Raw genomic sequence first — 40,593 nt, 5'->3', positions numbered from 1 at the left:
CATGATGACAATGATTAGTCCTTATCGAGTGTTACAACGCAGATGTCAGAAATGAAATTGTAACGATATAAAGATTAAAGCAGCGGATGTTTGATCATTATCAACCATATTAACCATTACAGCATCCAACTGATTATGGCTAATATGACAGATATTAAATTGACTCTTACATAATACGACTAATGTTTATTGCTAGGTTACTGTCCTACAATAGATGATTTACTGTGCCACTATAAACTAGTTACAATTTAACTTTTTAGACGTTAGCTGTGTCCAAGCCCGCTCTTCACGAGTTAATTAAAAGTGAGTTACGGCTTAATCATTTCTTGATGCATTGCTTTGACTAATGCCACTAATGCTTCTTTTGATAACTTGTTAACCGATTCTACCGTGCTTGCTAATTTTTCTTTATCTTCAACAATTGGCGTGTAGTCGATAGTTGGCTTAAGAATGGTTTTAATTAATGCTTTAGCTGTTTCAGGATCGTTGTTTGCAATCGTCTCTAAGACTAATGCTTTCATGTCTGCATTTTTGTTTTGTAGCAATTTAGAGATATGCGTGAATCCTACTATTTCACATTGTACTAGTGTGCCAAATTCTGGCAGTTTAGACCAAGCAACTAATGCATTAGTAGTGACTTCTTCAATCTCGGTTGCAGAGCATTCTGAAATGATGTTTGTCCATAACCACTCATTAAACGCTTCATCGTCACTAATAATGTCTCTTGCTTCTTTACAAGCTTCTCCGATTTTATATTTTGCTTCACGCTTTTCTTGTGCTTCTGGCGCATTAGTATCGATGTAATGCGTGATATCTAAGTACTTTAGAATGGTTGATTCTTGCTCTGGTAATTCTATGCTCATTAAAACGCGCCTATTATGTTGCATCACATGATGGGATGACTTTTGCTTGTGCTGATAAAATGGGCGCAGTGTAACTTACAAAGACCATGTAGGCTATTAGCTTTGATCTTGTTTAACGTTTGCTTAATAATTGTTGATGACGATTGTGAATGGTGCTTTTAAACAATCGTGTTTGAGGTTCACCCTGCATCAGTATCTATTAGTTTTACTGTGTGCACTGGTTTTTAAACCCATTTAATACTTTTAAAGCAGTAGGCGGTGGAGTAGCCTGCATTTCTTGATAAGCCGCTTCCAGTCCCTGTAAAAATGCATCCGATGGTGGTCTTCCTGAAAAGTCATCGATACTGGCCGAAAACTTGATTTTCAGTATTTCACACATGACTTTTTCTAAGCCCTGAGGCCTTGCTTCCACCATTTCAAATTTATTCTGTTCTTCTTCACTTCTACCACATGGCGAATACCAGTAACCAAAGTCGTCTAACATTCTTCTTCGATCGCCTGCCAAACAATAATGAGATAATTCATGTAATAGGCTTCTCGGATAATTATCACGAAAATAAATGACTGCTTTGGCATTGTCTTTTGCTGCTTGATAAAAGGGTTCGTCTGCCCCGCCTTCTATACTCAAATCAGGAAAAACATTTGCCAATATGCCGATTAAATATTGGCAAAATTCATCATCGGTAAAACGGTCATTCATTTATCTATCATCCTAGTACGACTAAAATAAGGCCGAGAGTGTCATTTTATTGATTTAAGAAGCATTTATGTTAGATAAAAAACAATAAGTTCGACAAAAATAAGCGCAAATTATACACTTCACTCACTGTTCAATCTAACTAATAAAGATAAACCATGTCATTACTCAGTAAACTTCGTTGCGCATTCACCTTAGGACAAGGTGTCTTAATTGAAAATAAAGCACTCACGACCACTAATGACCCCATTCAGTTTTTTGATACTTGGTTAAAAGAGGCTGAAAGCACAGGTGTTGTATTACCTGAGTCGATGTCGGTTTCAACTTGTACGACTGAAGGGCGCCCTTCTTCACGTATGGTGTTATTAAAAGAAGTTGATCAAAATGGTTTTGTATTTTTTACTAATTACGGCAGCAGAAAAGCCGGTGAGTTAGAGCAAAATCCCTTTGCAGCTTTATTATTTCATTGGAATATTTTACAACGCCAAGTACGTATCGAAGGAAGAATTGAACGTGTTAGCCATGAAGAATCAGAAGCTTACTTTCATTCTCGTGGACGTGGTAGTCAGATTGGTGCATGGGCTTCAAAACAAAGCCAAACATTAGATGAACGCCAATCACTGGTAGATAGTGTCAAATTTTACGAAGAAAAGTTTGCAGGTAAAGCGATACCTTTACCTGATTTCTGGGGTGGTTACCGTGTCATTCCTGAAAAGATTGAGTTTTGGCAAGGTAAAGCAGATCGACTGCATGATCGTTTTGTTTATACGAAACAAGGTTCTAAGTGGACGATTACTCGCTTGAACCCTTAACGTTTATTGACCACGCGATTACATGCTCAATATAACTGGTGCCTTATTATTCGTTCCAATAAAGCACCAGTGTTGCACCACTGATTGAACTACCATAATTAATAGACACTCCAATACCGATATTATCTAACAATGGAATTTTATTATTGGTATCAATAACCCAACCAAAACTGGTTTCATAGTAATACCCATTATCAGCAATTGCTGTTAAATCGCCAATCAAATCGATTCGTTTAAAATCAATGGTTAAAAAATCTCCGACGCCCCATAGGTCAGGGACTTCAACAGTAAATTCAACACCATTAGTAATACGCCACCCTTCAGGGTTAATACTGTAAGGGTCATCAATAGAACCCGCTAAACCTTGCCCATAGATATAGTTATTATTATTATGTGCTCTCCATGAACCCCAGCTTTCTTCTCGTTCGTAACCAATGCCTACTTCAGGCTCTATAATCGCAGCAAAAGTACTAACGTTAAACTCATTATTAAACGTTCCTTTACTTTCTTCAGGAAAACCATCGCCATAATTATAATCATTTTTGTAATAGACGAGATGCAATCCCAACGCCGAGGTGACATACCAATTATCAGTAACATGATAAAATTGAGAATAGCTGCCATAAATACCAAAGGTATCTTGCTTTAACTCATCTTTTACGTCTGAAAAAATTTCGCTGCCACGCTCAGAATTAATATAAAAAGCACGCACTGTCAGTGCATGATCCCACGCTTCACTTTTAGGCTCTAAGTCCCATGTATAAGGAATAACAAATACATTTAAACTGTTTTTTAAATCAACAGTATCTTCATCGCCAAAACCAGGGTCATCCACTTCTAAATCAAAATTAGTGAAACCAAAGGTCAAAGCACTACTATCAGACATTAACGTTGCAATGGCAAAAGCTTCTTCAGTTGTATCTAGAGAGGGACTCTCAGCGGCTTGTGCATTACCAAAAAATGATCCTGTTGATAAGGCAATTAATGTCAGTTTGCTGTAATATTTAATAGTCATTGTTATAACCAACCATGCTCTTCGAACATGTCTGCTAATTTATCTAGTTCTTGGTCGATATGTGCTTTCCAGCTGATGCCATTTTGAGCTGCACCCAGTTGTTCCATAAACCAGTTATAAAAAACAGCATTATCAAATAAACCATGTAAATAAGAGGTATAGACGTTAGCTTGTTGCCATCCCATATTGTCATTAATAAAAGGTTTAACGGCTTCACTTAACACAATACTTTCTCCATGATGTATTTCATAAGCATCTATTTTTTCACCAACCCAATCGAAGCGTCTTTGAAGCGTTGCTTTGTCATGCGCTAAAGTTGTGCTCAAATCAATAATACCTAAGCCTTGTTTATTGCCATCTTCCAATTGTAGTGGATCATTAATATGGTTGCCAAGAATCTGTAATCCTCCACAAATACCCAGTATTAGTTTATTACTTTTGCTAAATTTTTGAATCTCTTTATCTAAGCCCGTTGTCTGTAAAAATGCTAAGCTTTTACCGCTATTTTTACTGCCAGGTAAAATAACTGCATCAAAAACAGATAGATCTTGGTTTTTCTGAACAGGTACTAAGTTAACATCGTTTTGATAAGTTAACGCATCGAATTCATCCATATTAGAGGCATAAGGATAATAGATTAGAGCCACATTGATAGCACCGTGTTGCCAAGTTGTACCTAATCGGAAGCTGTCTTCTTCTGGTAATTGATGACGATGGTAAGGTAAGTTAGCAACCGTAGGAATACCTGTTTTTTCTTCTAACCAATCCATTGCATTACCTAACAACTTAGGATCGCCGCGAAATTTGTTAAGGACAAACCCTTTAATGAGTTTCTGCTCTTCTTCTGCTAAACACGCCCAAGTACCTAATAAATGTGCAAAAGAACCGCCACGATCAATATCTGAGACTAAGTACACATCAGCCTGACAAGCTAAAGCTACGCTCATGTTGACGATATCTCCTTGGCGTAGATTGATTTCAGCAGGACTACCCGCCCCCTCAATCACTATTTGTTCATGTTCACTTTGTAAGGTGGTTAATGCTTCGACAACCTTTGGCCAGAGTAACTTTTTACGTGCCATCCAAGGCATATTTGAAATGTCAGTATCGACTTTTCCGTTAATAATAACTTGGCTAAAGGTCTCTGCACTGGGTTTAAGTAACACGGGATTCATTAATGCTGAGGGAGTGACTTTAGCGGCGATCGCTTGTAGATATTGCGCACGCCCTATTTCTAAACCATCCTCAGTAATGGCAGCATTATTACTCATATTTTGCGCTTTAAAAGGCGCAACATTAACACCTCTGTTAGCGAGTAGCCGACAAATGGCCGTGACGATCAGTGATTTACCTGCATCACTAGTACAACCTAGAATCATGATGGGTTTATTTTTTACGGACATGAGTCTCACTTGAGTTTATTTAATAACGTTTAGAAAGCGACTTGCTAAACCAAATTGCTCTATTTAATCAGAACAGTATTCATCTATTGAATTGGTAATAAACATCATTTTTTATATTGTTTATTGCCAATTCAATTTACATCGATAATTTAATGTGAAGCCTATAGGCCTTTCATTTTATAAAACATTTTACTTCTTATTTGAATTCAAGAAAGCAAAAAAAAGCACTGTATTCACAGTGCTTTACAATAAGCTAACCTATAGCTGATAACAAGTTATTAGCCACGACGAGCAATAACTGCAGCAGATAAGCTTGCTAATAATGTTTCAGTCGCATCCCAACCAATACATGCATCAGTAATACTTTGGCCATAAGTTGCAGCAACACCTTCACATAAGTCTTGGCGGCCTTCAACTAGGTGGCTCTCAACCATTACGCCTGAAATTGCTTTATCACCACCAGCAACTTGACTACAAACGTCATCACACACTTTCATTTGGTTTTCGAATTTCTTCTCTGAGTTTGCATGGCTAAAATCGATCATTAATGTTTCAGCTAGACCCGATTTTTTCAAATCAGTTTTGATCGCAGCAACATGCTCAGCGCTATAGTTAGGCGCTTTACCTCCACGTAAAATGATATGACAATCTGGGTTACCCGCTGTTTCTACGATAGCACTGTGACCGAATTTGTTAACCGATAAAAAATGATGTGAAGCATTAGCCGCCCCAATTGCATCAACAGCGACTTTAATTGTACCGTCGGTGCCATTTTTGAAACCCACTGGGCATGAAAGACCAGACGCTAATTCACGGTGAACTTGAGATTCTGTAGTACGTGCACCGATTGCGCCCCAAGACATTAAGTCAGCAACGTATTGTGGTGTGATCATATCTAAGAATTCAGTTGCAGCAGGTAATCCCATTGCATTGATATCTAATAATAATTTACGAGCAGTACGAAGACCTTTGTTGATATTAAACGTACCGTTTAATTCAGGATCGTTGATTAAACCTTTCCAACCTACTGTAGTACGTGGTTTTTCAAAATAAACACGCATAACAACTTCTAGTGAGTCTTTGTATTTTTCACGTAATGGCATTAATTTAGCAGCATAATCTAGCGCTGCTTCAGTATCATGAATTGAACAAGGACCGATGATCACTAACATACGGTCATCTTCGTCACTTAAAATTTTGCTGATAGCATTACGAGAACCAGAAACAGTACGGCTGATTTCAGATGTAGCTGGAAATTTCTCTAATAGAGCAATTGGGGGTAATAATTCTTTGATTGCAGTTATATTCACGTCATCTGTTTTAATCATAATTTGTCCTGAAGCACATCGTTGTGCTGGTAGTTAGTTTTTAATTTATCTTTTACTTCTGTTTACATTATAAAAAATACTGTTGTTCGAGCTATTTATCGTTTTATTGATTTTGTTGTCTTTCTTATTGGCACCGCTAGTAATCGTTTTATGCACTTTGTTATTAAACGTTTACGAAGTACTTTTATCGTCGTTTTCTATTTTCTTTACTTTTCTATCTTTCTTTACATGCTTTATTACTTTAAATATTAATCCATTAAAGGACTATACGGTTCTATCACTACCGTTTCACCTATCGCAACACTGCCTCGGTCTTGTTCAAGTATAATAAAGCAATTTGACTGACTCATCGAACTAAACACCCCAGAACCTTGATTTCCAGTCGTTGAGACGATTAGTTGACCTTGCTCATTAGTTGAGTAGGTACCACGTTGAAAATCAGTTCTTCCTGGTGCTTTAAATAATGCATCACTGCATATTGCATTCAGACGAAGAGCAGGCTTAATAAGCTCTCCACTCATCTTCGCCATTGCCGGCACAGCTAATTGATATAGAGTTACGATAGCGGAAACTGGATTTCCTGGCAACCCAAAAAAGACGCTGTTTTGTAACTTACCAAAAGCAAATGGTTTACCTGGTTTAATTGCCAATTTCCAAAACCCTATTTCACCGATTTCGTTTAACACTTCTTTAATGAAATCAGCCTCACCTACTGAGACACCACCGCTTGTTATTACAACATCAGCGAGTTGATCAGCTTTGATCATTGACTCTTTAATCAGTGCGTAATCGTCTTTAATAATGCCGAAATCAATCACTTCAACATTTAAACGAGACAAAAGTGCCATAATACTATATCGATTGCTATCGTATATTTCACCTTGCTGTAACGTTTCACCTAAGCTTTTTAACTCATCGCCAGACGATAAAACTGCCACTTTAAGTTTTCGATAAACATCAACATTGGCGATACCCAATGAAGCAAGCAAAGGGATATCACGCGGTGTTAATTTATGGCCTTTTTGTAACACTTGTTGTCCAATACTTAAATCTTCACCAGCAAAGCGAACATTATTATTGACTTCAGGAGCATGACTAAAAGTAATCAACGCACCTTCAGCTAAACATTGCTCTTGCATTACCACGCAATTTAACGAATCAGGTATTAATGCGCCTGTCATTATTCTGATGCAACAACCTGTTTCTACTTCTCCATTAAAAGGGACACCGGCGAAGGATTTACCGACTAATGTTAATTTAACTGGATTGTTAACTGAACAATTTTTCAAATCATCCGCGTGTAATGCATAACCATCCATTGCTGAATTGTTAAAAGGTGGAACGTTCTTTTGTGAAACAATATCTTCACAAAGTGTAAAGCCTAACGCATCCGATAATGGTAACGTGATTTTGTCACATACTATCGATAACGCTTCTTGCATTGCTTCCAACGCATCAGCTAACGGCATTAATCCTTTTGCATTACAACAGCTCATATGGGTTACTCTATTTTGATTAGTGAATTTTTAATAATAATTATTAGTTATTACTTATTAGTTTTTACTTATTGATTATCGATAATTGATTGGTATTTCATTATATACAATTTAATATTTCATTATGTATAGCTCTATAGGTCGGTGCAATATTAAAACTTCACTAAACAGCATTAAGATCAATAAATGTGCTTAAATGTATCTAAAGCTTTAATTTTCATCTCATATTTTTATATTTGCAGCTCAATCTTTCATTGCAACCTCATTACAACCTAAAGGCCTAACCTAATTTATTCAAACTCTTTAGTGCTAACATCCGCAGGTAAAGTCTCTGATACTTTAATCCCTTTTAAATTACTAAAACAGCTTTCAATAGCCGTTGTAATAAAATCTTCTATAAAAGCTAATGAATTTTGTTCTTCTCTGACTGCTGCATAAAGTGTTTTCCAAACGCCTTCTTTACCCAATCGTCTCGCGACAACATAGTCTTTCTGTAGATATTCAAACAATGCCCAATTGGGTAAACCTGCTACGCCTCGTCCGCTCGCAACCAATTGCAACATCATGAGTGTCATATCTGCTTGACGAATTTTTGCCGGGTTTACGCCTTCCGGTATTAAAAAAGCATTAAAAATGTCTAAACGCTCTTTTTCAACAGGATAAGTGATCAAGGTTTCTTCGCTTAGATCTTCTGCTTCAATATACGTTTTATTGGCTAAAGGGTGATGACGACTTAATGCCAGCATCGATTGATAGCTAAATAAGGGAATATAACTAATTCCTTCTATCGGTTGCGGATCTGAAGTAACCACTAAATCTAAATTCCCTCGTTTTAACGCGGGTAAAGGTAAGAAACTAAAACCACTTGAAAAGTCTAATTCAACTTCAGGCCAACTATCACGGAATTTATCAATAGCAGGCATTAACCATTGAAAGCAAGAATGGCATTCTATCGCCATGTGTAAACGTCCTGCATCGCCAGAAGCAAAGCGTGATATATCGCGTTCAGCCTGACGAATTTGCGGTAATACTTGATCAGCTAATTCTAAGATACGTAAACCAGAAATGGTAAAGCGGATTGGGCGTGATTTACGAATAAACAAAGAACAGTCTAAGCGTTGCTCTAACTCTTTTAACTGATGTGATAATGCTGATTGCGTTAAATGTAGTTGCTTTGCCGCTTCCACTAAACTGCCTGCTTTATTCAGTGTTGATAACGTCTTTAAGTGTTTTAGCTCAATCATAGTTCACCTTAATAAAGCATTAAATAGCATTAGTATTCCATAAAAGTTAATAATTTTCACATTATATAAGCAATCATTGAATATAATTAATCATTATCTAAATATACCTCACCATATTGTTGATTTCATCTTCACTAAATCAATTAGATAAGGTACTTTAAGAGACTGTTTAAAGCATTATGGAAATTAGGATTTAAGGGGTTTAAATGTATTCAATTGTTCGTTCAAACAAACTAGATAATGTCTGCTATGACATTCGTGGACCTGTATTAAAGCAAGCGATGAAATTAGAAGATGAAGGTCAGCGTATTCTTAAATTGAACATTGGTAATCCCGCCCAATTTGGTTTTGAAGCCCCAGAAGAAGTGTTGATGGATGTGATCAAAAACTTACCTAATAGCCAAGGCTATTGTGACAGCAAGGGGCTGTTTTCTGCGCGTAAAGCCGTAATGCAACATTACCAAGCTAAAGGTCTTTTATCGTTAGATACCGATGATATCTATATTGGTAATGGCGTCAGTGAATTGATCGTCATGGCGATGCAAAGTCTATTGAATAACGGTGATGAGATTTTAGTCCCGGCGCCTGATTATCCATTATGGACAGCCGCTGCTAACCTGTCTGGTGGTAAAGCGGTACATTATATTTGTGATGAAGAATCAAACTGGTTCCCTGATATCGACGATATCAAATCAAAAATCACTTCTCGCACTAAAGGGATTGTTTTAATTAACCCAAATAATCCAACTGGTGCAGTTTATAGTAAAGATTTACTAGAACAAATTGTAGAGTTAGCCCGTCAACATAACTTAATTGTTTTTTCTGATGAAATTTATTCAAAAATTGTTTATGACGATGCAGTCCATATCCCATTAGCCACCTTAGCCGATGATATTTTGATTGTAACCTTTGATGGTTTATCAAAAGCTTATCGAGTGTGTGGTTTCCGTGTTGGTTGGATGATGATCAGTGGTGCTAAAAAACAAGCACGTGATTACATATCAGGCATAGAAATTCTAGCGAGTATGCGTTTATGTGCCAATGTACCGATGCAACATGCGATTCAAACATCATTAGGCGGTTATCAAAGTATTAATGAACTGACTGTCCCTGGCGGCCGTTTATATGATCAAACGCAAACCGCGTGGAAATTATTAAATGACATTCCGGGTGTGAGTTGTACTAAACCAAATGGTGCTTTGTATCTTTTCCCTAAATTAGATCAAAAACGTTTTAATATTAAAGATGACCAACGTTTTGCGATGGATTTATTAGTTGAAGAAAAAATATTAATTGTGCAAGGTACTGGCTTTAATTGGCACAAACCAGATCACTTCCGTATTGTTTGTTTACCACGTGTCGATGAGATGGCAATAGCAATTAAGAAAATTGCTCACTTCCTAGATGGGTATAGTCAATAAGCTATATAAAATCAGGTAGCTATACTGAGAAGTTATATTAAAAAGTGTCGAACTTAATCATCATTAACGATGAGTTCGACATTTTCAATACTATTAAGCTCTTTTTTATTAACTTCCTTTCTATTAACCTCCTTTCTATTCAAGAAAGCGATTAACATAGTGACCTTAAACAACATAGCGATGAACGGATTTCAAGAGTCGTTAATATGTTGTCACTGCATTAAGACTCATCTCCATTAAGTAACCACTCAACCTCATTTAGCTTTTTAGCTTTTATTAATTTTGACGCTTATTTGTTTTGTAAGTCAATAAATAGTAATGATAAAATCAACTCCCCTTTCACTATTTTATTTATTTCACATGAGATAAAAATGTTTAAAAAAATAGCACTTTCTATCATTTCATTATGTTTTTTCTTACTCTTATTTATTGATATTCAAACTATTATTTCAGAACGATTAATCGATGCATTATGGCCTATTGGACATGTCACTGTATTTGCTTTTTGGGGATCGTTATTCCTGCTTTATCAACCGACGATAAAAGCGGCATCGCTCAAAAAACAATTTTTATTGATGACTGTTTTTTGTTTTATTTTTGGAATATCGATTGAATTAATCCAACCTTTCTTTGGACGCTCTAGAGAGCTAGCAGATGTTTTTTTAAATTATGTCGGCTTATTACTCAGCATCATTTTGTTCAGTCGTCACTTTATTCACTGGTGCTATAAGCTATTCTATTTTTGCTTACTCGGTTATCTACTTTCCCCTTCTGCACTATGTATTTATGATGAAATTAAAGCAAAGGTTGAATACCCTGTATTAGCCTCTTTTGAACACGACGTTGCGCTGACACGTTGGAAAGCAGATCAGCCTTTATCCTTAGCCATACCAGAGCAATTAGATAAGCAGCTAAATAGACAACTAAGTCAATCGTCGCCAAGCATTAATAAAATGATGAAAGTGACTTTTGTTCCTCGTGAATATAGTGGCGTCGCTTTACGTTATTTCGAAGGAGATTGGCAAGGTTACAAAACACTAGTAATACGCTTTTATAATCCTAATACCGCTACCACAGCAGAGATTAAGACAGACGAGAAGATAGAAAGAACGCAACTTGACACATTACCCGTGACTTTGTTGATTACAGATGAACATTACAATAAATCAAAACCAAACTATAAAGATCGCTACGAGAAAAAATTACATATTGAACCAGGCTTCAGTGAGATTAGCATTCCATTAAATACAATCAGAGATGGTGTTCAGTTAAGAGAGATGGATTTAAGTAAAATGGCAGGAGTTGATTTTTATATGTATGAATTAGATGGGCCAGTTAACCTTTATATCGATCAATTATATTTACAGTGATATCAATATCAATCACACTCTTAACTGATTGATTTTACCTGCTAAATAACCTATTTCTCGTTGTAAGTTTCGTAAAAGAAACAGCCTACTAAAAGAGTTAACTTATTTTAGTTAATCTTCGAAATACCTCAACTTAGGCTTTGAAATAAGTCATTTTTTCTGCACAAAATTTAGAGTAATTGGTTTAATGTAATTGGTTTAATGTAATTGGTTTAATGTAATTGGTTTAATGTAATTGTTCTAGCAACACAAATAAAAAGAGAGACTCATTAGTCTCTCTTTTTATTGATAACCGTTCATCATACATTATTAATCTATGTCTTGTATAATACTTTACAAAGGTCCGTACACCTTATCCGTTAAACGGACATGTACAGTGATTTCTTCACGGTCATGATATAGATGTTTTGCTTGTAGTTCGTAATTGAAACCAGCTTCTTCGATCATATCAGTTAATAACTTTATATCATCAGTTGCTTCTTGATAACGCTGTTTCATTGGCAATTTAAGATTAAAAATAGCTTCTTTACACCAACCATCAATTAACCACTGCGCCATTAATTTAGCGACTCGCTTAGGCTTTTCAATCATGTCACACACTAACCAATGAATATTTTTACGCTCAGGTTCAAACTTAAAGCCATCTTCCATAAAGTGAGTGACTTGCCCTGTTTCCATCAAACTATCGGCCATTGCACCATTATCAACACAACTTACAAACATACCTCGTCGTACTAACTGATAAGTCCAACCACCAGGACATGCGCCAAGATCAACGGCCCGTAAACCTGAATGTGCTCGCGCTTCTTGTTCTTCTTTGGTTAAGAACGTTTGGAAGGCTTCGTCTAACTTAAGTGTTGAACGGCTAGGTGCTTCATTAGGAAAACGTAAACGAGTGATACCCATGTGCAATTCGCTGCGATTTTTAGGTAAAGAGTACCCAACATAGGCGGTTTCATAATCCATGAAACAAACATGTGTACGTCGTTTTTTTAGGTTTTCCTTATTCGTTAAGTTATTGTGTTTTTTAAGCGCTTGTCTAAAAGGAACCGTGAATTTACGACAAAAAGTAAGTAAAGGTTTAGTTTCATCGCCTTCAGGACATTCAACATAGACATCACCTGCCATTGGTAAGTTACGTGTAATGTCTAAAATAGGGGTAATTCTGTCATCTGCAGGTAAGTCTTCAAGCAGTGCGACCGCAACAATCATTTGACGAGCAAAAATAAGTTGAGCAAAATTAATCTGCTCTGATAATGCCTCCACTTGGGTTGGATCATAACAATGGTATAAAACAAAACCACTATTTTTAAGGGTTTTAATATAACCAAAAACGTCTAACTCACTCGCTTTAGCTTGGATTTCATTTGCACAGTCATTTTCAAAACCAGGACGACAATATAACAGAATACCTAACATACAGACTTAAACCTTTATTTTCTTTGTGTAAATAGCATGGCAATAGCAACAAATAACCAAGCGAGTATGAGTAATAAACCACCTAATGGAGTCACTAATACTAATAATGTTGAGCCTAAAAATACTAAGTAATATAGGCTACCGCTAAAACATACAGTACCCAATGTGAAGCAATATAAGCTAATGGTCAGTAACCGACTTGTAAACATTGAACTTAATAGTGATATCACTATTAATGTGATGGCATGAAACAGCTGGTATTGTGCAGCAACTTGTACCTGAGAGACTTGCGCCGTACTTGCCCAAGTCGACAAACCGTGACTTGCATAAGCGCCAAACATAACCGCCGTTGCACCGAGTAAAGCAGCGATGGCGATAAAGCAACGTGATTGTTTAGTTATCAGCAATGTTAATAACCTTCTTTATTGCAGAACTTAGTAACCGCTTTTTAATAACAGTGACTTAGTCATTGCTATTAAGGAATTAATAGCAATTATGTAGAGCCGTCATTACCTAGTGACAATTGTTTGGCAACACTTATCACTAGTCTTTATTTAGTATCAACTATTCAGTGACAATAGGCTCTAAGCTTTTTGCTAAGTCATCCATTTGTTTCATTTGTGTTAAGAATGGTACTAACTTATCGAGTGGTAATGCACATGGTCCATCACATTTAGCATTAGTAGGATCCGGATGAGACTCCAAGAATAACCCTGCAATACCTTGCGACATACCCGCTAAACCTAGTTGTACTACTTGGCTACGACGACCATCAGCACTATCTAAACGCGCACCTGGTTTTTGAAGTGAATGTGTGACATCAAAAATAACTGGGTAACCAGTTTCTTTCATCGTACTGAAACCTAACATATCAACAACAAGGTTGTTGTAACCGAAACAGCTGCCTCGTTCACATAGGATAATTTTATCATTACCCGCTTCTTTAAACTTAGTGATGATATGTTGCATTTCATGTGGTGCTAAAAATTGTGCTTTCTTAACATTAATAACCGCGTTGGTTTCAGCCATTGCTTGTACTAAGTCAGTTTGGCGACTTAAAAAAGCAGGTAACTGGATAACATCAACGACTTCAGCAACTGGTTTTGCTTGGTACGGTTCATGTACATCGGTAATAATTGGTACATTAAAAGTAGATTTAATGTCTTCAAAAATACGTAAACCTTCTTCTAGACCAGGTCCACGATAACTATTAATTGAAGAGCGATTCGCTTTATCAAAAGAAGCTTTGAAAACATAAGGAATGTTCAGTTTAGACGTTGCTTCAACATACGTTTCAACCATCTTCATTGCTAGATCACGTGACTCTAAAACATTCATTCCACCAAATAAAACAAATGGACGATCATTTGCAACATCAATATTGCCTACTTTGATAATTTTCTGGCTCATATTTACTCTCTTATTTATTGACAACCTTAATGGTTAAACTTGGTTGCAAAAAAGTTATTTAGTTTATTTAATGAATCGTTTGAGCATTATGCTCATTATTCATTTGTTTAATTTGTCGCTTTAATAAATTAACGATTGGATCTTCAGGACATTGCTCAATGAAATAAGTAAAATCATTACAAGCAAGCTGAAAACAGTCTAATTGTTGAAACAAAAAACCACGGTCCCTGACTTCAAAAGCATCTTCAGGATCTAAACGTAACAAGATATCACTACACAATAAGGCTAATTCAATAGTTTCAGCTTGAATATAAGCTGCTTTTAATACACTGACATAACGTTTGATAATGGTTTCGTTACTATCTGCTTGTAACATTTCATTTGTTAAACGCGCATGATTACCTAACTGACCACGTACCTTTAATTCTAATTGTTGAGTATTAACGATATCACCATTAAAAGGGTCGATATAAATAACGTCGTTATCCATGTCGACTTTAACAATAAAGCCACTTGGGAAACAAATACCCGACGCAATAAAACCCGTCTCTTTTAGCATTTCAATTAATAGAATACCTAAACTAATGGGTACACCTTTTCGACGTGATAGTACTTTTGATACTAATGCATTTTTAACTTTGAAAAATGCTTTCCAATCACCTTTAAAGCCTTGTTCATGGTAAACACTGTTTAACAACGTTTGCAGTTTATCTAGGTTTTGTTCGGTTTTTTTCCCGACCTGAGACTTAACAATGATTAGCTGTAAACGCATTGAATCTTGAAATTTCACGATCGACTGCCCCGTGATTTCAGCTTCAGCCATACTGGCTAACTGTAAAAGGGAAAACGCACTATAGTCTATCCCTTCATGAATAATGCTTGTATTAACAACGGGTTGTTCAATGACACCCTGCTCGTCTAATTCCACTGTCTACCCCACTAATAAAATGGCTTGTTTAGTGAATGCTAATTTAGCAATGTACGCAAGCCAACCGAAGGCACCAATAAATGCTAACCATTGAATATGCGTTTTGGTCTTCGCATTAAGTGCGACTTGAACCATTGAGAAATAAGCAACAAAGGCAATCATTTTTTCTAGTAACCAATACCCACCCGCAGCAAACGGATTAAAATGAAATAATCCCATTAACGCTAAACCAAGAAAAATAATGGCAACATTGGTATGGATGTGTATTTTCTTAAATACCGCTTTTTGTGCGTTAGCATGGCCTGATTTAAGCCAGTAAAATCGAACGATAAACATGACAATGGCTAATAAAATGAAAGTCATGTGTGTATGTTTTAAAATTGAATACATAGTTGTCCTATTGGTAAGCTACTACACTTACTGTTGCTATATTACTGGCTCTATTAGACAGTAATATAAAGTTACTTGTTCGTTATGAATTACGCCAGATGACCTAAAGTAACTCGGTCATTTTTTGCATAATCTTGTTGTGTTTCGATCTTAATGAAACCATTTTCTTGTAAAATTGTTTGTACTGAAGCACCTTGTTCAAAGCCATGCTCAAACAATAAACAGCCATTTTCTTTTAAATAGCTTTTAGCCTGTTCGCATATATGGCGGATGTCCGACAAACCTTGTTCATTAGCCACGAGTGCAGATAAAGGTTCAAAACGCACATCACCTTGTTTGAGGTGCACATCATTAGCATCAATATAAGGGGGGTTGCTAACAATAATATCAAAATGACCTTGCACACTTTCAAACCAGTTACTTTGATGAATGCTGACATTATTAAACTGCAAGCTATCACGGTTTTCGATCGCTAACTGAACGGCCTGTTCACTAAATTCGACACCTGTGCATACGGCATTAGGTAATTCGCTTGCAAGTGCAAGAATAATTGCCCCAGTGCCCGTTCCAAGATCTAAAATATGCGCGTTAACAGCACTTTTAGCTAGCGCTATTTCAACTAACACTTCTGTATCGGGTCTTGGAATTAAGGTGCTATTATTTACTTTTAACGGTAAAGACCAAAATTCACGTAGTCCGGTTAAATGTGCGACAGGTTGTCCGTTGACACGTTTTTCAATTAAATCTTCGAACTGTAACTTTTGCTGTGCACTTAAATCGCGTTCAGGCCAAGTCATTAGATAAATCGTTTCTTTACCTAAAACAAAGGCCAATAACACCTGCGCATCCAATAAAGCAGAGTCGCTATTCACTAGCGTGTACTCTGCCCAGATTAACGCATCATCAATACGCAATTACAGGCCACCCTGTGCAAGTGCAGCTAATTTATCAGCTTGGTCTTCCTGTAGGATTGGATCAAGTAGAGATTCTAACTCGCCTTCTAATACTTCGTTTAGGCGGTAGATTGTTAAATTGATACGGTGATCACTTACACGGCCTTGCGGGTAGTTATAAGTTCTAATACGTTCGCTTCGGTCGCCACTTGCTACTAAGCTACGACGAATATCTTGCTCTTCAGCATTATTTTTTTCATCTTCCGCTTGTTGTAAACGAGCTTGTAGTACTGACATCGCTTGCGCACGGTTTTTATGCTGTGAACGTTGATCCTGACATTCAACCACGGTCCCAGTCGGTACGTGAGTAATACGAATAGCAGAGTCGGTTTTATTAACGTGCTGACCACCAGCACCAGAAGCACGAAAAGTATCTACTTTTAAATCAGCCGGGTTAATTTTAATTGCTTCAGATTCTGGAATTTCAGGCATTACTACTACAGTACAAGCTGAAGTATGGATACGACCTTGAGATTCTGTTTCAGGAACACGTTGAACACGATGACCACCTGATTCAAATTTCATTAAACCGTAAGCACCATCACCTTCAATTTGCATAATAACTTCTTTGTAACCGCCCTGCTCACTCGCATTGCTAGTCATAATACTCATACGCCATTTTTTACTATCACAAAACTTACTGTACATACGGAATAAGTTACCTGCAAAAATAGCCGCTTCATCACCACCCGCACCGGCACGAATTTCAACAAAACAGTTACGGTCATCATTAGGGTCTTTTGGCAGTAATAAAATTTGTAAGTCATCCGCTAGTTTTTCAACGGTACTTTTAGCTTCAACGACTTCATCTTGCGCCATTTCACGCATGTCTTCATCATCATCTTCAAGCATAAGCTCTGCAGCAGCTAAATCATCTTGTGCTGATTGGAATGCTTTAAACGACAATACAACTTCTTCAAGTTGAGAGTATTCTTTGGTTAATTCTCGGTATTTTTCTTGGTTGCTAATAGTGTCAGGATCACCTAATAACGCTTGAACCTCTTCATAGCGTTCAACTAATATCTCTAACTTTGCAACAATTGATGCTTTCATTTTTATCTCTTCTTATGAATAGGTAAATAGCCTAGCTATTCTTTTTGTTCTTATAATTCATCTGTTTGGCTTAAGCCTAATGTCAGTCTAAGTAGCGCTAAATCTTGTTCGTTACCTGATTTGCTAACGGTTGTTAACGCTTGGCTTGGATGATGTATAAGCTTATTGGTCAACTTAAATGCTAATTCTTTTAATACTTTTTCACTGTCGTTGCCATTCGCTAATGAAGCAATAGCACGTTGTAATAATTCATCTCTTAATTGCTCACTGTTTTGACGATACAATCTTATACTTTCAACTGCTTTTAATGATTCTTGCCAAGCAATAAAATCACGAACACCGACTTCAATGATTTTTTCAGCTTCTATTGCTGCTTCCACTCGGGCTTGTTTATTTTCTTCGATAATACCTTGTAGATCATCGACACTATAAAGATAGGCATCGTTTAATTCTGAAACTTGTGGTTCGATATCTCGTGGTACGGCGATATCGATAAATAGCATCGGCTGATGACGGCGATCTTTTAATGCACACTCAACCATCCCTTTACCAATAATAGGTAACTGGCTCGCCGTAGAGGAGATAATAATATCTGCTTTAGATAATTGATCTGGGATTTGCCCTAGAGTGATCGCTTTCGCATCAAACTTATCAACCAATTCAACAGCGCGCGCTAACGTTCTGTTGGCAATAGTAATATTAGGCACTTCATGTTCTAGTAGATATTTACCTACTAGCTCGATGGTTTCACCTGCACCAATCAATAATACACGGCTTTGTTTTAGGTCACTGAAAATTTGTCTGGCTAAACTCACCGCGGCAAAGGCAACAGAGATGGCATTAGCGCCTATTTGAGTATCAGTACGGACTTTTTTGGCCACTTTAAACGCATATTGAAACCATTTGTTTAAGCTTTTATTAACTGACTTAGCATGACTTGCAACGGCAAAAGCTTGCTTAATTTGCCCTAATATTTGCGGTTCACCTAATACCAGTGAATCTAATCCACAAGAAACACGAAATAAGTGAGAAACGGCTTCCTGATCTTGGTAACAATAGAAATTATCATCGAAGCTACCTGCTTCGATATTATGGAAGTCAGTCAACCAGCGTAAAATAGAACTGCTATCATCACCTTCGAAGTGACAATAAATCTCACATCGATTACAGGTGGAAATAATTACCGCTTCTTTCACAAAAGGTTGTGCTAATAAATCGCTATAAGCAGCATTCAAAGAGTCAGGTGCAAAAGCAACTTGTTCTCTCAGTTTTACTGGTGCAGTTTGATGGTTAATTCCTAACGCAAATAATGACATTTATATAATTCACTGAGACAAGAAAACGGACTAAAACAAAAGAGCTGAATTCTACGTAAATTTACGCTAAATTTAAAGCTAACTCTGTTTCTACGTTGCATTTAGTTTTATTTTTAACCAATTAAGCGATAACTTTGCCCAATAAAACAGAATAACAAGATTTCTTCGCGAATATTTTTACTTGTTAGGCTTGCTTGGGTATTATCAGACACAGAATTTTTATCACTTAATTATTGATGAGCCCATGACTATTAAAAAAATACTTGCCAGCCTTGTTGTTACCTTCTCTCTTTCTGGTTGCTCTTTTTTATACGATACGTTTGTATATCAAATTGATGTTGTACAAGGAAATTATATCGATGACGAAAAACTTGCTAAATTAGAAATTGGTATGACTCAACAACAGATCATTTATGTATTAGGATCTCCTATGCTAATTGACCAATTTGATTCATCAAAATGGTATTACATTCGTTATATCAAACCAGGTGGTGAAGACGTACAACAGTCGCAAATATTATTAACATTTGACGGTAATAAACTGATTGAGATAACCAGTGAAAATACCTCTGCCCCAAATCCTTTAGTAAAAAGTCCTAAAGTAAAAAAAGAACCTAATGAGGCAGCTCAAACAGGCGATACTAAAGTGCCAAAGACTTCAGAATAAATAAAAATTAACGCTATTACCTAAAGGAATGCCATTATCGCATTCCTTTTTTATTACCTTTTAAACAATTTAGTTCCTTCATCACTGTTATTTACTCGTCTATTTAGTGCGCCAAATCACCTTTAATAACAGAAGTTTACCGAGAATTGATCTAGCCCAAATTCCTATCCAGTATTTTTTGCTTTTTATAATGCAAAGTCTATGATGAAAATTCCTTAAAATAATAGAAGTGAATTAAAAGATGATTAAAAATTACTCTGATACTTTTTTAGAAGAAATGAAATTACTTGCTAAATTCCCTGAAACATCTCAATTAGAAGGATTAAAAATTCATAAGGAAGCAGCACATTCAGTCATTCAAGCTGCTCAATCTCTTTTTGATAAAGGACTTATCTCTCAACATGACGGAGGATATCTAACTGATAGTGGGTTAGAAACTGCCGAGCATTTACGCCATGTTATGACCACTTTAAATTAAATTCGACGTTTACTATTACTCGTGTTGTTAATAGCCATAAAATTGATAGTCATAGACTCAACACAAACAGAATAAATAAAAAGTGAGCTCCAATGCTTTAAAGGACTCACTATCCCAGCCTACTTACCTTTACTCCCTACACTATTATCCTCACATATTTATACGCATTGCTATTTCACATTATTGTTTAACATCGTTATGACGCATTACCATTTAACATCATTATGACCCATTACAGTTTAGTATCGTTATGACACAGCATCATTTTCCTTCGACGACTGTGTAAACAACAATACCCAGCAATCCATACAAACTAATTTACAACAAGGTATTTCAATTTCTACATCGAATTACCTCAATATTTCTATTACCCAGTTGAGTAAACAAGTGCAACAAGGTACATTCATCGTTTCGATTCTGTAAAGGCTATTTTCTATGAAAGTTATTTCATTCAACATTAACGGGCTTCGTGCACGTCTTCATCAATTACAAGCAATTATCGATAAGCACCAACCGGATGTGATCGGTCTGCAAGAAATTAAAGTTCATAATGATGCTTTCCCAATTGAAGCTGTAGAGGCAATGGGCTATCACGTTTATTATCACGGTCAAAAAGCACATTACGGTGTTGCTATGTTATGTAAACAGAAGCCAACAGATGTTCAATATGGCTTTCCTACTGATAACGAAGAACATCAGAAACGTATGATCATGGTCACTGTACCTGATGAAGATGGGCAACCAGTACGTATTTTAAATGGATACTTCCCTCAGGGAGAAAGCCAAACTCATGAAATAAAATACCCTTACAAACGTCAATTTTATAAAGATCTGAATACGTATCTTAACGAAAACCACACTGCTGAAGAACAAGTCATTGTGATGGGTGATATTAATATTTCTCCTCAGGATTTAGATATTGGCATTGGTGAAGTTAACGCGAAACGTTGGTTACAAACTAAAAAATGTAGTTTTTTACCAGAAGAGCGTGAATGGTTAGCAACGTTAATGAATTTCGGTTTCACCGATACATTCCGCTTATTACATCCAGAAGAAAATGAAAAATTCAGTTGGTTTGATTACCGTTCTCGCGGTTTTGATGATAATCGAGGATTACGTATTGATGTCGTCTTAGCAACAGCATCATTAGCAGAGAAAACAGTAGAAGCAGACATTGATTACGAATTAAGAGGCATTGAAAAACCTTCAGATCACGCGCCAATTTGGACTGAATTCGCTTAATCAACTTTTAAAGCTTACACAATAAACAATGACATTATTGTATTGTTATCACAAACTAAAACGCTTGTTTACAATGGTAAACAAGCCTTTTTTATATTCATATTTTCTTATCAATACACTTATACCCATTACATTAAATAAGAGTTCTCTATTTTACGCAGGAAAAATGACTTAGTTTAAGGCGTAAATTGAGGCATCTCGAAGGTTAACTTCGTTAATCGTCTATCGAAGAATTAACCAAAAGAGGTTAATTAGTGTGATTGATATTCTGTAAATTAAAGTTTTAGCAGCCAGTATAAGATAAATCAGACAGCCATTTTAAATACTGACGCTAACGCTCTATTTTAAATGTGAATATTTCGGTTTAAATTTTCGGCCAGCTCAATAAACTACAATCAGTTAATGTTAATAATTTAGCTTGGCAAGCTTCAGTTAAAAACTCAACACCGTTATCCGGTAATGCCATAAAATTAAAGGTTTGATCAGCATACGTAAATTGAATTTGATACGCATGTAAATAACCACGATCATAACGATAAGATTCTTCCGCAGCATAAATAGGGTCACCAATAATGGCACTTCCTACACTTTTAAGCGCAACACGAATTTGATGTGTTTTTCCTGTTTTAGGTTTAACAACAAACAGTCGTTTACCCTCACCTAATGAGTAGCTAAAAAATTGAGTAATGGCTAAATTATCTTGGCCACGCGTTAATTTCCACATAGAACGACGCGATTTTTCCATTCCACCTTTAATTAAGCCTTGGCTTTTTTTAGGTTTCTTATCTGCAATGGCTAAATAATATTTTTTAATTTGTTGGGTTTTAAATAATTCCGATAAACCACTTGCTACGTGTGATGACTTAGCCAGTAATAAAAGGCCTGATGTCATTTTATCTAAACGATGCACGCTGAATAATTTTTGTTTTAAAAACTTTTCAGCGGCAACAACAACACCAAACTCTCCATCTTCACTATGGAAGTTAATTCCAGCGTGTTTATTAATAACAACAAAGTCATCATTCTCTGCAACTAATGAAAAGTATGCGTTTTTTGCTTCAATTTTTTCAAGCATGGTTATTCCAATTATGGCGATAAAAGACTAATTCTAGCAATACTGAATTCAATAATGCGACAGTATTAAATAATGAGTGCTACAAATCAGCTGGCGCATTTTGCGCGGCACTATGGCCTGCATTATAAGCTAAATTACTTAGTAATTGCGGTAGTATTCTTAATATTTCAACTGGCTCAGGTAATTGAGCTAACAGTTCGATATGTTGTTGATCAATATTATCAGCAGGTGCTAATTTACTTAATAATAAAATAGTCGTCTGTAAGATGTTCTGAGTATTAAAATCTTGTTCAACCAATACCCATTGATCATTAAAAAGCTCAATGGCAACTAAAAAACCAGTGGCAAACTGAATCGCATGTTCGGTTACTGTTTCTTGTTCAGTTAACCATTGGCCACTATTTAAATTATCTAATGGAATAGCTTGTTGATACAGGTTTTGAATCTCAGAGACTAACGTTAACACTTTTTTAGCATATTCAGCAGCTTGCAGTTCGTTATCGAAGCTAATATCCACTCCGTCTAACCATAAATAAGACAACCACTGCTCAAGGTCAACTAATTCTGGTAGTGCTTGAACACTACAAATAAAACCAAGTTGATAATAAGGAGTGTGTAAATTAACTGATTGCTTATGATTTTCATTAAAAGTAATAAAATCCATAAAAACATTATTTAGATGATCGGGCATTGTAATCTCATTATTATCTATTGATAGGTGAACTTTGAATGCTATATGTTAATCGTAATGCGTTAGCTGTGATCAGTCATGGTTTTTAACGATCAAAAATCTGTAACTCAATACGATTTACATGACTGAAACTAGAACATCACATACAAAAAAGCCTACCCGAAGGTAGGCTAAATCTAACTATCTAGTCATGCTCTAGTATAAAACGTCAGATAAATTGTATAAATCTTGACGGAATGGACGCTTCATTTTTGTTAAGCATTCAACGATATCATGGTCGACCATTTCACCGCTTTTAATACCAACACAACGTGCACTTTTTCCTGCCATTAAAATATCAACAGCATAAGAACCCATACGGCTTGCTAAAATACGGTCAAATGCCATTGGTGAACCACCACGTTGGATATGCCCCAAGATAGTTGCACGTGTTTCACGTTTAGTTCTTTCTTGAATACGTTTAGCTAAAGCATTAACGTCAGTAATATGCTCTGTGATTGCAACAATCGCATGCTTTTTACCTTTCTCTTCACCTAATTGAATTTGTTTAATTAGCTTTTCTTCATCAAATTCTTTTTCAGGGACGATAACATATTCACTACCACCAGCAATCGCCGCCCATAGTGTTAAATCACCACAGTAACGTCCCATCATTTCAACAATTGAAATACGGTTATGTGAAGAAGATGTATCACGCAAACGGTCAACTGCATCTACGATTGTGTTTAAACAAGTCATAAAACCAATTGTAAAATCAGTGCCTGCAATATCGTTATCAATTGTGCCAGGAAGACCAATACATGGGTATCCCATTTCACTTAATTTCAAAGCACCCATATATGAACCATCACCACCGATAACGATTAATGCTTCAATACCGACTTTTTCTAATTGTTTAATGGCTTCTTTACGAACGCTTTCTTCTTTAAACTCAGGGAAACGAGCAGACCCTAGAAATGTACCGCCACGATTAATAACATCAGATACTGAGTGACGATCTAATTGTTCAATTTTACCTGCATGTAATCCTGCAAAACCATCGTAAATACCAAACACTTCGATATCGTGTGATAGACAAGTTCGAACTACTGCTCGTACTGCACAATTCATACCTGGCGCATCGCCACCACTTGTTAGAACACCAATTTTTTTAATCACAATTTACCTCAACCAATTACACTAATTGACAAATATTATAAAATTAAATTATGACAGTTTATGCATAATTTCAGATTACAATTATCGTCTATAAAATTAAAACTTTATTATTTTAACTCAAGTTAAATGCAGCTTTCTATAAGAAATATAGAAAGTAAATGACTAGACTGCATATCCACTTCATTAAAATAGCTATTATTTAATCACTGGTTTTTCATGTAAACAACCTATGACGCCTCGTTTAACAAGCATACAATAAGAGCCCGCTGTAGAATAACAATAATATTCATATTATGGTTAAAAAGCTATTTCTTTGCTGTTTTATTAATTTGGATCAGTTATCTTTTTTTATATTGTCACAAATTTGCAATAAATAAGCTTTAAGGTAACTGAAAATTAAAAAGGAGAATAAAATGAAAAGTAAAAAGAAAACATTAAGAAATAAGCATGTTTGGTTTTCAGTATGGAACCCAAAATCGAGCCAACTTAGTCCAAAATGTGACGCGGAATACCGCCCTATTCGCCAATCAACTCGTTAATAATCACCCTCTAACGGTTTATTAAAACCGTATTTTCATAGACTCTCATCAAATTCAAAAAATAAAAAAAGCAGGTAATTAACCTGCTTAAAATACTGTCAAAATCTATGGTTATACCAATCACACTAATTAACTTATCTTTTTGAGCAACAGTCACCCCCGACCAATAAGTTTAATAAATGACATTAACCTAATTTGTCTGACGCGACTGCATATGATGGGTCTTCAATCACATTCATTTCAACCAGTACACCAGCCTTGTGCAATAACTTACGGCAGTCTTTGCTTAAATGGCGAATATGTAATTTTTTACCTTCTTTTACATAACGTTCATTCAATACGCTAATTGCTTCAATGGCTGAATGATCAGCAACACGTGACTCAGCAAAATCAACAACAACATGTCGAGGATCATTCTGAACATCGAATAGCTCTAAAAAGTTACTTACTGAACCGAAGAATAATGGACCATTGATACTATAAGATTTTTCAGTCTTTTCTTTATTTTGATCTACTTTTGCGTGAATGTGTCGAGCATGTTCCCATGCAAATACTAATGCAGAAACAATCACACCGACAAATACCGCAATCGCAAGGTCGGTCACCACAGTCACCGCACTAACCAATACGATAACAAATGCATCTTTAACAGGAACATTACGCATCATCTTGAATGAAGCCCATTCAAATGTGCCTAATACAACGATAAACATAACGCCTACTAAAGCTGCTAGCGGAACTATCTCAATTAAACCAGAAGCAAATAAAATAAAGGCAAGTAATGCTAAAGCAGCTGTAATACCCGATAGACGACCACGACCACCTGAATTAATGTTGATCATTGATTGGCCAATCATCGCACACCCCCCCATACCGCCAAATACACCATTGATCATATTTGATGCACCTTGAGCAACACACTCTTTATTGGGACGACCACGTGTACCAGTCATTTCATCCACAACGGTCAATGTAAGTAGCGATTCGATTAAACCGACGGCGGCTAAAATGAGTGAATAAGGTAGAATTATCTGCAATGTTTCTAATGTAAACGGAACAGCAGGTAAAGCAAAAGTAGGTAAAGTACCCGCTATTGTTGCATTTTCATCACCGCTCATACTTTGTAGAAAATCTAAGACAGTGCGTGTATCTAATGCAGGTACAAAATAAACTAATAAAGTAACCACTAAAATAGCCACTAAAGTAGACGGTACTGCATTAGTTAATTTTGGAAGAAAATGAATAATTGCCATGGTTAATGCAATGAGCCCTAGCATAATGTACATCGCTTCGCCTTGAAGCCAAGTTAAGTTGCCCGCCGCATCTTTAACTTTAAACTGGCCCAACTGCGCTAAGAAGATAATGATGGCTAAACCGTTCACAAAACCTATCATTACAGAGTGCGGAACCATACGGATGAATTTTCCGAGATGAAATGTACCGAATAGAACCTGCAATAAGCCAGCTAATAACACAGCTGCAAAAAGGTATTGAACACCATGCTCACTCACTAATGCAACCATTACCACAGCCATCGCACCCGTTGCGCCAGAGATCATACCTGGACGACCACCGAATATAGCAGTAACTAAACCCACCATAAATGCAGCGTATAAACCAATCATTGGTTCTACACCTGCAACGAAGGCAAAAGCCACCGCTTCAGGAACCAGTGCAAGTGCAACAGTTAAACCTGAAAGCACATCATTTTTAACACTGCTTTTATTAATTTGGGGGAATTCGAACACTACTGTAGTTCCTTTTTAAGACGTAAAATATAGGGCGCGCATTATATCGCCCATTAAGGCTAACAGCAAAAAAAACACGTTTTTAAATCAAATGAGGAATATCAGTTTGTAAGGTTAAAGATAAGTTTAAACCTCAATCAATGCAACAACCTTTATAGCCCTTTGTTTTCATGGTGAATATCAATATAACGGCTTTGTTTCTTTTCTTTTAAATAATGTAAATCAACAATGACTAAACCATCGATACAATGATTAAAGTCAGGGTCAATATTAAAGTCAATAAACTGTACACCACCTTCATAACAGAGTTCTGTATATTGCTTATATAACGTGGGGACACTTACCCCCATATTATTCATCATTGCTTTCAGTTTCATAAAGTCTTTTGCATAACTGTCACCACTAAAATAAGTAAACAATTCACTGTCTAACGCTTCTGATAATGAATAAGCGTTTTTTGCAATGGCTAAATGCCCCTGGGCAGGAAAATACAATTGATAAAAGTAGACTAAAAACGCATGGGCTTTTTTCGGTAAAGAAGCACTTAACGAAACTGGGCCAAATAAATAACGAATATCTTGGTTCATCGCTAAATAAGCACCAATACCTTGCCATAAATAATCTAAACTACGTTTTCCCCAATAACGAGGCTGCACAAAACTTCGCCCAAGTTCAATACCTCGTTCAAAATAAGGTTGCATGTCCGCTTGGTAATTAAATAGTTGAGCGCTATATAAGGTATTGACACCTTGTTCAGATATTAAGCGAGAAGTGGTAGTAAACCGATATGCACCGACTAACTCTAATTGCGCCTTGTCCCATAAAATAATGTGCATGTAATCAAAATCGAATCTATCTACATCACGTTTTTCACCTGTGCCTTCCCCTACCGCTCTAAAGGTCACTTCTCTACATCGACCTAATTCTTTTAAAATTACACCATGTTCAGGTTTTTCTAATAGATAAATACTTTTACCATCGCAAGTATTACCTAATAACTGGCACTGCTCGATAGCATGTTTTAATTCAACTCTGGTAACCGGATGAGCAATCACGGTTTCAGTTTTAAAGTAACTCCGCTGCCCTTTGGCAACGCGATACACTTCTTTTTGTAATAGGTTAACTTTGGCTTTAGTTGAAAGTTTATGTTGGTCGTAACTACTAAAAGGAATTAACTTACCAATGCTGACTTGGATACTTTGCTCATTATGTTTGAACATCTCTTTCACTAATAACAAACCAGCTAATGGTTTATAAAACAATGAAGAGGCATAAAAGGTCCAAGAATTTTTCGCTTTAATATGGATAGGCAATATCGGTGCTTTTGCTCGAGAAGCTATTTTTAAAAAGCCTTTTTGCCATGCACAGTCCTTAATGCCTTTTGCAGTAAAGCGCGATACTTCACCAGCAGGGAAAATGATAACGGCACCGTCTGCTGATAAAAATTCGTGTATATTAAGTAAGTCCTGCCTAGCCGTATTGCCAGACATGTTATTCACGGGTAATAACACATTATGTAGCGGCTTTATTTCCATCAATAACTCATTAGCCACCACTTTTACGTCACTTCTTAGCTTTTTAACTAAATGTAATAAGGCTAAACCGTCTAATGTGCCAATAGGATGGTTTGATACAATCACAACACGTCCTGTGACAGGAATACGTTCAATTTGCTTGTCTATGGTAGCAAAACTAAAATTAAAGTAATCGAGGGTCTTCTCGATTAAATCAAACCCTTTCAAGTTAGGGTAGCGATCGGCAAATTGCACAAACTCTGTTTCATGTAATAGGTTTTTACATAATGAGCTTAATAACTTATGTTGTAATGAGTTCTCGACTAGCTGTGGAAAATACTTTTTAAATATCTGCTGGCTTGAAATCATTTTATTACCATCCTTTTATCCTGTTTAAAATAGAATAAGAACAATCGATGACAGCCAGGTTACAAGAATAAGACTTATTGATGACGCTGTAAAAATCACACCGCATATGACTCGATTATACTTTAATATCAAATAACCTCAGTTCTGGATAATTAAAGCGATACAGCACCGCTATTTCCGCGGATTTCAACGTTAAATTATCTCTCAATAACCCGTTATTGCCTCTATAATTCGCTTTGAACTACGCAACACTAACGGCACTGACTAGTAAAAAATAGAACCTTATGATTTCATAATATAATGCTGCTTTCATTAACCAGAATTAAGGTTAAATAGGTAATGATGAGGTGATAAAACTTGCTTTGAAGTACAACAATTGAAATGAAGAGAAAGATAAACTGGGCATTAAATATTTATAGAAAAGGTTTGTAGAAAAGGTTTGTGGCATTTATTTTAAAACCCTTACATTGATTATTTATAAGGGTTTTAAATTTATTAACTATTTATAATTTTTTTTATTAAGCTAATTAGAAAATTCAGTTTCTACTTCCCATGCTTTTTGATGGTATTGGTATAAAGCATTAGTACCAAGGAAGTTAACGTTAATTTTATCTTTATCGGCATAAAAGTCTTTATTAAATACAAAAGCCCCCTTTAATAAAGGTAATGTTAGCCATTTAGTCGGCACTTCAACTTGATTAAATTGAATTAAACGTTGTGATGGTTTTTGACCACTTTTACTCGCGATAGTCCAGCCCCATTCACCAAAAGAAGGCACATTTTGGTGATACTGCTCAGTAATAAACCCAGCTTCTTGCAGTGTTTTACCTATCGAAATAAAAGCAGATTGCGCATGAAATGGTGAGGTAGACTGTACAACAATGACACCGTCTCCACTTAATAAATGCTTCAAACGATAATAAAAATTCACACTGTACACTTTGTTCAAATCCGGGTGACTAGGGTCAGGTAAATCAACAATAATAGTATCAAAGCTTTGTTTATTAGCTAACAAACGATCTATCGCAATAAAAGCATCATCATTGATAACCTTCACACCTGGTTGATTGAAGCTATCTTGTGTTAAACGTTCAATTTTATCACTAAGATGAGGTGGTAAAAATGCCTCTGGTGTTTTAAATAATGCAATCAAGTTAGGGTCTAAATCAATTAAAGTGACATGAGAAGGGTTCCATTTTTGCACTTCTCTTAATGCCAAACCATCACCTCCACCGATAATTAAAATATTATCGTGGCGAGCTGAAGCTTGCATGGCAGGATGAACTAAAAATTCATGGTAAATATGTTCGTCTAAGCTCGAAAATTGCAGACGCCCATTAATATAGAAGTTATAAATAGGCTCATAACCACCACCTAACAAACGCTCTGTAAACACCAGGTTTTGATAAGGTGTTTGGGTTTGATAAACCACTTTATCTAGATACAGCATGTTCTGCATCTGTTTTTGCCAATGCCCACCCGATACAAAAATGAGAACAATAAAAACGGCGAGTATTAAGTGACCGATAATCAACTTAACTTTATGACGTAAATAGTGCTTAAAACGAACCAGAAAGATAAAACCTGCAATCAAGTTAAGTGAAGCAGTTAACGCAGCTGCTTGGCTAATTTCAATGTTTAGCATAAACAGCACCCATATAGCGGCACCTACACCAGCGCCGATATAATCGGCACCATAAATTGTCCCAGCATTATGTGCTAAATGATGGCCATATATGGTTTCACGGATACGCGCAATCAGCGGGATTTCCATACCAATTAAAAAACCTAAAATAAAAGCAAACACATAAGGTAAGTTAATACTAAACCAGGTGATACTGGCTAAAAAATCCCCTTTCAGTAAAACATCATTGGGTATTTGGTAAGTATCAGCAATGATTTGCGGTAAGGTTTGACTAAACCCAATCACGGAAGCAATAAATAAAGTCGCACTACAACCAATTAGTGCCACCGTTAACTCTAAAATGACAAAGCCTTGAAAGGCATCTTTAATCTTTTTAGCAGCAAAGGCCCCTAACCCCATAGAGACAATCATAATACCAATAATCGCATAGATAACGGTTTCGACACTGCCTAAAATACGTGCTGAATAATGAGAGAGAAGATACTCATAAATTAAACCACAACAAGCTAATGTTGCCATGATTAAAATTAATAAAGCGTCATCGATCACTAGTTTGATTTTTTTACTATTAAGTGAGTTTGATTGCATTACTTGTTATTCGCTTATAAAAAAAGCCATCTAATAGATGGCTTAATAGGTTTGGATTAAATGATGTTTTTGAATTAAGACATTAAGCCCATCAATAACAATGCAATTGAAAATGATGTTGCTAATTCAATAGTTGCGACACCTACATTTTGTTGTTCTTCAACTTCTTCACGACGATTAATACCCCATAAAACAAGGAATTTAGCCATCGCAGTGAGTACCGTTAATAACACCATTAAGATAATGCTAATAACAACCCATTGAGCAATACCAAACCATAATGCATTGGCATCAAAAATAATAAAATAGCTTGCTGCTGTTACTGACATTGCAGTAGAAATTAAGTAGCCACTGTAACGTAACGATAATGCAATGTGTTCATTAACCAATGCAGTTTGGAAAGAAATGCCATTATTTTTTGCATATTTCCATTCAAAAAGACGCGTAATGATGACTAACATAACCTGTGAAACAATCCATGCAGCAATCAAAGCAATGAAAGTATCTACGGTTAATCCATCAACCCACATAATGGCCGCACGTACAACAATCGCTGTTGCAATAACAGAAGCCGCATCAACTAATGCAACAGGAATGTTACGGTTTAAAATTAATTCTTGTTTATTAAAATCAGGTAACGCAAATTTATCATGAATATAACGCCCTGCTTTAATCAAAATCAAACCCGCTAGACCATAGCTAAGCATACCAACAAATTCTATTTGGTATGAGCCAGCTAATTCTCCGGTAATCGCACCACTTAACGCGATCCCCATTGCAGCAACACCACCAGCCATACTGATACCGTAAGCAAAGTTATCTTTTTTTGCGAGTTCATCTGCCGTATCAACTTTGCCGAGCATACCCATCGCATAACGAATACAACCTAATAATAAAATAGCCACGGCCATATCAATTGCTAAATAACCTATCAGCGTTCCACTGAGGTCTAACGTTGTAATTAATTCATTCATATTACTATCCTATTTACCGCGTCTAACGCCACGTGAAGTGGTCGATGTGCTATTTCTGAAACTGCTCGATGATGATTTTTGCTTAGAGTAACTCGATTTACCTGAGAAACTTGGTGCACGTTGTGCCTGCTTACTCGCAGTAGACATACTGCTCGCGCCAGTTTTAGATTTAGCATAAGGACTCTTAAAACCGCCTTTATTACCAAATTTTTTCTTAGTGCGCTGCGCTAAATCATCTTGTGATTTTTTTTGTTGCGGTGAGGTATAACGATTACGACCCACATCATTATAGTAACTATAGTCACGACGAGAAGACCAACGATCATAACCGATTTGACGAGGTGAAATCGCAGAGAACAACGTATAAGCGGCATACCATTGCCAGAATGATCCGCCACTACTGTTTGATTGCCATTGGCCGTAAGCTGGGTTACCTACTAACTGACTACCAACGCCATTACTTTCAGCACCATTTGCTTGTAGGCTTTGAGCTTGGCTAATCGCATTAACGCGAGCCAATTTACCATCGGACATATCAGCAATAACATTGATAGGATCCGACAATGCATCGCTATATAGGTTTGGATCCGACGCTTCAACTAAGGTTTTACTTTCATAAAGTTGTGCTTCGATATCACCTAATACATCAGGTCTCGATTTTAAAGTCGATAAGCGATCCGTTAATGAACGATACATAGCTCCATTACGTGTCGCATCTTTAGACAACGCCGTTAAGAGAGGACTAAGGTCAGGCTTTTCTTTAGTTAATAACGCAGCATATTGCTGCAAGATAATCGCATTACGAATACGATCTGTATCTAGGTTACTACCTAAGTTCTCAATTAAATAATCAGCTGTTTTAATATTTGCTTGCAGTCTATCTGCACGGTCATCACCACAGGCAACAAGCAGCAAACTAAAACAGCAGATAAGAAAAATTCGCATACGCTTTATGAATCCTTTCTGTTAAGAGCTCTATCAGACAATACATTAATGACGCGTTGTAGGTCATCAGCAGTATCTACACCTGCCGGTGGTAGTTCACAGGCAATATCGACATGTATTTTATAACCATGCCACAATACACGTAATTGCTCTAATTTTTCTATCAATTCTAAAGGTGATACAGATAATTGTGCGTATTGTTTTAAAAAGCTAACACGGTAAGCATAAATGCCAATATGTCGTTGTAAATGTTGCAAATCAACATTTTTTGCTTGCTGATTTTTTGCAGTGAAATTATCACGATCCCAAGGTGTCGTTGCACGACTAAAATATAAAGCTAATTTATTTTTATCTGTAACGACTTTAACTGCATTAATATTAAATGCATCTTCTTGGTCAGTAATAGGTGCACTTAATGTAGCAACACTCGCTTGTTCGTTAGTAAATAGGTTAGTGGCAACTTGTTTTATTACACTTGGTGGAATTAAAGGCTCATCACCCTGCACATTAACGATTATTTCATCGTCAGCAAATTGATAGAGAGTACAAACTTCTGCCAACCTGTCAGTGCCTGACTCATGGTTTTTAGAAGTTAAACAAACATCGATATTATCCACGCCCTTTAAAACATCAACAATGCGTTGATCATCCGTCGCCACAATGACTTGTTTAGCACCACTTTGTAATGCTTGTTCTGCGACACGTTCAATCATGGTTTTACCCAAAATATCAGCCAATGGTTTCGCTGGTAATCGCGTTGACTGGTATCGTGCTGGAATAACTACAATAAATGACATAATTATCTCTCGTCTGCACTCAATTTACGTGCTTCAACTTGTAACAATGCTGGAATGCCATCTCTCACAGGATAAGCTAAATGGTCAAATTTACAGATCAGTTCATTATCAGCTTTGTTATACGTTAATTTACCTTTGCATATTGGGCAGGCAATAATATCCAATAGTTTAATATCTAACATTTTAATTCCTTAATCTGTTTTAATTTTTCTAAAAACGGTTGAGTAAATGTATCCGGGAGTTGCCCATCAATCGGTAAATACCACCAATTCGATTGTGCAAAACAAGTACATTTCACTGCATCTTTTTCTGTCATTAATAACGGTATCGTTGATTCAAATTGCTTAAAATCATCTTCTACATAGGCATGGTGATCTGCAAATGCGACCTTTTTTTGTAGTCTAAATGCTTGTTTTGTAAGTGTATCAAAAAAGCGTGGAGGATAACCTATTGCAGCACAAGCATTAACCGATTGGTCTGATTCAAGGATTAATGTACCAGCAACTCCATCAACTCTTTTACATTCAGAAGGTTGTAATAACATGGTAAATTCATCAGTATGATATTCACCATTGTTAATAATATAATCGACAGTGTTTAAGCGACTAACAGGCTCTCTGAGAGGCCCCATTGGCATGATGTGTTGGTTACCATAACGTCGCTTACCATCAACAACCACAATTTCAATGTCGCGTTGCAAAGCATAATGCTGAAGCCCATCATCGGTGATAATTACATCAACGTCACAATGCTCAGCTAAATAAGCAGCGGCATTAGAGCGAACTGGATCAACCACAACAGGGATATGTAAACGCTTGTGAATTAAAACAGGTTCATCGCCCGCTTCTTTACCAATAGTATCTTGGCTGACTAACAATGGGTAAGTTTCTGACTTCCCCCCATAACCACGGCTAATCACTCCAGGTTTATAACCTTGTTTGATGAGTAACTCACATAAGCTAATCACAAAGGGTGTTTTACCGTTACCTCCCACTGAAATGTTGCCGACAACGACAACAGGTAACGGGCTTTGATAACTTTTGAGCCACCCTTTTTTATAGGCATAGCAGCGTACAGTACTAATACACTGCATGATTAAAGCCAATGGAAATAAAAACCATGCCCACCAACGAGTTGCTTGATACCAAAATGGCATTACAACAGTCCTGATGCTTGCATTTGACTTAAGCTATGATAAATTTTTTCTTGTGCAATTAATTCGGCATGCGTGCCATGTTCAACCACCTGTCCTTGATCAATCACTAATATTTGATCAGCATGCTCAATCGTTGATAGGCGATGTGCAATCACAATCGATGTTCTATTTTTTTGCAATTCATCTAATGCAGCTTGGATATGACGTTCAGATTCGGTATCCAGTGCAGACGTTGCTTCATCTAAAATTAAAATAGGTGCATCGCGTAATAAAGCACGCGCAATCGCTAAACGTTGGCGTTGCCCACCCGATAACATAGCGCCATTTTCACCAATAATAGTATTTAAGCCCTCTGGAAGTCCTTCAATAAACTCCATTGCATGAGCAGTTATAGCGGCATCAATAATATCTTGTTCCGTAAACTTCCCTTCGCTAGCATAGGCAATATTATTCGCGATCGTATCGTTAAATAAATGTACATTTTGCGACACAATCGCAACTTGATTACGTAATGAACTTAAACGGTAATCTTCAATATTTTTGCCATCTAATCTAATTTCACCTGAGTCAATATCGTAAAAACGCGTGAGCAAATTAGCGATAGTTGATTTACCACTGCCAGAACGCCCTACTAAAGCAATTGATTGACCTTCTTTGACTTCAAAGCTAACTTTCTTTAATGCAGGTTTATCAGCGGTTGGGTAAGTAAAAGTAATATTATCAATACTGATATTGCCTTTCACGCGCTCAACTTCATATTTCCCTTCATCTTTCGCTTTTGTCATATCTAACATATCAAATAAGCTATGGCTTGCAGAAATACCTTTTTGAATTTCGTTATTGATTTGCGTTACGTTCTTAATCGGTTTCATTAAAGCCATCATAGAGCTAATAATAACCACAAAAGTACCTGACGATAACGTATCCATGATTTGCGGATAAGTCGCTAAATAAAGGACAAAAGCTAATGCAAATGAAGCGATAGTTTGTATAACAGGCACACTAATAGCATTGGCGCTGGCCATTTTCATATTTTGTGTACGTACAATATTGCTAACACGATCAAACTTTTCATTTTCAAGCTTTTGTCCGCCAAACATTAACACTTCTTTATGCCCTTTCAGCATCTGTTCAGAAGACGTTGTTACTAACCCCATCGCATTTTGCAGATTTTTACTGATTTTTCTAAAACGTTTACTCACAATACTAATTGCAACACCAACAATGGGAGCAATTACAAAAAAGACTAATGATAATTGCCAGCTTTGATAAAACATCAGTGAAACAAGGCCAATAACCGTTGCACCTTCACGAAATATTTTAACTAAAGCATTACTCGCCGCATTTGAAACTTGACTTGCGTCATAGGTTATTTTTGATAACAAATCGCCAGTATTAGTTTTATCAAAGAATGAAATTGGCAACAATATTAGTTGTGCAAACAACTGGCGCTGCAACTTCATGACAACGTTTGTACCCACCCAAGCCATACAGTACGAACTTAAAAATGCAGAAACACCACGAAGCGCAATAATGATCACCACAAAATACGGCATCATTTCAAGTACTGAAGGATCTTTACCTGTAAAGCCATTGTCAATCAAAGGCTTTAATGACCAAATAAGAGTCATATCAACCAAGGCATACCCAATCATGCCAACGATGCCGCCAAATAAGGCAAGTTTAAATTCCTTAACATAACTAACTAAACGCTTTAATACTGCCCAGCCGTTGTCTTTTTCGTTTTTCATTAATACACCAAATAATAGATTTAGAATGCAAGATGTCGATGATACCAATAAGCAGCAAGATCTTCTCTATAAGTTTTTACGTCAATATGCTGATTTTCCACATTAAAGCGAATAAATCCAGTGTTTGCCGTTGTTAATTGTCCAACATTGAGTAATTGATAACGCTCAACCACAGATAATATAGGAAAATGCCATCGATTTTTATAGCCAGCAGAAAATACAACCCATTTTGGTTGAACTTGTTTTATAAAAGCGAGGCTAGAAGACGTCTTACTACCATGATGAGGAGCGATTAAAATATCAGCTTTTAAATTTGACTTTTTACTTGCTTCATTTTTACTCACTAACCTTTGCTCTACGGCTTTACTAATATCGCCCGTGAGTAAAACGCTGTTATATCCATCACTGATATTTATCACGCAGGAGTTATTATTATTGTTTTTACCTATCTTTGAAGGAGAAAGTACTTTTAACGTTAGCTTTCCTAAGTTAAAAGATTGCCCCGCTAAGCACTGCTTGAATTTGCGTGATGTACTTCCATTTTCTCTTTGTTCACTATTCATTAAAGCCGCTTCACCAACATAAGTATTTTTTATCGTTAATTTATCCTGTATTGCAAACACGCCTCCTGCATGGTCATTATCACTGTGGCTAACAAATAAATAATCTAATTCAGCAATTCCACGCGCATTCAAATAAGGTAAAATAGTTGAATCGGCAACTGCATAATGTGAGGAGTAACTTGGGCCTGTATCATATAAGAGAACCTCCCCTTCACTTTTAACTAATACTGCTAAACCCTGACCAACATCAAACACTTCAACCTGCCATGTATTATTTTCATCCCATATAAATTCAGTCATTCTTAAAATAATAAAGCTTATAAAAGTAACCACAATAATATTCAACGCTATTTTTTTAAGAATAAAGAACCGAGTTAATAGAAATAAAAACAACAATAATAAAATAAACAGAGCGGTACTTAATATCAATGAAATAGTCAAGTCAGAAAGAGAGACGTAACCTACCGTAAACCCACTTGCATAGTGTAAGAACGTGTCTAATAAGTAATTACTAAACTGTAATAACAAAACGCCAACAGGTTCAATAACGACTAAGATTAAACTGCCCAATAAAGTAAGTGGAATAATGAACCAAGAGAAAAGCGGAATAGCAATTAAATTAATGACTAAAGAAAAAAAGCTAATGGCTGAAAAATTAACAAGCTGAATAGGTAACATAAACAAGGTCAAGACCAGCTGTAACAAAATTAACGATTTTACAAATGTGGTCGTATTTTGTAGCAAAATTTTCCACCAAGGTAACTCTTGAGTATTTACTTTATCTGTTCGGTGCATTATCCACATAAAAATAAGAATACTGCTCATGGCAACAAATGAAAGCCATAGACTACTACTTAAAATAGCTAAAGGGTCGAACAACAACATCAACCAAAAGCACAAGACTAATAAATCCAATAAACTGACTTTTCGTTTACTAGATAACATCAATACACCCAAAAATAACATTAACAATGCACGCTGAGTGGGTAATGAAAATCCAGATATATAACCGTAGCCAACGCAAACAAAAAAACCTAACCCATTCACTAAACGCCAAGAACACCAACCTAATAACCTTCCCGGCAACACCCTTTTTAATAAACTATTAAAAATGACAAAAGAAAAAATAAACAATAAACCGATATGCAATCCAGATATCGCAAATAAATGCGCAATGCCCAGTTCTTTAATCGTATTTTTATCAGTGACACTCATTAGGCTTTTATCTGCAAAAATAAGTGCAATAAGCGCGCCTTGCTGTGACATAGAATCAGTCACTTGTAATACTTTTTGATATAATTGGGCGCGTGATGATATCTGAGAATCTAGGACGTTAAGATGTTGCTTAATATTCGCAATATAAGCAATGTGCTGTGAATAACGCCATTTTTGGCGATCAAAGCCGCTTGGATTTGCATTTCCCTGCAGAGCTTTTAGTTTCACTTTAAATTGGTGGGTTTGCCCAGCTTGCACTTGTAAACTCGGTCTAAACCAACGCATTTCAATTAATGGACAATAATGACAAGCTTGATCATTGAAAGCGGTAATACGAGCAATAAAATAACCACTATTTTTTGTATTGATTAATGATTTAATATGCACTGTTATGTTATTGTCTTGGACATCAAGTGCATCAGATATAAAATTAACAGATGATTTATGATTATTATTATTTAATAAATATTTGTTTTGAGCGATACTATTCGGATTCACGAGTGCTACAGACCCACCTAAGAAAGTCATGTATACGAAGGAACTGAAATACAGTGCAGTTAACGGAATAACGGTTAGATACCGCCATCTTGGCCAGCACAAAAAAATAAAGATAACCAACGCACAACTAAGCATGCCATTAGTATTCAATAACTGTGGCCAATAAAGTGTGGTAACAAAAGTAGCAATAGATAGCCATATTGTTATATGCATTTTTTCCCGTTTGAGTAGATAAAGTTTAATTATATGCCAAAAAAATTTATTAAACGTTTTACCCCTAATCCAGAGAAGTTAAAAGCTCACCCGCATTTGAAACGTTTTGGATCTAAATTACTGAATCCTAACCTATGGCATTTGAATAGGCGAGGCGCTGCAGGTGCAGTCGCTGTTGGTTTATTTTGTGCATGGATGCCAATGCCCTTTCAAATGGTATTAGCGGCATTCTTAGCCATGTTTTTTTCTGTTAATCTTCCGATATCAGTCGCATTAGTATGGGTTTCAAACCCAATCACTATGCCGCCGTTGTTCTATGGTGCTTATCGTTTAGGTGCTTTTATTTTACAGGAACCACTATTAGATTTTCATTTTAAGCTTTCATATCATTGGATAGTCAATGCATTTGAAACGATTGCTCCACCCTTGTTTGTTGGTTGCTTAATTATTGGTAGTCTTAGCGCATTTTTAGGCTATTGGGGTGCGATGTTATTTTGGCGCTATAGTTCGATTCAAAAATGGAAAAAGCGTAAATATTATAAAAAGCGTTAATAATATTAGTCGAACATAAAAATATAGACAAATAATAGATAGAAAATAGATAAATAATTCGAATTTACACAAGAATTAATTTACCCTGTTGATAATCATACCAATTTCATTCAATGGGTGGAAAAATCACTCATTGTTAACAACATTATTTGATAATATGGATATTTCATGAAAATACGTCAACAACTTATATCAGCATTAGTATTAAGTACTTTATCAGTACCTGTATTAGCCGAAAGATTAATTAGTGCAGAACCTTACCAAAATGATTATATAACTGTTACTGGCTTTTTAGGATCACGCTTAGACATCGATGTAGATCAAGGAACAGGTGAAAATGATCCAGGTGATGGCTTTCATTTTTCGCAAGCAATTGCATTGAACTGGAATTACAAAGAGAATTCTGAAGGTGAATTACTGTTCTCTAATAGTTTACGTACTGACGGTGATCAAAATATATACGTTCAATACTTGCATGTTGGTGGGCGTATCTTATTCACTAATACAACGCCATTTTCAACAAGTATTGCATTAGGTGTTGGTGGTACTTATATTAACCCACAAGGTGATACATACGAGTCAAATTTTGCTTTCTCTGCAAGCATGGCCGCTGGTATCCGTTATCAATTTACAGATCAATTCGCTTTTCGTAGTGACTTAAGAGTTTATGGTACTTTATTACGTGAAGGACATAGTGAATCTTTTTGTAGCGGTGATGATTGTTCTGATGGCTACTTAATAGAAGCTGAACTATTAACAGGTCTTGAATATAAATTCTAAAGTTAGACTTAGTGCCTAATTCACTAAAAAGCTAAATAAACCTTTTGCATTGTTAAATATAAGTCATTTGTTAAGACTTAAAATGTAAAAGGTTTCATACCGTATACCTCACTCATATCTTCTTCTGCTGATTTAACTTCTACAATCAATTTATTTAATACGCCTTTTATCACCTTTCTTCGCTCAACAAGTGTCACTCACTCATTAATTTAATCTATTCAGATTACATTATGTCAGACTTAATCCCTCTCTACTTTGAACTATTTTTAAGAAAGATATCTTTCATAAAAATACCAATTACGTTAATACCAATGGAA

At 36.2% G+C, this 40,593-nt stretch carries 37 protein-coding genes; 9 read left to right on the top strand and 28 right to left on the bottom strand.

Features of this window, described 5'->3' with window-relative positions:
- Positions 1-308 precede the first annotated feature (308 nt).
- Together SP041_RS18040 and SP041_RS18035 are read right to left on the bottom strand one after the other, a co-directional pair.
- Positions 309-863, bottom strand: coding sequence for a hypothetical protein (locus tag SP041_RS18040; protein WP_025565580.1), 555 nt, complete (start codon positions 861-863; stop codon positions 309-311).
- A 205-nt stretch (positions 864-1,068) separates the two neighbouring features.
- Positions 1,069-1,563 carry an elongation factor P hydroxylase gene (locus SP041_RS18035; RefSeq protein ID WP_025565581.1) on the bottom strand — a complete coding sequence of 165 codons (495 nt, stop codon included), beginning with the start codon at positions 1,561-1,563 and terminating at the stop codon, positions 1,069-1,071.
- A 155-nt stretch (positions 1,564-1,718) separates the two neighbouring features.
- Here SP041_RS18035 and pdxH point away from each other — a divergent pair, with 155 nt between their 5' ends.
- Entirely contained in the window at positions 1,719-2,372 is a 654-nt protein-coding gene (gene pdxH / locus SP041_RS18030) for a pyridoxamine 5'-phosphate oxidase (RefSeq protein WP_025565582.1), read from the top strand.
- 46 nt (positions 2,373-2,418) lie between these two features.
- Here pdxH and SP041_RS18025 read toward each other — a convergent pair whose 3' ends face one another.
- The 5 genes from SP041_RS18025 to SP041_RS18005 all read right to left on the bottom strand — a co-directional run bounded on the left by SP041_RS18025 (position 2,419) and on the right by SP041_RS18005 (position 8,858).
- On the bottom strand, positions 2,419-3,387 hold the full coding sequence (locus SP041_RS18025) for a Solitary outer membrane autotransporter beta-barrel domain (protein WP_025565583.1): 969 nt from the start codon (positions 3,385-3,387) through the stop codon (positions 2,419-2,421).
- A 2-nt stretch (positions 3,388-3,389) separates the two neighbouring features.
- A complete protein-coding gene (locus SP041_RS18020) occupies positions 3,390-4,790 on the bottom strand; it encodes a cobyric acid synthase (protein ID WP_037049987.1) in 1,401 nt (466 codons plus the stop codon).
- Between the two features lie 278 nt (positions 4,791-5,068).
- The gene (aroG, locus tag SP041_RS18015; RefSeq protein ID WP_137297982.1) at positions 5,069-6,121 is read right to left on the bottom strand and encodes a 3-deoxy-7-phosphoheptulonate synthase AroG; all 1,053 of its coding nucleotides are present in this window, start codon (positions 6,119-6,121) and stop codon (positions 5,069-5,071) included.
- Positions 6,122-6,366: 245 nt separating this feature from the next.
- Positions 6,367-7,614, bottom strand: coding sequence for a molybdopterin molybdotransferase MoeA (gene moeA / locus SP041_RS18010; protein WP_025565587.1), 1,248 nt, complete (start codon positions 7,612-7,614; stop codon positions 6,367-6,369).
- Positions 7,615-7,904: 290 nt separating this feature from the next.
- Complete coding sequence (locus SP041_RS18005) at positions 7,905-8,858, bottom strand: LysR family transcriptional regulator (RefSeq protein WP_025565588.1); 954 nt, start codon at positions 8,856-8,858, stop codon at positions 7,905-7,907.
- Between the two features lie 206 nt (positions 8,859-9,064).
- Here SP041_RS18005 and SP041_RS18000 point away from each other — a divergent pair, with 206 nt between their 5' ends.
- Positions 9,065-10,279 carry a pyridoxal phosphate-dependent aminotransferase gene (locus SP041_RS18000; protein ID WP_025565589.1) on the top strand — a complete coding sequence of 405 codons (1,215 nt, stop codon included), beginning with the start codon at positions 9,065-9,067 and terminating at the stop codon, positions 10,277-10,279.
- Positions 10,280-10,650: 371 nt separating this feature from the next.
- Positions 10,651-11,649, top strand: coding sequence for a VanZ family protein (locus SP041_RS17995; protein WP_025565591.1), 999 nt, complete (start codon positions 10,651-10,653; stop codon positions 11,647-11,649).
- A 333-nt stretch (positions 11,650-11,982) separates the two neighbouring features.
- Here the strand turns inward: SP041_RS17995 and rlmM are convergent, their stop codons facing one another.
- The 8 genes from rlmM to hemA all read right to left on the bottom strand — a co-directional run bounded on the left by rlmM (position 11,983) and on the right by hemA (position 19,118).
- Positions 11,983-13,068 carry a 23S rRNA (cytidine(2498)-2'-O)-methyltransferase RlmM gene (rlmM, locus tag SP041_RS17990; protein ID WP_025565592.1) on the bottom strand — a complete coding sequence of 362 codons (1,086 nt, stop codon included), beginning with the start codon at positions 13,066-13,068 and terminating at the stop codon, positions 11,983-11,985.
- 14 nt (positions 13,069-13,082) lie between these two features.
- Positions 13,083-13,475 (bottom strand): DUF423 domain-containing protein, encoded by a 393-nt coding sequence (locus SP041_RS17985; protein WP_025565593.1) that lies wholly within the window; start codon positions 13,473-13,475, stop codon positions 13,083-13,085.
- A 157-nt stretch (positions 13,476-13,632) separates the two neighbouring features.
- Positions 13,633-14,478, bottom strand: coding sequence for a 3-deoxy-8-phosphooctulonate synthase (gene kdsA / locus SP041_RS17980; RefSeq protein WP_025565595.1), 846 nt, complete (start codon positions 14,476-14,478; stop codon positions 13,633-13,635).
- A gap of 67 nt (positions 14,479-14,545) precedes the next feature.
- Entirely contained in the window at positions 14,546-15,406 is an 861-nt protein-coding gene (locus tag SP041_RS17975) for a tetratricopeptide repeat protein (RefSeq protein WP_240791501.1), read from the bottom strand.
- A 3-nt stretch (positions 15,407-15,409) separates the two neighbouring features.
- Entirely contained in the window at positions 15,410-15,796 is a 387-nt protein-coding gene (locus SP041_RS17970) for a SirB2 family protein (RefSeq protein WP_025565597.1), read from the bottom strand.
- A gap of 89 nt (positions 15,797-15,885) precedes the next feature.
- Positions 15,886-16,710, bottom strand: a complete 825-nt coding sequence (gene prmC, locus SP041_RS17965) for a peptide chain release factor N(5)-glutamine methyltransferase (RefSeq protein WP_025565598.1) — start codon at positions 16,708-16,710, stop codon at positions 15,886-15,888.
- Positions 16,711-17,802, bottom strand: coding sequence for a peptide chain release factor 1 (gene prfA, locus SP041_RS17960; RefSeq protein ID WP_025565599.1), 1,092 nt, complete (start codon positions 17,800-17,802; stop codon positions 16,711-16,713). It lies immediately after the preceding gene.
- A gap of 50 nt (positions 17,803-17,852) precedes the next feature.
- Positions 17,853-19,118 carry a glutamyl-tRNA reductase gene (gene hemA, locus SP041_RS17955; RefSeq protein ID WP_025565600.1) on the bottom strand — a complete coding sequence of 422 codons (1,266 nt, stop codon included), beginning with the start codon at positions 19,116-19,118 and terminating at the stop codon, positions 17,853-17,855.
- Between the two features lie 244 nt (positions 19,119-19,362).
- Here hemA and bamE point away from each other — a divergent pair, with 244 nt between their 5' ends.
- From bamE to xthA, 3 genes are all read left to right on the top strand, one after another.
- Positions 19,363-19,785, top strand: a complete 423-nt coding sequence (bamE, locus tag SP041_RS17950; protein ID WP_025565601.1) for an outer membrane protein assembly factor BamE — start codon at positions 19,363-19,365, stop codon at positions 19,783-19,785.
- Positions 19,786-20,026: 241 nt separating this feature from the next.
- Positions 20,027-20,263 (top strand): TIGR02647 family protein, encoded by a 237-nt coding sequence (locus tag SP041_RS17945; RefSeq protein WP_037049992.1) that lies wholly within the window; start codon positions 20,027-20,029, stop codon positions 20,261-20,263.
- Positions 20,264-20,698: 435 nt separating this feature from the next.
- A complete protein-coding gene (xthA, locus tag SP041_RS17940) occupies positions 20,699-21,505 on the top strand; it encodes an exodeoxyribonuclease III (protein ID WP_025565603.1) in 807 nt (268 codons plus the stop codon).
- A gap of 364 nt (positions 21,506-21,869) precedes the next feature.
- Here xthA and SP041_RS17935 read toward each other — a convergent pair whose 3' ends face one another.
- The 3 genes from SP041_RS17935 to pfkA form a co-directional block, all read right to left on the bottom strand.
- A complete protein-coding gene (locus tag SP041_RS17935; RefSeq protein WP_025564804.1) occupies positions 21,870-22,580 on the bottom strand; it encodes a TIGR01621 family pseudouridine synthase in 711 nt (236 codons plus the stop codon).
- Positions 22,581-22,659: 79 nt separating this feature from the next.
- Positions 22,660-23,271 (bottom strand): UPF0149 family protein, encoded by a 612-nt coding sequence (locus SP041_RS17930; protein WP_025564805.1) that lies wholly within the window; start codon positions 23,269-23,271, stop codon positions 22,660-22,662.
- Between the two features lie 195 nt (positions 23,272-23,466).
- Positions 23,467-24,429, bottom strand: a complete 963-nt coding sequence (gene pfkA / locus SP041_RS17925; protein WP_025564806.1) for a 6-phosphofructokinase — start codon at positions 24,427-24,429, stop codon at positions 23,467-23,469.
- A 413-nt stretch (positions 24,430-24,842) separates the two neighbouring features.
- Here pfkA and SP041_RS21375 point away from each other — a divergent pair, with 413 nt between their 5' ends.
- Complete coding sequence (locus SP041_RS21375; protein ID WP_276607156.1) at positions 24,843-24,968, top strand: hypothetical protein; 126 nt, start codon at positions 24,843-24,845, stop codon at positions 24,966-24,968.
- Between the two features lie 185 nt (positions 24,969-25,153).
- On the opposite strand, the gene SP041_RS17920 is transcribed toward SP041_RS21375, so the two are convergent.
- The 10 genes from SP041_RS17920 to SP041_RS17875 all read right to left on the bottom strand — a co-directional run bounded on the left by SP041_RS17920 (position 25,154) and on the right by SP041_RS17875 (position 38,944).
- The gene (locus tag SP041_RS17920; protein WP_025564807.1) at positions 25,154-26,716 is read right to left on the bottom strand and encodes a SulP family inorganic anion transporter; all 1,563 of its coding nucleotides are present in this window, start codon (positions 26,714-26,716) and stop codon (positions 25,154-25,156) included.
- Positions 26,717-26,868: 152 nt separating this feature from the next.
- Positions 26,869-28,599: a GNAT family N-acyltransferase gene (locus SP041_RS17915; protein ID WP_025564808.1), complete on the bottom strand. Its 1,731-nt coding sequence runs from the start codon at positions 28,597-28,599 to the stop codon at positions 26,869-26,871.
- 523 nt (positions 28,600-29,122) lie between these two features.
- Positions 29,123-30,832: a polyamine aminopropyltransferase gene (locus SP041_RS17910; protein WP_037049344.1), complete on the bottom strand. Its 1,710-nt coding sequence runs from the start codon at positions 30,830-30,832 to the stop codon at positions 29,123-29,125.
- Positions 30,833-30,906: 74 nt separating this feature from the next.
- Positions 30,907-31,806 carry a DUF350 domain-containing protein gene (locus tag SP041_RS17905; protein ID WP_025564809.1) on the bottom strand — a complete coding sequence of 300 codons (900 nt, stop codon included), beginning with the start codon at positions 31,804-31,806 and terminating at the stop codon, positions 30,907-30,909.
- Positions 31,807-31,815: 9 nt separating this feature from the next.
- Complete coding sequence (locus SP041_RS17900) at positions 31,816-32,751, bottom strand: hypothetical protein (RefSeq protein ID WP_025564811.1); 936 nt, start codon at positions 32,749-32,751, stop codon at positions 31,816-31,818.
- A gap of 5 nt (positions 32,752-32,756) precedes the next feature.
- Positions 32,757-33,548: a 3-deoxy-manno-octulosonate cytidylyltransferase gene (gene kdsB, locus SP041_RS17895; protein WP_025564812.1), complete on the bottom strand. Its 792-nt coding sequence runs from the start codon at positions 33,546-33,548 to the stop codon at positions 32,757-32,759.
- Between the two features lie 2 nt (positions 33,549-33,550).
- The gene (locus tag SP041_RS17890; RefSeq protein WP_025564813.1) at positions 33,551-33,730 is read right to left on the bottom strand and encodes a Trm112 family protein; all 180 of its coding nucleotides are present in this window, start codon (positions 33,728-33,730) and stop codon (positions 33,551-33,553) included.
- Entirely contained in the window at positions 33,724-34,704 is a 981-nt protein-coding gene (gene lpxK / locus SP041_RS17885; RefSeq protein WP_025564814.1) for a tetraacyldisaccharide 4'-kinase, read from the bottom strand. Before lpxK ends, SP041_RS17890 begins: the two co-directional genes overlap by 7 nt.
- Positions 34,704-36,455: a lipid A ABC transporter ATP-binding protein/permease MsbA gene (gene msbA / locus SP041_RS17880; protein WP_025564815.1), complete on the bottom strand. Its 1,752-nt coding sequence runs from the start codon at positions 36,453-36,455 to the stop codon at positions 34,704-34,706. The genes lpxK and msbA overlap by 1 nt, the downstream gene beginning before the upstream one ends.
- 20 nt (positions 36,456-36,475) lie before the next feature.
- Positions 36,476-38,944 (bottom strand): DNA internalization-related competence protein ComEC/Rec2, encoded by a 2,469-nt coding sequence (locus SP041_RS17875; RefSeq protein WP_025564816.1) that lies wholly within the window; start codon positions 38,942-38,944, stop codon positions 36,476-36,478.
- A 33-nt stretch (positions 38,945-38,977) separates the two neighbouring features.
- Here SP041_RS17875 and SP041_RS17870 point away from each other — a divergent pair, with 33 nt between their 5' ends.
- Positions 38,978-39,496 carry a DUF2062 domain-containing protein gene (locus SP041_RS17870; protein ID WP_025564817.1) on the top strand — a complete coding sequence of 173 codons (519 nt, stop codon included), beginning with the start codon at positions 38,978-38,980 and terminating at the stop codon, positions 39,494-39,496.
- A 168-nt stretch (positions 39,497-39,664) separates the two neighbouring features.
- The gene (locus SP041_RS17865; protein ID WP_025564818.1) at positions 39,665-40,276 is read left to right on the top strand and encodes an outer membrane beta-barrel protein; all 612 of its coding nucleotides are present in this window, start codon (positions 39,665-39,667) and stop codon (positions 40,274-40,276) included.
- Positions 40,277-40,593: the final 317 nt, after the last annotated feature.

The organism is Psychromonas sp. SP041, assembly GCF_000470315.2.
In the GTDB taxonomy this organism is placed as follows: domain Bacteria; phylum Pseudomonadota; class Gammaproteobacteria; order Enterobacterales; family Psychromonadaceae; genus Psychromonas.
Note: the sequence above shows the minus strand (reverse complement) of the source record. Positions and strands in the feature narration are given on the sequence as shown.

Bases quoted from the DNA above. Each gene is read 5' to 3' on its own strand.
- SP041_RS17905 (WP_025564809.1), bottom strand. From the start codon at position 31,806: ATGAATGAATTAATTACAACGTTAGACCTCAGTGGAACGCTGATAGGT.
- pdxH (WP_025565582.1), top strand. From the start codon at position 1,719: ATGTCATTACTCAGTAAACTTCGTTGCGCATTCACCTTAGGACAAGGT.
- SP041_RS21375 (WP_276607156.1), top strand. From the start codon at position 24,843: ATGAAAAGTAAAAAGAAAACATTAAGAAATAAGCATGTTTGGTTTTCA.
- msbA (WP_025564815.1), bottom strand. From the start codon at position 36,455: ATGAAAAACGAAAAAGACAACGGCTGGGCAGTATTAAAGCGTTTAGTT.
- SP041_RS17970 (WP_025565597.1), bottom strand. From the start codon at position 15,796: ATGTATTCAATTTTAAAACATACACACATGACTTTCATTTTATTAGCC.
- SP041_RS18020 (WP_037049987.1), bottom strand. From the start codon at position 4,790: ATGTCCGTAAAAAATAAACCCATCATGATTCTAGGTTGTACTAGTGAT.
- xthA (WP_025565603.1), top strand. From the start codon at position 20,699: ATGAAAGTTATTTCATTCAACATTAACGGGCTTCGTGCACGTCTTCAT.
- prfA (WP_025565599.1), bottom strand. From the start codon at position 17,802: ATGAAAGCATCAATTGTTGCAAAGTTAGAGATATTAGTTGAACGCTAT.
- SP041_RS18025 (WP_025565583.1), bottom strand. From the start codon at position 3,387: ATGACTATTAAATATTACAGCAAACTGACATTAATTGCCTTATCAACA.
- SP041_RS17910 (WP_037049344.1), bottom strand. From the start codon at position 30,832: ATGCAATCAAACTCACTTAATAGTAAAAAAATCAAACTAGTGATCGAT.
- SP041_RS17875 (WP_025564816.1), bottom strand. From the start codon at position 38,944: ATGCATATAACAATATGGCTATCTATTGCTACTTTTGTTACCACACTT.
- SP041_RS17900 (WP_025564811.1), bottom strand. From the start codon at position 32,751: ATGCGAATTTTTCTTATCTGCTGTTTTAGTTTGCTGCTTGTTGCCTGT.
- moeA (WP_025565587.1), bottom strand. From the start codon at position 7,614: ATGAGCTGTTGTAATGCAAAAGGATTAATGCCGTTAGCTGATGCGTTG.
- SP041_RS17935 (WP_025564804.1), bottom strand. From the start codon at position 22,580: ATGCTTGAAAAAATTGAAGCAAAAAACGCATACTTTTCATTAGTTGCA.
- SP041_RS18000 (WP_025565589.1), top strand. From the start codon at position 9,065: ATGTATTCAATTGTTCGTTCAAACAAACTAGATAATGTCTGCTATGAC.
- SP041_RS18035 (WP_025565581.1), bottom strand. From the start codon at position 1,563: ATGAATGACCGTTTTACCGATGATGAATTTTGCCAATATTTAATCGGC.
- hemA (WP_025565600.1), bottom strand. From the start codon at position 19,118: ATGTCATTATTTGCGTTAGGAATTAACCATCAAACTGCACCAGTAAAA.
- SP041_RS17995 (WP_025565591.1), top strand. From the start codon at position 10,651: ATGTTTAAAAAAATAGCACTTTCTATCATTTCATTATGTTTTTTCTTA.
- SP041_RS17945 (WP_037049992.1), top strand. From the start codon at position 20,027: ATGATTAAAAATTACTCTGATACTTTTTTAGAAGAAATGAAATTACTT.
- kdsA (WP_025565595.1), bottom strand. From the start codon at position 14,478: ATGAGCCAGAAAATTATCAAAGTAGGCAATATTGATGTTGCAAATGAT.
- SP041_RS18005 (WP_025565588.1), bottom strand. From the start codon at position 8,858: ATGATTGAGCTAAAACACTTAAAGACGTTATCAACACTGAATAAAGCA.
- SP041_RS17865 (WP_025564818.1), top strand. From the start codon at position 39,665: ATGAAAATACGTCAACAACTTATATCAGCATTAGTATTAAGTACTTTA.
- SP041_RS18040 (WP_025565580.1), bottom strand. From the start codon at position 863: ATGAGCATAGAATTACCAGAGCAAGAATCAACCATTCTAAAGTACTTA.
- bamE (WP_025565601.1), top strand. From the start codon at position 19,363: ATGACTATTAAAAAAATACTTGCCAGCCTTGTTGTTACCTTCTCTCTT.
- SP041_RS17930 (WP_025564805.1), bottom strand. From the start codon at position 23,271: ATGCCCGATCATCTAAATAATGTTTTTATGGATTTTATTACTTTTAAT.
- kdsB (WP_025564812.1), bottom strand. From the start codon at position 33,548: ATGTCATTTATTGTAGTTATTCCAGCACGATACCAGTCAACGCGATTA.
- lpxK (WP_025564814.1), bottom strand. From the start codon at position 34,704: ATGCCATTTTGGTATCAAGCAACTCGTTGGTGGGCATGGTTTTTATTT.
- SP041_RS17890 (WP_025564813.1), bottom strand. From the start codon at position 33,730: ATGTTAGATATTAAACTATTGGATATTATTGCCTGCCCAATATGCAAA.
- SP041_RS17870 (WP_025564817.1), top strand. From the start codon at position 38,978: ATGCCAAAAAAATTTATTAAACGTTTTACCCCTAATCCAGAGAAGTTA.
- SP041_RS17915 (WP_025564808.1), bottom strand. From the start codon at position 28,599: ATGATTTCAAGCCAGCAGATATTTAAAAAGTATTTTCCACAGCTAGTC.
- rlmM (WP_025565592.1), bottom strand. From the start codon at position 13,068: ATGTTAGGTATTCTGTTATATTGTCGTCCTGGTTTTGAAAATGACTGT.